54 protein-coding genes and 3 pseudogenes (1 of these 57 running past the window's edge) are annotated in these 55,513 nt (G+C 56.4%); 23 read left to right on the top strand and 34 right to left on the bottom strand.

The genetic code is table 11. The features are described from left to right. On the top strand, positions 1-153 hold the 3' portion of the coding sequence (gene yidD / locus QBK88_RS15680) for a membrane protein insertion efficiency factor YidD (RefSeq protein ID WP_268142244.1). Its footprint begins 54 nt before the window's first position; the window shows 153 of its 207 coding nt (coding positions 55-207); the start codon falls outside the window, past its left edge; the stop codon is at positions 151-153. Positions 154-993: 840 nt separating this feature from the next. On the opposite strand, the gene QBK88_RS15675 is transcribed toward yidD, so the two are convergent. Continuing rightward, complete coding sequence (locus QBK88_RS15675; protein ID WP_277962740.1) at positions 994-1,386, bottom strand: T6SS phospholipase effector Tle1-like catalytic domain-containing protein; 393 nt, start codon at positions 1,384-1,386, stop codon at positions 994-996. A 118-nt stretch (positions 1,387-1,504) separates the two neighbouring features. Here QBK88_RS15675 and QBK88_RS15670 point away from each other — a divergent pair, with 118 nt between their 5' ends. Continuing rightward, positions 1,505-1,819, top strand: coding sequence for a DUF7693 family protein (locus QBK88_RS15670; protein ID WP_277962739.1), 315 nt, complete (start codon positions 1,505-1,507; stop codon positions 1,817-1,819). A gap of 453 nt (positions 1,820-2,272) precedes the next feature. Here QBK88_RS15670 and QBK88_RS15660 read toward each other — a convergent pair whose 3' ends face one another. The 5 genes from QBK88_RS15660 to QBK88_RS15640 are packed head-to-tail and all read right to left on the bottom strand — an operon-like array spanning position 2,273 to position 7,393. Then, a complete protein-coding gene (locus QBK88_RS15660; RefSeq protein WP_277962738.1) occupies positions 2,273-3,046 on the bottom strand; it encodes an L-iditol 2-dehydrogenase in 774 nt (257 codons plus the stop codon). Between the two features lie 52 nt (positions 3,047-3,098). After that, the gene (locus QBK88_RS15655) at positions 3,099-4,196 is read right to left on the bottom strand and encodes a sn-glycerol-3-phosphate ABC transporter ATP-binding protein UgpC (RefSeq protein ID WP_277962737.1); all 1,098 of its coding nucleotides are present in this window, start codon (positions 4,194-4,196) and stop codon (positions 3,099-3,101) included. Between the two features lie 56 nt (positions 4,197-4,252). Beyond that, a complete protein-coding gene (locus QBK88_RS15650; protein ID WP_277962736.1) occupies positions 4,253-5,086 on the bottom strand; it encodes a carbohydrate ABC transporter permease in 834 nt (277 codons plus the stop codon). Positions 5,087-5,096: 10 nt separating this feature from the next. Then, on the bottom strand, positions 5,097-6,023 hold the full coding sequence (locus QBK88_RS15645; protein WP_277962735.1) for a carbohydrate ABC transporter permease: 927 nt from the start codon (positions 6,021-6,023) through the stop codon (positions 5,097-5,099). Between the two features lie 59 nt (positions 6,024-6,082). Next, a complete protein-coding gene (locus QBK88_RS15640) occupies positions 6,083-7,393 on the bottom strand; it encodes an ABC transporter substrate-binding protein (RefSeq protein WP_277962734.1) in 1,311 nt (436 codons plus the stop codon). Positions 7,394-7,682: 289 nt separating this feature from the next. On the opposite strand from QBK88_RS15640, the gene QBK88_RS15635 reads away from it, so the two are divergent. Continuing rightward, the gene (locus QBK88_RS15635) at positions 7,683-8,597 is read left to right on the top strand and encodes an AraC family transcriptional regulator (protein WP_277962733.1); all 915 of its coding nucleotides are present in this window, start codon (positions 7,683-7,685) and stop codon (positions 8,595-8,597) included. A gap of 11 nt (positions 8,598-8,608) precedes the next feature. Continuing rightward, positions 8,609-9,511 (top strand): carbohydrate kinase family protein, encoded by a 903-nt coding sequence (locus tag QBK88_RS15630; protein ID WP_277962732.1) that lies wholly within the window; start codon positions 8,609-8,611, stop codon positions 9,509-9,511. Positions 9,512-9,681: 170 nt separating this feature from the next. Here the strand turns inward: QBK88_RS15630 and QBK88_RS15625 are convergent, their stop codons facing one another. Then, positions 9,682-10,896 carry an MFS transporter gene (locus QBK88_RS15625; protein ID WP_277962731.1) on the bottom strand — a complete coding sequence of 405 codons (1,215 nt, stop codon included), beginning with the start codon at positions 10,894-10,896 and terminating at the stop codon, positions 9,682-9,684. A 529-nt stretch (positions 10,897-11,425) separates the two neighbouring features. Then, positions 11,426-11,695: pseudogene (locus QBK88_RS15620) on the bottom strand (MFS transporter); the annotation flags it as partial. Between the two features lie 94 nt (positions 11,696-11,789). Between QBK88_RS15620 and QBK88_RS15615 the strand changes: the two are divergent. Further along, complete coding sequence (locus tag QBK88_RS15615) at positions 11,790-12,701, top strand: LysR family transcriptional regulator (protein ID WP_277962730.1); 912 nt, start codon at positions 11,790-11,792, stop codon at positions 12,699-12,701. A 103-nt stretch (positions 12,702-12,804) separates the two neighbouring features. Here QBK88_RS15615 and QBK88_RS15610 read toward each other — a convergent pair. From QBK88_RS15610 to QBK88_RS15600, 3 genes and pseudogenes are all read right to left on the bottom strand, one after another. Next, a pseudogene (locus QBK88_RS15610) lies at positions 12,805-13,151 on the bottom strand (integrase core domain-containing protein); the annotation flags it as partial. Positions 13,152-13,467: 316 nt separating this feature from the next. Then, a complete protein-coding gene (locus QBK88_RS15605) occupies positions 13,468-13,923 on the bottom strand; it encodes a type II 3-dehydroquinate dehydratase (RefSeq protein ID WP_277962729.1) in 456 nt (151 codons plus the stop codon). Further along, positions 13,920-15,293, bottom strand: coding sequence for an MFS transporter (locus tag QBK88_RS15600; protein WP_277962728.1), 1,374 nt, complete (start codon positions 15,291-15,293; stop codon positions 13,920-13,922). The genes QBK88_RS15605 and QBK88_RS15600 overlap by 4 nt, the downstream gene beginning before the upstream one ends. A 154-nt stretch (positions 15,294-15,447) precedes the next feature. On the opposite strand from QBK88_RS15600, the gene QBK88_RS15595 reads away from it, so the two are divergent. Further along, complete coding sequence (locus tag QBK88_RS15595) at positions 15,448-16,332, top strand: LysR family transcriptional regulator (protein ID WP_277962727.1); 885 nt, start codon at positions 15,448-15,450, stop codon at positions 16,330-16,332. 120 nt (positions 16,333-16,452) lie between these two features. Here QBK88_RS15595 and QBK88_RS15590 read toward each other — a convergent pair whose 3' ends face one another. After that, positions 16,453-17,487, bottom strand: coding sequence for a substrate-binding domain-containing protein (locus QBK88_RS15590; protein WP_277962726.1), 1,035 nt, complete (start codon positions 17,485-17,487; stop codon positions 16,453-16,455). Positions 17,488-17,704: 217 nt separating this feature from the next. Here QBK88_RS15590 and QBK88_RS15585 point away from each other — a divergent pair, with 217 nt between their 5' ends. After that, a complete protein-coding gene (locus QBK88_RS15585) occupies positions 17,705-19,039 on the top strand; it encodes an MFS transporter (RefSeq protein ID WP_277962725.1) in 1,335 nt (444 codons plus the stop codon). A gap of 7 nt (positions 19,040-19,046) precedes the next feature. Then, on the top strand, positions 19,047-20,399 hold the full coding sequence (locus QBK88_RS15580; protein WP_277962724.1) for an amidase: 1,353 nt from the start codon (positions 19,047-19,049) through the stop codon (positions 20,397-20,399). 580 nt (positions 20,400-20,979) lie between these two features. Here QBK88_RS15580 and QBK88_RS30910 read toward each other — a convergent pair. Both QBK88_RS30910 and QBK88_RS15575 read right to left on the bottom strand, forming a co-directional pair. Then, positions 20,980-21,198 carry a DUF3223 domain-containing protein gene (locus QBK88_RS30910; protein WP_445764946.1) on the bottom strand — a complete coding sequence of 73 codons (219 nt, stop codon included), beginning with the start codon at positions 21,196-21,198 and terminating at the stop codon, positions 20,980-20,982. A 157-nt stretch (positions 21,199-21,355) separates the two neighbouring features. Then, a complete protein-coding gene (locus QBK88_RS15575; protein ID WP_445764944.1) occupies positions 21,356-22,300 on the bottom strand; it encodes a LysR family transcriptional regulator in 945 nt (314 codons plus the stop codon). Between the two features lie 453 nt (positions 22,301-22,753). Between QBK88_RS15575 and QBK88_RS15570 the strand changes: the two are divergent. After that, positions 22,754-23,073, top strand: a pseudogene (locus QBK88_RS15570) (acyloxyacyl hydrolase); the annotation flags it as partial. 134 nt (positions 23,074-23,207) lie between these two features. Here QBK88_RS15570 and QBK88_RS15565 read toward each other — a convergent pair. Beyond that, positions 23,208-23,468 (bottom strand): hypothetical protein, encoded by a 261-nt coding sequence (locus tag QBK88_RS15565; RefSeq protein ID WP_277962722.1) that lies wholly within the window; start codon positions 23,466-23,468, stop codon positions 23,208-23,210. Positions 23,469-23,841: 373 nt separating this feature from the next. Between QBK88_RS15565 and QBK88_RS15560 the strand changes: the two genes are divergently transcribed. Both QBK88_RS15560 and QBK88_RS15555 read left to right on the top strand, forming a co-directional pair. Beyond that, positions 23,842-24,543: a hypothetical protein gene (locus QBK88_RS15560; protein WP_277962721.1), complete on the top strand. Its 702-nt coding sequence runs from the start codon at positions 23,842-23,844 to the stop codon at positions 24,541-24,543. 522 nt (positions 24,544-25,065) lie between these two features. After that, a complete protein-coding gene (locus tag QBK88_RS15555) occupies positions 25,066-26,904 on the top strand; it encodes a monovalent cation:proton antiporter-2 (CPA2) family protein (RefSeq protein WP_277962720.1) in 1,839 nt (612 codons plus the stop codon). 54 nt (positions 26,905-26,958) lie between these two features. Here the strand turns inward: QBK88_RS15555 and QBK88_RS15550 are convergent, their stop codons facing one another. Beyond that, positions 26,959-27,327: a histone-like nucleoid-structuring protein, MvaT/MvaU family gene (locus tag QBK88_RS15550; protein ID WP_277962719.1), complete on the bottom strand. Its 369-nt coding sequence runs from the start codon at positions 27,325-27,327 to the stop codon at positions 26,959-26,961. A 368-nt stretch (positions 27,328-27,695) separates the two neighbouring features. On the opposite strand from QBK88_RS15550, the gene QBK88_RS15545 reads away from it, so the two are divergent. From QBK88_RS15545 to QBK88_RS15510, 8 genes are all read left to right on the top strand, one after another. Further along, a complete protein-coding gene (locus QBK88_RS15545; RefSeq protein WP_277962718.1) occupies positions 27,696-28,385 on the top strand; it encodes a YoaK family protein in 690 nt (229 codons plus the stop codon). Positions 28,386-28,719: 334 nt separating this feature from the next. Then, positions 28,720-30,066, top strand: a complete 1,347-nt coding sequence (locus tag QBK88_RS15540; RefSeq protein WP_277962717.1) for an outer membrane beta-barrel protein — start codon at positions 28,720-28,722, stop codon at positions 30,064-30,066. 103 nt (positions 30,067-30,169) lie between these two features. Continuing rightward, positions 30,170-31,480 (top strand): ABC transporter substrate-binding protein, encoded by a 1,311-nt coding sequence (locus QBK88_RS15535; RefSeq protein WP_277962716.1) that lies wholly within the window; start codon positions 30,170-30,172, stop codon positions 31,478-31,480. A 41-nt stretch (positions 31,481-31,521) separates the two neighbouring features. Then, entirely contained in the window at positions 31,522-32,253 is a 732-nt protein-coding gene (locus QBK88_RS15530; protein ID WP_277962715.1) for an ABC transporter ATP-binding protein, read from the top strand. Beyond that, on the top strand, positions 32,247-32,939 hold the full coding sequence (locus tag QBK88_RS15525) for a branched-chain amino acid ABC transporter ATP-binding protein (protein ID WP_277962714.1): 693 nt from the start codon (positions 32,247-32,249) through the stop codon (positions 32,937-32,939). Before QBK88_RS15530 ends, QBK88_RS15525 begins: the two co-directional genes overlap by 7 nt. A gap of 2 nt (positions 32,940-32,941) precedes the next feature. Further along, positions 32,942-33,805: a branched-chain amino acid ABC transporter permease gene (locus QBK88_RS15520; RefSeq protein ID WP_277962713.1), complete on the top strand. Its 864-nt coding sequence runs from the start codon at positions 32,942-32,944 to the stop codon at positions 33,803-33,805. Between the two features lie 8 nt (positions 33,806-33,813). Continuing rightward, complete coding sequence (locus QBK88_RS15515) at positions 33,814-34,854, top strand: branched-chain amino acid ABC transporter permease (protein ID WP_445764945.1); 1,041 nt, start codon at positions 33,814-33,816, stop codon at positions 34,852-34,854. Positions 34,855-35,349: 495 nt separating this feature from the next. Next, positions 35,350-35,502, top strand: coding sequence for a hypothetical protein (locus QBK88_RS15510; RefSeq protein ID WP_277962711.1), 153 nt, complete (start codon positions 35,350-35,352; stop codon positions 35,500-35,502). On the opposite strand, the gene QBK88_RS30905 is transcribed toward QBK88_RS15510, so the two are convergent. The 13 genes from QBK88_RS30905 to QBK88_RS15450 form a co-directional block, all read right to left on the bottom strand. Beyond that, positions 35,496-35,648 carry a transposase gene (locus tag QBK88_RS30905; RefSeq protein WP_445764943.1) on the bottom strand — a complete coding sequence of 51 codons (153 nt, stop codon included), beginning with the start codon at positions 35,646-35,648 and terminating at the stop codon, positions 35,496-35,498. The two genes, QBK88_RS15510 and QBK88_RS30905, sit on opposite strands and share 7 nt — an antisense overlap. A gap of 412 nt (positions 35,649-36,060) precedes the next feature. Continuing rightward, the gene (locus QBK88_RS15505; RefSeq protein ID WP_277962710.1) at positions 36,061-36,336 is read right to left on the bottom strand and encodes a BPSL0761 family protein; all 276 of its coding nucleotides are present in this window, start codon (positions 36,334-36,336) and stop codon (positions 36,061-36,063) included. Positions 36,337-36,458: 122 nt separating this feature from the next. Further along, positions 36,459-36,803, bottom strand: a complete 345-nt coding sequence (locus QBK88_RS15500; protein ID WP_277962709.1) for a Rieske 2Fe-2S domain-containing protein — start codon at positions 36,801-36,803, stop codon at positions 36,459-36,461. Continuing rightward, positions 36,800-37,111: a YciI family protein gene (locus QBK88_RS15495; RefSeq protein ID WP_277962708.1), complete on the bottom strand. Its 312-nt coding sequence runs from the start codon at positions 37,109-37,111 to the stop codon at positions 36,800-36,802. Before QBK88_RS15495 ends, QBK88_RS15500 begins: the two co-directional genes overlap by 4 nt. Beyond that, on the bottom strand, positions 37,108-37,980 hold the full coding sequence (locus QBK88_RS15490; protein WP_277962707.1) for an intradiol ring-cleavage dioxygenase: 873 nt from the start codon (positions 37,978-37,980) through the stop codon (positions 37,108-37,110). The genes QBK88_RS15495 and QBK88_RS15490 overlap by 4 nt, the downstream gene beginning before the upstream one ends. A 67-nt stretch (positions 37,981-38,047) precedes the next feature. Further along, positions 38,048-39,115, bottom strand: coding sequence for a maleylacetate reductase (locus QBK88_RS15485; protein WP_277962706.1), 1,068 nt, complete (start codon positions 39,113-39,115; stop codon positions 38,048-38,050). 8 nt (positions 39,116-39,123) lie between these two features. After that, complete coding sequence (locus tag QBK88_RS15480) at positions 39,124-40,587, bottom strand: aldehyde dehydrogenase family protein (RefSeq protein WP_277962705.1); 1,464 nt, start codon at positions 40,585-40,587, stop codon at positions 39,124-39,126. An 81-nt stretch (positions 40,588-40,668) separates the two neighbouring features. After that, a complete protein-coding gene (locus QBK88_RS15475; RefSeq protein ID WP_277962704.1) occupies positions 40,669-41,688 on the bottom strand; it encodes a hydroxyquinol 1,2-dioxygenase in 1,020 nt (339 codons plus the stop codon). A gap of 37 nt (positions 41,689-41,725) precedes the next feature. Next, the gene (locus tag QBK88_RS15470; protein ID WP_277962703.1) at positions 41,726-42,217 is read right to left on the bottom strand and encodes a hydroxyquinol 1,2-dioxygenase; all 492 of its coding nucleotides are present in this window, start codon (positions 42,215-42,217) and stop codon (positions 41,726-41,728) included. 157 nt (positions 42,218-42,374) lie between these two features. After that, on the bottom strand, positions 42,375-43,304 hold the full coding sequence (locus QBK88_RS15465) for a LysR family transcriptional regulator (RefSeq protein WP_277962702.1): 930 nt from the start codon (positions 43,302-43,304) through the stop codon (positions 42,375-42,377). 115 nt (positions 43,305-43,419) lie between these two features. Then, entirely contained in the window at positions 43,420-44,007 is a 588-nt protein-coding gene (locus QBK88_RS15460) for a YceI family protein (protein ID WP_277962701.1), read from the bottom strand. A 47-nt stretch (positions 44,008-44,054) separates the two neighbouring features. Next, positions 44,055-44,612, bottom strand: coding sequence for a YceI family protein (locus QBK88_RS15455; protein WP_277962700.1), 558 nt, complete (start codon positions 44,610-44,612; stop codon positions 44,055-44,057). A gap of 14 nt (positions 44,613-44,626) precedes the next feature. Then, entirely contained in the window at positions 44,627-45,175 is a 549-nt protein-coding gene (locus tag QBK88_RS15450; RefSeq protein WP_277962699.1) for a cytochrome b, read from the bottom strand. 111 nt (positions 45,176-45,286) lie between these two features. Here QBK88_RS15450 and QBK88_RS15445 point away from each other — a divergent pair, with 111 nt between their 5' ends. Continuing rightward, positions 45,287-46,189: a LysR family transcriptional regulator gene (locus tag QBK88_RS15445; RefSeq protein WP_277962698.1), complete on the top strand. Its 903-nt coding sequence runs from the start codon at positions 45,287-45,289 to the stop codon at positions 46,187-46,189. Between the two features lie 61 nt (positions 46,190-46,250). On the opposite strand, the gene QBK88_RS15440 is transcribed toward QBK88_RS15445, so the two are convergent. Then, positions 46,251-46,631, bottom strand: coding sequence for a nuclear transport factor 2 family protein (locus QBK88_RS15440; protein WP_277962697.1), 381 nt, complete (start codon positions 46,629-46,631; stop codon positions 46,251-46,253). A gap of 471 nt (positions 46,632-47,102) precedes the next feature. Between QBK88_RS15440 and QBK88_RS15435 the strand changes: the two genes are divergently transcribed. The 3 genes from QBK88_RS15435 to QBK88_RS15425 all read left to right on the top strand — a co-directional run bounded on the left by QBK88_RS15435 (position 47,103) and on the right by QBK88_RS15425 (position 51,834). Then, positions 47,103-47,543 (top strand): DUF1289 domain-containing protein, encoded by a 441-nt coding sequence (locus QBK88_RS15435; protein WP_277962696.1) that lies wholly within the window; start codon positions 47,103-47,105, stop codon positions 47,541-47,543. A gap of 22 nt (positions 47,544-47,565) precedes the next feature. Further along, positions 47,566-48,780: a multidrug effflux MFS transporter gene (locus QBK88_RS15430; protein WP_277962695.1), complete on the top strand. Its 1,215-nt coding sequence runs from the start codon at positions 47,566-47,568 to the stop codon at positions 48,778-48,780. A gap of 465 nt (positions 48,781-49,245) precedes the next feature. Further along, positions 49,246-51,834 (top strand): hypothetical protein, encoded by a 2,589-nt coding sequence (locus QBK88_RS15425; protein ID WP_277962694.1) that lies wholly within the window; start codon positions 49,246-49,248, stop codon positions 51,832-51,834. Between the two features lie 353 nt (positions 51,835-52,187). Here the strand turns inward: QBK88_RS15425 and wrbA are convergent, their stop codons facing one another. The 4 genes from wrbA to QBK88_RS15405 form a co-directional block, all read right to left on the bottom strand. Then, positions 52,188-52,790 (bottom strand): NAD(P)H:quinone oxidoreductase, encoded by a 603-nt coding sequence (wrbA, locus tag QBK88_RS15420; RefSeq protein ID WP_277962775.1) that lies wholly within the window; start codon positions 52,788-52,790, stop codon positions 52,188-52,190. A 143-nt stretch (positions 52,791-52,933) separates the two neighbouring features. Then, positions 52,934-53,632 carry a pirin family protein gene (locus QBK88_RS15415; RefSeq protein WP_277962693.1) on the bottom strand — a complete coding sequence of 233 codons (699 nt, stop codon included), beginning with the start codon at positions 53,630-53,632 and terminating at the stop codon, positions 52,934-52,936. Positions 53,633-53,930: 298 nt separating this feature from the next. Further along, the gene (locus QBK88_RS15410; RefSeq protein WP_277962692.1) at positions 53,931-54,680 is read right to left on the bottom strand and encodes a helix-turn-helix domain-containing protein; all 750 of its coding nucleotides are present in this window, start codon (positions 54,678-54,680) and stop codon (positions 53,931-53,933) included. 129 nt (positions 54,681-54,809) lie between these two features. Next, positions 54,810-55,430 carry a YbhB/YbcL family Raf kinase inhibitor-like protein gene (locus QBK88_RS15405; protein WP_277962691.1) on the bottom strand — a complete coding sequence of 207 codons (621 nt, stop codon included), beginning with the start codon at positions 55,428-55,430 and terminating at the stop codon, positions 54,810-54,812. Positions 55,431-55,513: the final 83 nt, after the last annotated feature.

The following is a 55,513-nucleotide window of genomic DNA, read 5'->3' as shown; positions in this document are numbered from 1 at the left end:
GGACGGTTGAGAAATGCCTGCAGGTTTGAACCGAGTTGTTCGCGGTATGCGGTGTTGGCGATTGAGAAGCATGGCGCGGTGCGTGGATGGAAGATGGCGCTGAAGCGAATTCATCGGTGCCGGGTTCCGCATGGAGGGACTGACTATCCTTGACGAGGTATTCAAGGTGGGCGCTGGCCTGGGTTTGGTGAGGGCTGGCTCTCGGAAAGCGCCACACTCGGCCTGTGGGGTTTCATACGACACTACGCATAATGTATATTATGTTAAATCGCGTATTGGGTTGTGGGTGGTGATCGGGATTATGGGTCTGCTCTGCCACCTGGATACTCCAAGCACCAGGACGCACCGAGCTTTCGAGCTGATCGAGTTTTCTGTGGGACCGGGCGAAGCTCGGGAAACAGACGCCTCATTCCATCTGGCACCCCGCAGCCTCTGGTTCGAGAGTTCCGCCCGGTCCTTCAGGCATAGCGTCTGCTGCCAGGAGTTTCTGACGCACCCTGGAATGAACGCATGCTGTCCGGCCCGTTGTACCGCGAGGTAATCGCGTCGACCCTCAGCGCACTATTTCCCTCAACTCATTCACCGCCACGCTGCGCATTCTTCAATTTCATTCGCTTGGGCCATATGACGAGATCGCGACTTAGTCGGTCATGGCATCTGTGCACCGCTGTCGTCCGAGTGATCAGCCTTGTCCGGAACGAACTATCTTCGAGAGCTCGGTCTTGGCTACCAAACCTTCCAGCTGTCACCCCATGGTCGACGACGGTACGCATTTAGCGTGGGCCTGGGTTGCCATGGACGGGATTGCGGCGGTAATGGCGCTAATCAGTTTCCAGGGCTAGAGCCGTATTTCGCCATGAATTTTCTGATGATTGCTGAGGTTATCGGTGAGGTAGACGCACATTGCCGGGCTTGCTTGGCATTGATCTTGCCGCTTTGTAATCTGCGGAATTTAGGCTGGGCGTTTCAGCTGCAATGTGCACTAGGCATAGATCAACGGGGTTCAACCGCCCTCCTCTTTGCCTGCCTGATTCGTCGGGGATGTTGGCGGCAAAGCTCAAGCTCTTCGGTGGAGGCTTCCTGCGCATAGTGAGCGAGATCACGCGCAGGATAAGTGTCTCCCTGCTTGGGAGTGTTTTTTACCCAGAGAGTTGGGGCGAAGGCTTGGCGATGCTCGTCGATCGCCAGGGCATGGTAGGCGTGGGTGTAGTTGATCCGCAGATCGGTTTCCAGAAAAGCGAAATCGTCCTTGCTGACACGTGGGATCAAAGGCCCGGGTACCCCCAGAGCGCCGACGGTGTCCCATAAGCCTTGGAACCAGATCGGGATCGCGCGGGAATATCGCTTCAGCCACACGTCCTCCTGGGACAGTGTGTTCTCGTCCATACTTGCCAGCGCACGAATCGTGTGAAAGTTCTGGACGTCCAGACATGGACGGTTCAGCTGTTGGATGACGTATCCTCTACCATAGGTAAATCCACAGTCCCACACAGGCACCTTTCGTTTGTCAGCAAAATCTTTAACAGCCCGTGAGACATATCAAATCCTGCGCGACATTGCCTTGGGTATTCGTCTCATGCGTCGTTTGGGCGAGCAGTCCTGGTCGCAGATTTACTGCGGTCGCATGAGCGTCGAAGCGGATGGCTGGGTCATCACGTTTCAAAACGAGTGCGACACCCTCGATTACTGCGACAGCTGCCACAGTCCAGATGGCCGTGCGTACGCCTTTGGTTCACTGCAGCGCTTCGGTACGGATCCCGTGGAGCTTTTGAGTACCTGGGAGCGTGCGCAGCTGGAGAAGCTGTTGAGCACCGTATAATCGAGCGCCGATCATGCCCGCAATTCCCAGGAGCGGTAGCCCGAGATGGATTTTCAGAAGCAGAGCACTTTTATCTCGAAGGTTGGCCAGGTCGCGGGCTGCAATGTGAAAGGTATATTCGTCACCGCCAGTGCATTTCAATCGAGCGCCCTTAACCTCGCGCGAAACAAAGGGATCGGCCTTCTGCGTTCCTTTGATCAGTCCCAGTTTCAGTGGGCGCTACCTGCTGCACGAGAGCGCTACCAAAGGATAACCCCCTCGCGAAATCCTGCGAAATCAACACCCTCACACTCAGTCCTCAACTATTCGAACCTGCGAATCGCTGGGATTCATGTCGGCGTTGATCCTGATCTCGCCGCTCCCTGACGGACTCTCGGTAATACTCCAGCGCGCCGCAGGCATGGGCATGCTTCTCCTCGAGGGACTGGATCTGTGTGTCCCTATCACCCACCACTAGTTCATCCAATTACCGCCATCAACGTTGTAGGTCTGCGCGACGATGTAATCGCTCTCTGCGCCCGCCAGAAAGATGGCCATGCCCACCAGATCCTCAGCGGTGCCCATCCGCCCATAAGGGACTTCCAGTCCAACCAGCCTTTTCTTCTCACCCAGTGGACGGTTTTCGTGCTTTGCGAACAACGCGTCGACGCCATCCCAATGTTCCCCGTCCACGACGCCGGGAGCGATCGCATTCACATTGATCTTGTTCTTGATGAGGTTCAGGCCGGCGGATTGAGTCAAGCTGATAACCGCGGCCTTGGTCGCGCAGTAGACGCCCACCAGGGCTTCACCGCGGCGACCGGCCTGGCTGGCCATATTGATGATCTTCCCCCCATGACCTTGTGCGATCATCTGCTTGGCTGCTGCCTGAAGCGTAAACAGCGTACCGCTAACGTTGATCGCAAATAGCTTGTCATAGCTCTCCCGTGTGATCTCCGTGATCGGGGCAAGATCGAACAACGCCGCATTGTTCACCAAAATGTCGAGCTTCCCAGCATGGGCTACGACAGCGCCAATCGCAGCCTCAATGGATGCCTGGTCAGTGACGTCCATCTCCACAGCATAAGCTTGCTCACCCAGCTCGGCCGCCGTGGCCTGGGCGCGTTCCAGGTTGATGTCGGCGATTGCAACGGTTGCGCCCTCCCGAATGTAGGCTTGAGCGAACGAGCGACCGATACCCCGCGCGGAGCCCGTGATCAACGCGCTTTTTCCTTCGAGACGTTTCATATCATTTACCTCTGAATGGGTGGCGCGCTTGTCGGCAGGCGCGCTGTTGGAATCAAGCTGCGCGTGATGCGGCAGAGCTGACAGCAAGGCCGTTGTCATCAAACAGGTGGCAATGAGCGACATCCAGGGTCAGGTAGCGCTTGGCGCCATAAGGCACTTCACAATCGCCGTGAACACGGACAGTCAGGCTTTCTCCGGAATCCACATTCACGTGGCAGAACGTGTCGCTTCCCAGCCGTTCAGTAACGTCGGTGGTCACCGGCACCTGGCCCTCGGTTCCAAGGCTCAGATGTTCCGGTCTGACACCCACCGTGACGGATTGGCCGATCGACAACGCGCAGTTGGCGCGCGGGATAAGCAGAGTGGTTCCAGAAGTGAACCTGACCGCTACGCCTGATGCATTGACGGCCTGCACGTGCGCCTGAAGGAAGCCCATCCTGGGTGTCCCGAGAAAGCCCGCAACGAACACGTTGGCGGGATGATGGTAGAGCTCAAGGGGCGAGCCGATTTGCTCAATCCGCCCGCCGTTCAATACCACTACCCTGGTAGCCAATGTCATGGCCTCGACCTGGTCGTGGGTCACGTAGATCATGGTTGCCTGGAGCTCCTTGTGCAGCCGCGAAAGCTCCAGCCGTGTCTGCACGCGCAGGGCTGCATCGAGGTTGGACAGAGGCTCATCGAACAGAAAGATTTTTGGGTTACGAACGATGGCCCGACCAATAGCTACCCGCTGGCGCTGGCCACCCGAGAGCTGTTTAGGCTTGCGATCCAGCAGCGCGCCGAGTTCAAGAATTCTGGCAGCCTCGGTGACCTTCCTATCTACATCTGGCTTCCTTTCACCGGCCAGATCCAGCGCAAAGGAGAGGTTCTTGCGTACCGTCATGTGCGGATACAGGGCGTAGGTCTGAAACACCATCGCCAAGTCTCGCTTGGCGGGAGTCACCTCGGTGATGTCCCGACCGTCGAGCTCGATGGTGCCACTGGTCACCTCTTCCAACCCAGCGATCAACCGCAACAGCGTGGATTTACCGCACCCGGACGGCCCCACAAAAACTACAAATTCCTTGTCCCTGACCTCGAGATCGATGCCCTTGATGATGGACAGTCCTTCAAAACCTTTCTTGAGATTTTTTATTTTCAAAGTGGCCATGCGTAAAGTCCTGTGTGAGGTTTGAGCCTTCGTCGTTTAACGACCTGCTGCTCTCATCATTTGACGGCCCCGAAGGACAGCCCACGGACGAGTTGCTTCTGGCTGATCCAGCCGAAGATCAAGATCGGGGCGCAGGCCAAGGTGGAGACGGCTGAAAGCTTGGCCCAGAACAAGCCTTCTGGGCTTGAGTAGGAAGCGATAAGCGCTGTGAGAGGTGCAGCGCTGGAACTGGTCAAGTTGAGCGACCAGAAGGCCTCGTTCCAGCACAAGATCAGTGACAGCAACATGGTTGATGCCAGCCCGCCTCTGCTGATCGGCATCAGCACCCGCAGCATTTCCTGTCCCAAGGTTGCTCCGTCCAACCTGGCCGCTTCGAGGATCTCCCGCGGAATGTCCTTGAAGTACGTGTAAACCATCCACACCACGATCGGCAGGTTGATCAGCGTGTAGATCACAATCAGTGCCAGTCGCGAATCCAGCAACCCTGTGCCCTTGGCCAACAAGTAGATAGGCATCAGTACGCCAACGGGCGGGAGCATCTTGGTCGACAGCATCCACAGCAGCGTCTGCTTGGTGCGCTTGGTTTCGTAGAAGGCCATGGAGTAGGCAGCAGGTACCGCGATCAGCATGCACAGGACGGTGGCAGTGAACGAAATCAGCACCGAGTTCCAGGCGAAGTGGAAGTAGTCACTACGCTCCTGGATGTGCAGGTAATTTTCCAAGGTCGGCATGAAGATGAATTGCGGCGGCGTCGCGAAGGCGTCGATCTCGGTCTTGAAGCTGGTCAATACCATCCAGAAGATGGGGAAGAACAATAGCAGGGCAATGATCCACGCCAGGCTTCCAAGCAGCACGCTTTGAAGGCGCCGGGTTTGTTTAAGCGTCATCATGGCGTCGTCCTCAGGCTTTATCGGTCAGGTTTTTACCAATCATGCGCACCAGCACGATTGCCGCGATGTTGGCGATCACGACCGCTATGAGCCCACCGGCAGATGCCATGCCCACATCAAACTGCACCAACGCCTGGTTGTAGATCAGGTACGCGAGATTGGTTGAAGCGAACCCCGGGCCGCCGTTAGTCGTGGTGAAGATTTCGGCAAAAACCGAGAGCAGGAAGATCGTCTCGATCATGACCACCACCGCTATAGGCCTGGCGAGATGGGGCAGTGTCAGGTGCCAGAAGATGGCCACAGCCCCTGCCCCATCCAACCGGGCCGCCTCTTTTTGCTCCTGATCCAGCGACTGCATGGCCGTCATCAACAGCAGAATCGCGAAAGGCAGCCATTGCCAGGAAACGATGACGATGATCGAAAACAGCGGATAGTGGGCCAGCCAGTCGATGGGCTGAGCGCCGAAGAGCTTCCACACCGCGGCAAGGATTCCGGAGACCGGATGGAAGATCAGATTCTTGAAAATCAGTGACCCTACAGTCGGCATGATGAAAAAAGGCGAAATGAGCAGCACCCTAACTATGCCGCGTCCGAGGAACTCGCTCGCCTCCAGTAAGGCGGCGATCAAGACACCAAAAACGACGCTGATAAGCAACACGCTGATCACCAGCACCAACGTATTGACGGCTCCGGGCAGAAAACCGGAATCCGTAACGAAATAGGTAAAATTTTCCAGCCCAACGAACTCGTTCTCGCCAGGATTAAGCAAGTTGTACCGGATCACCGAAAAATAGAGGGTCATGGCCAATGGCACGATCATCCAGAGCAACAAGAGTGCAACGGAGGGCGAGACCAGAAACCATCCCGGGTTAAAAACTCGGCGCGTGCGTGATGAGGTCGAGCCCGTAAGCGGAGCCCGAACGATCGAAGTGTTCATGGTTGTCTACCTGTGCGGCGTTGACCGCCGGCGTTAGGCCGGCGGGTGTAGTGGGCTTGCTACTTTTTGGGGTAGCCCGCCCGCTTCATCTCGCGTTCGGTGGTGGACTGCGCAGACGCCAGGGCCTGATCCACGGACATTTGGCCCGTCAGCGCCGCGGAGAACAGCTTGCCTACAGACGTGCCGATCGACTGAAACTCCGGGATCACGACGTATTGAATACCCACGTACGGAACCGGCTTGGCTGACGGCTGGGAGGGATCGGCATGCTGCATCATCTGCAATGTAACTTTAGCGAACGGGGCCGCCTTCAGGTAGGCATCGCTGTAGGTCGAGATGCGCGTACCTGGTGGGACGTTGGTGATGCCGTCCTTGTCGGTGACCAGCTGGATGTATGCCTTGGAGGTCGCCCAGGTGACGAAGGATTTGGCAGCTTCCTTGTGCTTGGATGTTGCTGGGATGGCCAATGACCAGGCGTATAACCAGGACGAACCCTTGTCAGTGACTTCAGTCGGCGCCGGCGCAAAGCCTACGCTGTCGACCACCCTGCTCTGCTCCTTATCCGTGGTGAATGACCCAGCCACGCTGGCATCGACCCAGATGGCGCATTTCCCGCTATTGAACAGCGCAAGCGTTTCATTGAAACCATTGCTTGAAACACCGGGTGGGCCGTATTTTTTCAGGGTATCTACATAGAACGTAGCGGCCGCCTTCCACTCGGGGCTGTTGAGTTCGGGTTGCCATTTTTCATCGAACCAGCGCGCACCGAAAGCGTTGGCCATGGTGCTCAGCAAAGCCATGTTTTCACCCCATCCGGCCTTGCCGCGCAGGCACATGCCGTACTGATCCTTAGACGGATCGTTGAGCTTGGCAGCAAATTCACCCAACTGCGACCAGGTGGGCTGTTCAGGCATCGTCAGGCCGGCGGCCTTGAACAGATCTTTGCGGTAGTAGGTGACGGTGCTTTCGCCGTAGAAAGGCAACGCGTACAGGGTGTTATTTACTGAGAGGCCTTGGCGAACCGCAGGGAAGATGTCATCGACGTCGTAGCCCGCTGGAAGATCCTTCATAGGCTCCAACCAGTTTTTGGCGCCCCACAGCGGTGTCTCGTAGGTACCGATGGTCAATACGTCGAACTGGCCGCCTTGGGTCGCGATGTCGGTTGTCAGGCGTTGGCGCAGTACGTTCTCTTCGAGTACGACCCAGTTGAGTTTGATGTCGGGATGCTGCTGCTCGAAGACTTTGGACAGCCGCTGCATGCGGATCATGTCGCCGTTGTTGACCGTCGCGATCGTCAGGGTCTCGGCGGCATGGCTGGCAAGGGCGAATGACAGACCAGCAGAAAGAATTAGCGCATTCGTAATCTTCATGAGGCTCTCCGCTCCAAGCCGGTCGACTGGAGCTGTTATTTTTGTTGGTGACCACTGCTGCTCAGATCGTGCCTTGGCACCAGCGGTGTACGAGCCGATTAGATCACCTCCAAAATGGAGTCTCAAACGAATGGCGGACGCTGCATTGATACTTTTTTGACCTTGCAGCCGCCGCGGGCCGGCGATCAAAAAAGTATCGGTATGCGGCAATAGCTAGGCTACCGGCTTGAAGAGAAATCGGCGTATGGTTAGGCATTCGACCCGTAGAACAAATACAAAGGGGCATTCGATGCCTGATAACCGCGCTGCTTTGTTTGAGCAACGACCCGCCAATCTTGAGGTCATCCTCCCAGGCCCTGATCAGAGCTTTCGGTGGTACGAGCACGACTATCCCTATGATCTTGCCCGCTGGAATCACCATCCTGAGTATGAAATTCACCTGATCCGGCAAGGTAGCGGCAAGCTTCTAGCTGGCGACTACATCGGCCCCTTCACGGCTGGACATGTCGCATTGATCGGGCCTGGCCTGCCGCACGACTGGATGGGAGACGTGGCTCCAGGCGAGCTCATTGCAAGTCGCGATGTGGTTTTGCAGTTTGATGGCGCTGCCCTGCTCAACCTCCGTGGTTCTTTGCCTGAGCTATCAGAGCTGAAAACATTGTTTGAACTGGCCCAACGTGGGATTGAGTTCACCGGCTCAACAGCCAAAGACGCCGCTTTGCTGCTTGAAAGCATTGGCCAAGCTCAGGGACTACAGCGCCTGATTCGGTTTCTGGATCTTCTCGGTACGCTCGCCAGAGCTCCTAAACGTGACATCCGCGTATTGGCGAGCGCCTACTACTCGCCGTCACTGGACGCGCGCAGTTCCGAGCGCATCAATCAGGCTTTCGACTATCTGATCAACGAGCTCACATCAGAGCTTCGGCTATCGGTTATCGCCGAGCGTGTCGGGATGAGTGAGGCTGGCTTCTCGCGCTTCTTCAAACGAATCACGGGCCACGGATTCATCGATCTGATGCGCAAGCTGCGCATCCAGCGCGCTTGTCGGCTTCTTGTCCAAACTCAGCTCTCGGTGGCGGAGATCTGCTTTGAAGTCGGGTATGAAAACGTCTCCAACTTCAACCGGCACTTTCGGCATGAGATGGATCAAACGCCCAGCGACTACCGGCGCACGACGGCCACGCGTCAGCACGAATCCAATTAGAGAGATTGAATATGCAATTGCCAACCGTTGTGGTGTTTGGTGAAGCCCTGACCGATGTGGTTCAACACTCGCCTGGGCATTGGCAAGGATATCCAGGCGGCGCGCCTTGGAACGTGGCAAGAGCCATGAGCCGTCTCGGCGTCCCAACCGCGTTTGCGGGTTCTATCGGTATTGGTTCACTGGGCGACGAGCTTGCCGAGCAATCAAAGGCGGCGGGCTTGGACATGAGATTTCTTCAGCGAGTCGACGCCGATCCTTTGGTGGCGATAGTGCCCTCCAGCCACCCTCCCCGCTATTTCTTCGCCGGCGAAGCCGACCTGCATTTTGATGTGGAGCAACTCCCCGAGGGGTGGCTTGGCAGCGTTGAGCTTTGCCATTTCAGCTGCATCAGCCTTGCCCGTCAGCCATTAGGGGATCGGCTGGTAGAGGTGGCCAGGATGGTCAAGAAGAATGGAAAGAGCGTCAGCTATGACCCCAACTGGCGAAACCTTATGGACAACCGCTACCGCGAGGTGACGTTCATCGCCATGGTCAGTCTTGCGGACATCATCAAACTGTCGGATGAGGATCTGCGCCAAATCTATCCTGGGTTGAGTGAGGAAGAAGCGCTTGAGGAGCTACGCGGCATGAACGCCGCTGCGCAGATCCTGTTCACCCGCGGAGCTCAAGGCATGGTGTTGTATGAGAGCAATGCCAAGGTTGAACAGGCTGCGATTGCAGTCCAAGTTGCTGACACGGTGGGTGCCGGCGACGCGAGCATGGCCGGGTGGTTGGCCTCGCAGTTCCTAGGGATTCAGCAACCCAAGGCACGTCTGCAATTTTCGGCAGCCTGCGCGTCGGTGTCTTGCAGGCACTCTGGGGCTTACGCGCCTAGCCGTGAAGAGGTGGCAGATTTGCTGTCCCGCGGAGTGTGAAGAGCTAGCGGGTATGCGGTACGTTGTGACTGTCCCGCCCTACCCTCCACCGTAGATGAGCGAAGCGGAATGAAACCGCCAGCTCTCCCTTCTCATGAGTAGTTATCGGGACGAACATACTAAGGACACAGTCAGCTACCCACGCAGCCTACGTGGGTAGCTAATCAGACTCAGGAGGCAAGATGTGGACTGCGGGCATCCCTCGAAGCGTAGGTGTACGCATAAAGCGTTGCGAGCATCGCCAACAGGGTTGCCCCTGTACCAATCAGGAATACCACCGACATGCCCTCCTGCCGGGCTAAAAGTCCTGCAAGCGGTGCGGCTAGGCCGATGGAGATATCAAAGCAGGCATCGTAAAAACCGATAGCCAGGCCCAAGCTATGGTGCGGAATGTTGCGAATCGCCACCAGTGCAAACAGCGGATAGATCATTGACACGCCGAAGCCACTCAGTAGTGCACCGAGAATGGCGTAGCCAGGTGTCGGTGCCATCCACAACACAGCCTGGCCTGCCGCCTCAATGACCAACATCAGTAATGCCATGTTAGGCCCCACCGCAGTGTCCGAGCGCGAGCCCAGCAATAGGCGCGCCCCCACATAGCCAGCGCCGAAGGCCGCTAGGGCATAACCGGCACCGTTCCACTGGTACTGAGCGTAGGTCAAAGTGATGAACGAAGATACCGTCACATAACCCACCGTGGCCAAGGCGAAAACCAGGCCCGGACGCCAGATCCTCCTCAGCAGATCTCCTAGCCTCAGGGATTTCTCCGCGGAATGGACCAGTCTGGCACCAGGGGTGCGCAGGGCGATGATCAAACCCACCAGGGGGATGAACATGGTCACCAGTGAAACCCATGCAAAGCTCACCACCTCACCCAGCAATGCGGCCACTGCGGCGCCTGCAGAAATGCCACCGAACATGGCGATACCGATCCATGACAGTGCCTTGCCCGCCTTGGCGGCACCGAACATGCCGATCGGCCAAGTACTGCCACCCGTGAACAAAAGGCCTTGAGCGAAGCCCATAGCAATACGCCCGGCGATAATAGCTACAAGGCTGATCAGAGGCGTTTCAATCAGCTGCGCCGCGACCAGGTAGCAACCACCGGAGACGGCACTCCCACTCAGGCCGAGCATAACTGTCCACTTAGGACCGCGACGGTCGGCGGCAGTGCCAGCAAAGTGCCGGGTCAGCAAGGTAGCCACCGACTCGATGCCCATCACACAGCCGACTACCAACATACCGTAGCCCAGTTGCCCATGGACCCAAAGTGGGACAGAGGCCAGCGGCATGCCCATGGCCATCAGACCGAGAAAGACTACCACTGCGACCGGTAGCAATCGTCGGGTATCGCTTTGGATGGGTACTTGTGTTTCAACTGCCATGATCCAGATCCTTCTAGTACGTAAACAAGTTAGTGCCGGGTGGGACGCCTCACACCAGCGCCGCCAGGAGTATTCCACCATGCGGCTTAGGCGTGAAATAAGTGCTCTTGCGTGGCATTCGGCGACCCTGGCGGTACAACCTCACCATGTGCTCCAGCGGAACCGGAGCCATCAGAAACAACGCATCTGCGCTCTCCGGCACAGTTCCGTCGAACTGTGCCGTTGGGAGAGGCTGTAGCGATCCACCGCCAGGTTGCAGGTGCAGGGATGTATTGAGCATGGCCAATTCCAAGGTTTCATGGTCCAGCCGAAGATTGCCCTCTGCATCTAGCAGTTGCGGAAAATGTACGGCGAAGGCCCGCTCGCGGGTCAGTACCACCATCGTCCCTGGTGTATCTGGGGGGGCGGCGGGCACTGGATCGGTTACCTGAAAACCGGCCTGGCGCCAAGTATCGAGCAAGGCCTTCGTGTCCAACCCAGTGCCAGTCAGGCAGCGATGGAACGCGCCCAAACGCAGGTCCGGCCCGGCAGTGACCAGGGCAAGCAGGCCGCCCAGTCCGAGCGCAGCCAATACGATTACCCGGTGCTGAGCCATGCCAACGGTCAACCGACCTACAAGGGGGGCGCAGATGGCCACGGCCAGCGTGGTGACGGTGATGCTCCAGCTGGCTTGCCGCAGTGAAATATGGAAGGTCACCGCCAGCTCGCCCAGCAACCCCTGAGTCGCGTACAGGTTGAGAAACGCCACGCAGCCGCACAGGAACAAGGCTATGCGAGGGAAAGGCATGAAAAGCTTCATAACAAAATTCGTTATATTTTTGAACTGTTTTATAAGATAGGGCGACACCAGGATCCAATACCTATTTCAGACCGATTGATACCCAAGGATGAGCATGATCGACCTGCGCCGGCTTCGTTACTTTCTGATGGTGAGCGATGAATTACATTTTGGCCGCGCCGCGTCGCGCCTACACATCGCGCAACCGCCGCTGACGCGGCAGATCTCAGCACTGGAGGCTGAACTGGGCTTTCGCTTGTTCGACCGCAGTTCCCGCAGCGTCATCCTCACGGCCGAGGGCCGGCACTTCCTGCCCTACGCGCGTTCGGTGCTAGAGCAGGTGGACCTAACGCAGGCCATTACCAGCAAACTGGCAGCAGGTTCGTTGGGACACCTGGCTGTGGGCTATGCAAGCTCGATAGCACTGTCGGACGCTTTCAGCCAAACCATCCAGGCTTTCTGCGGCGCATTCCCGGACGTTCAGTTGAGCGTGGAGGAAGGAGCCTCCAACACCCAATGGGCCCATATCATCGAAGGCCACCTGGATATAGTCATGAGCCTCATGCAGCCACCAAGCGACAACGCTGACGTCCAGGCCATGTGTCTTGGTAAGGAGCCACTCATAGCCGCCGTCGCCAGTGATAGCCCCCTCGCCTCACAGCCGAAGGTGACATTGGCAGAGTTGAGTGCTTACCCGCTGATCGCCTTCCCGACTGACTACGGCTCGGGCCTGAACGAGATCGTCGAGACTCTCTACCGCCGCCACGCCCTCACGCGTCGGCCGGCGCCCACCGGCAAGCAGATCACCTCGATCATCGCGCTTGTGGCTGCAGGCCGAGGTGTGGCGGTCGTGCCCGAGTGCACACAGACCCTGGCCAAGCGGGGTGTAACCTACCGGCCGCTGGCCGACCCGGAAGCCACCGCGCCGCTTTTGGTGCTAACCCGCAAGCATGAGCGCAGCCCGTTGGTGAGGGCATTTGTCGATGTGATCCAACAAACAATGGCGGCGAAAGTGGCGACGCATTAGTCTGCAGCTAAGCGCACTGCCAGGACGTGCCTCATTAGCCAGTAATCACCTTGCCGCACCATGGCAGCGCTGCCACCAGTTGCTGCAAGACTACGTGGGACGGTGACACTGCGTTAAGTTTTTCCTCGGCAACGGCAGTCGCCTAAGCGTTCGTTGAACTGATGCGGCCTTTGCCAGTTGTACCGCTCATCATGAACCGACCGGTATCCCGCTGGGCCAGTGGCGCGCTCAGGTAACCCACTGCCGGTATCCACTCCGTTTTCAGGCTCAGAGACAAACGCTCCATCGGGGCGTTGTCATTGTAGTTTCCGCGCCGGCCCATGCTCTGTTTAAAGCGGTAGCGCCACAACCGTTGGCGGATAATCCGGCTGCCATATTGGCTGCCCTGATCGCTTGTGGGCGACCCCGCTGCTCGTATGCCATGTCCAGGGCCTTGATCACCAAGTCGGCATGGGAGACCTCAACACTTGTGAAACCCAGTTTCGAAGGTTTCCCCCCTGCTCTTCGACGCCTTCATTCGGGAGAACCCCAAGTTTTTCCCAGCCACGCGAAGCCGCATGATCAGCTACTGGGATTGCTACTATCGGTCGCCGTGCTCGAAAGAGTCTGACTCGGTTTTAGACTTTTTGACCGATTTCAAGAGTTAGCATCGCGTTCATTATCACGGGGGTACGCAGGTCTTTGAACACGATGCTGGAGCCTGCCCCCTTTTCTATTACCAAGCGACCCTCCAGGCCGCCAGGGCTACGAAAAGTGCTTCATGGTGCTATGAGGCGTACTCGTCGCGCGTCAGCAGTTGTGCAACCGCCCTCAGCGCAAGTGGGTAACCAGTCGCACCCAGCCCGCAAATTACTGCATTTACAACGCCTGACATGATCGAGTGACGATGGAGTTCATCACGGGCATGAATATTCGACAAATGCAGCTCGATCAAGGGCGCCTGGATCAGCTTCAGCGCATCAAGTACCGCAATGGAGTGAAATGAAAAGCCCGCCGGGTTGATGATGACCGCTGCTTGCTGTTCAAACGCATCCTGCAGCCAATCCACCATCACGCCTTCGTGGTTGGTTTGGCGGAACTCGCATCGCAGATCCAGCTCGGCTGCAGTCGCCAAGCTGGCTGCTCGGATTTCGTCGAGTGTTGTGTAGCCGTAGATATCTGGCTCCCGACGCCCCAGGAGGTTCAGGTTCGGGCCGTTCAGGATAAAGACTGTGCGATTCATGGTTGTCCGCCAAGTTGCTTGGAAAGAAGTACGTTAGGTGCGGCGTCCTGGCTTGCCCCATCGGCCACGTGATTCAGGTCGATCCCGCGCGTTTCCGGCCCGATCACGATCATGGCCAGCGACACCAGATTGATCACGGCACATAGCGATACCAGTGGCCAAGGCGAATTGCCCGATTGGCTCATCAGCCAGACAGCGATCATGGGCATTGGCCCGCCGACGAGCAGATTGGCGCCGGTGTAGGCCAACGCCGAGCCGGAGTAGCGGACTTGAGTAGGAAAGGCTTCAGCGAACGCAACGGGCTGGATACCGCTCTGAAACTGAGTGAAGCCCAGGAACAGCCCCATGATTGCCATGATCGACGCGATGTTCTGGGTGTTCAAAATGGGGAAGTAAACCGTCAGGATCAGCAGCGTCATGCATGATCCAAATGCGAGCGCTTTCTTGCGTCCCCAACGATCCGACAGATAACCGCCCGCGAGAGCCCCCACGATGGCACAGATGTTGGCCACCATCAGCGACATGAACCCCATGGACTGGGTGAGTCCCAGGTGTTTGGTCAGGTAGCTGAGGGAGAAAATCACGATCAGGTAGAACAGCGCGGCCGGCGAGCAGAAGAACAGCATCAGCCTGACGATGGTTTTCCAGTGACTGCCCAACGCGGCTTTCAGAGGGCTGCGCACCTTCTCTTTCGCTGTGTTTTTCAGTGCGACGAAAGCGGGGGTTTCATCGACCTTCAGGCGTATGAAGATGGCGACTACCACCAGGACAAAGCTCAGTAGAAAAGGGATACGCCAGCCAAAGCTTTCGAACTGCTCCGCGCTGAGGATTGCTGCCAGCGCCATCAAGACTGCGTTCGCGAGGATCTGACTCAAGGGTGAGCACAAGCCCAGCAATCCCGAATAACGACCACGGCGGTCGGAGGAAGCATGTTCCAGCGCCATCAGCTGCGCGCCTGTCGACTCCCCTCCCAGAGCGAAGCCCTGGATGATGCGCAGCAGCACCAACAGCACTGGCGCCCAGACGCCGACCTGGCTGTACGTTGGGAGCAAGCCCATCAGCACGGAGGCCAGCCCCATCATCGTCACGGTCGCCAGCATCAAGTTGCGACGGCCCAACTTGTCTCCCAGGTAACCGCAGGTTATCGCGCCTAACGGCCGTGCTGCCAAGCCGACGCCGAAGGTGGCGAGCGAGGCAAGCAGGCCAGCGGTGGGTTCCATGGCAGGGAAAAACAGCTTGGGGAGGACGGTCGCTGAAACCGCGCCGTACAGCGTGAAATCGAACCACTCGAGCGCTGTGCCGATGGTTGCTGCCGTGACGGCTCTACGCGACATGCTTGGATCAGAAGGTGTACTAATTTGTGTGCTCATAGTCGTGCTCATCGTTGTTGTTATAGGAGCCAGCCCGGGATGAATGGGGTGCTTGCTGCCAAGTACACGCAGTGAGTAGACATTAGCGCAGAGCGCTTGCAGAATAATTATCGAAAACCGAACATTTCAATAAGCCTGCCTTATGGGTTGATCTATGGAGCTTCGTCATCTAAAAGCCTTTGTCGTCGCGGCGCAGCTCCAGCATTTCAGTCAGGCCGCTGAACAATTGGGCATTGCCCAGCCAGCCCTGAGCCAGCTCATCAGGTCACTGGAAAAAGAGCTCGGGCTGTCGCTATTTCGACGGGAGAATCGGGGCGTGGTATTGACTGCCGCAGGCATGGCATTCGTGCCTCATGCACAGCAATCCATCGCGTCCAGCGAGCTGGCGGTTGCCGCCGCCCGCCGTGCCCGGCGCGGAGAGGTTGGCGAAATCAGCATTGGCTATCACTCAGCGCTTTTTGAACACAACCTCCCGCAACTGCTTCGGCACTACTTCACCACGTTCCCCGGCATCAAGGTTTCACTCGTCGACGCCGGCATTCGCGCACAATTTGAGATGTTGCTGGAGCACAAAATTGATCTGGCATTCGCGCGTGTTTTCAAAGACCACCTGCCTGATCGACTGCGTACCCACCACTTCAGTCAATCGCGCCTGGTGTTATTGATCCCGGACAACAACCCACTGGCCACACGCTTCAAGGGTGACTTGACGGCCCTGCGAGGGGAGAAATTCGTCTTCCTGCAAGATCCCACGGGTATCGGCTTGACCTCACACACGCTTCAAGCATGTCGACTGAACCAGTTGCATCCCGACAACATTTTCTACGTGCCCTCGTTGATGAGCATTCCTGGCCTGGTGGCTGCGGGGATTGGCATCAGTATCGTCCCTGAGCCCTTGGCGCGGTTGACTATGCCCGGTGTGCATCTTTTCGCTCTGGATATGCCGGAAATGGTGAGCGAACTGTCTCTGATTTCCAGGATTGATGAGCGCTCGAGTGCTGTGCTGCATTTTATTGAGCAAGCGCAGGCGTGGGGATAGTGGCGTCGGTCGTCCTCGAAGCCGGCTCCATACGACCTGGATGGGGTGTATTGTCTGGCGACAGCTTGACGTGGTCGCTTTGTTCAGGGGCACTCGCCGCGCGCCCCATCGATTCTCGGTTCACCTGCGGTTGAACATCGCGGAGCTTTCACGAACGCTGAGCGCTGGCGTTACCAGAATCGACTCCACCTCACTCCCCTCTATCCTGGCCAGCAGGGCTTGGAAGGCCATGTTCCCCATTTCATGCAGCGGAAGTCGTACGCTACTCAATGGGATAGGCAATTGCGCGGCCAACGGGGTGTCATTGAACCCAACGACTGCGACATCCGTGCCTAGCCTCAGGTCGGCTTCACGAATGGCGCCCATCAATCCAATGGCAAGGAAGTCATTGACCGCAAATACACCGTCGATTGATCGGTCCAAGCTCAGCAGGTGCTGCCCTTGTCGGCGGCCCTCTTGGGTGTCGAAGCGACCATGCAGAATGCGATCTGCGGAAACCTCGATGCCCTTCTCACTGAAGAACGAGATGAAACCACTGGTTCGGTCGGCCCCGGTCGATGCAAAGCGCTCCCCTGCCAGCACTGCCACGTTTCGGCAACCTATCGCGTGCAAGTGCTCGGCAGCCAGTCGGCCTCCGAGAAAATCATCGCACGCAACCGTTGGATGGCCTGGCTGTCGACGACTGATCAGTACATAAGGGACGTTGCGATCGCGCAGGTTTGCCAGCAAAGCCTCCCCTGAGCCCAGGTGTGAATCCCCGATGATCAGACCCGCAACTTGCCGGCGAAGATTGCGATCGATCAGTGCTCGCTGCCTGGCCGGTTCGTCGAGTGTATTCGAGACGAAGGTCATATAGCCCGCACCATCCGCTGCGGCATCGATGCCTTCATAGAGGGTCGCCATCACCAGGTCGGTCATACGCGGCATCAATATCCCTATTTCCTGGCTGCGTTGAAGACGCAAGGCCGTCGCCTGGATGTTGGGTTTGTAGTTGCGCTCTGCGGCAAGCTGACGAATCCGCTCAATCACGTCTGGTGATGCCGCCTTCGTCACGGCTGAAGCGTCCCCGTTGAGCACCCTCGATAGCGTGGAAACATGAATGCCGAGCTCGGCAGCCATTGACTTCAACGTAGGGCGTTTGGGGGTGTCAAGCATGAGCGGATGCCAGCGGTAGTTTGGTATTTTTGTACACATACAACGGAAAATATGCAAGAAAGTCCTCTACCCAAACGTTTGACTCACAAAAAATACGCTGTTAGATTCCAGGCAACCCAAACGTTTGGGTCACGATAGATAACTAGAAAAATTGCTAGCCTCCCGGTTTGGCCAACCGGCTTTTGACACCCTGCCGTTACCTCTTCCAGGAACGCCAATGAAAGGTCAATCCCCTCGCTATCGCTATCACATTTTCGTTCTGATCATGCTGATGGCGCTGCTCAACTATATCGACCGCGGCGCCATTTCCTACGCTGCCGCCAGCATCCTCCCCGAGTACGGATTTAATAAAGAAGACTGGGGCGCCCTCCTCGGTTACTTCGGCTATGGCTACATTCTGGGCGCGTTGTGTGGAGGCATTCTGGCGGATCGCTTTGGCCCCCGGAAGGTTTGGATGGTAGCGGGAGGCGCGTGGTCTGTTTTCGAAATCAGCACCGCGTTTGCGGGTGATCTGGGGACGGCGCTGGCAGGTGGCTCTGCGCTAGTTGGCTTTGCCACCATCCGAATTCTGTTTGGATTCTCGGAAGGCCCTGCGTACTCGGTGATCAACAAAAGCGTAGGCAATTGGGCGACCACCAAAGAGCGCGGGTTTGTGGTGTCAGTTGGCTTGCTCAGCACCCCGCTTGGGGCATTGTTGACCGCTCCTATTGCCGTCGGCCTGCAAACGCTGACAGGCAACTGGCGCAGCATGTTCGTCATTCTGGGTGTCGTAAGCCTCTTGCTGCTTGTGTTCTTCATGCGTCGCTTCACTGACCATCCGGACGATAACCCGCGGGTCACCCAGGCCGAGCGCGAGTTTCTGCGTCAAGGTCGTGTAGAACAGCTGCCGACACATGGCTCAGCAGAGACGACGCTGCCCTGGTGGAGTTTCTTTCAGAACAAGAACCTCATACTCAACGCGGTCGGTTATTTTTCATTCGTCTACGTGACCTTCCTGCTGCTGAGTTGGACACCCAAATACCTGCAGGACGAGTTTCACTACAACATGTCCTCGCTCTGGTACATGGGCATGATTCCTTGGGTTGGGGCCTGCTTTACAGTACTGCTGGGAGGGAAGATTTCCGACTGGTTGCTGCGCCGCACCGGGAGCCTGGTGGTCTCGCGCAGCTGCCTAGCCGCAGCGTGCTTGCTACTGACCACTGCCTGTTTCGTCATGGTGTCACAGGCACACAGTGTGTTTGGCGTCATCGCACTGATGACGTTGGCAAATGCTTTCAACGCGCTACCCAATTCCGTGTACTGGGCCATCGTCATTGATAGCTCGCCGACCAACCGGGTAGGTACCTACAGCGGCCTAACCCATTTCATTGCGAACACAGCGTCATTCATAGCCCCCATGCTGACTGGCTACCTGACAGCCTCCTACGGCTACTCGGCCATGTTCACCGCAGCCGCGGTTGCCACGGCAATCGGCATGGCGGCAATGCTGATGGTCCGTCCCGGACTTCGCCAGCCAACCTCAGCACCCACTACACGTAGCGTGATGGAGTAACCAATCAATGGAATCAGTACTGCCCCATAACCCTGGCTTTTTCCATGGTGCATCGGTTGTAGAGCTAGGCCGACGGCTTCGTGCAGGTGACGTGACGTGCATCGAGCTGACACAAGCGTCTCTTGATAGCATCACGAAGCTGAATCCTTGCCTTAATGCTTTTGTGCATGTAGACGCCCAAGGGGCGCTTGATCAAGCGGCATGGGCGGACTCGGAGCTTCGTGCTGGCCGAGATCATGGGCCGCTTCATGGCATTCCCATTGCGATCAAGGACAACATCGACACATTTGATATGCCGACGACTTATGGTTCGGCACACTTTGCCAACCATCGACCAACGAAGGATGCGGCATGTGTGGCTCGTCTGCGGGAAGCAGGCGCTATCGTTGTGGGTAAAACCCTGACCCATGAGTTCGCGTTCGGCCCCACGGGTGATCGTTCCGCCCAGGGTGCAACGCACAACCCCTGGGACTTATCCAGGATGACCGGGGGCTCAAGCGCCGGCAGCGCCGCGGCCGTGGCCGCAGGCTTGGTGCCGCTGGCCATAGGCACGGACACCGGTGGCTCGATCAGGATTCCCTCAGGGCTCAGCGGGGCCGTGGGCTTCAAGCCTGGCGTTGGCACTGTTCCAATGGAGGGCGTATTCCCGCTGTCGAAGACCCTGGATCATGTCGGCCCTATCGGCAACAACCTGGAGGATGTTGCGATTGCGTTCAGTACCATCAGCGGCCAATCTGACGCCGAGCATGCTCCTATCGCCGGGCTTCGCGCAGGCTGGATTGATGTCCACAGCTTCGGGCCGGCCGATCGGCTGGTCACGAGTTCAATTAAACTGCATGCTCAGAAGCTGTTCGGCAACCTCGAGGTTATCCAGGGAATCGAGGATATGATCACGCCCCTGAGAGTCGCGATGGCAGATATTCAGCGACGGGAAGCTTATGAGGTTCACGCGCAACGGGTTGCGGAACGCCCGGAGCTTTTTGAGGCGGAGGTGCTTGAGCGCTTGCGGATGTCAGCTTCGGTCAAAGAGGAGGCGTACGTTACCGCCATGAGTGCGCGACAAGAGCTAACCGCAGCTATCACGCGCTATTTTGATGACTTCGACGTCCTGGTCATGCCCACCCTCCCCATCACTGCGCCGATGTTAGACCAGCGCGAGGTGGCCATTGATGGGAGCATGGTAAACGTGCGTGACGCCGTGCTGAGTTTGACCAGTACCTGGAACATCACTGGACTACCGGCTGTGAGCATCCCTGCGGGATTTGTAAATGGACTACCTGTTGGCCTGCAGGTGATCGCAGCGCCCGATCGAGATCTGTGGCTGATCGACCAATTGCGCCACTGCCAGCGAGTGGCCTAATAGGAAACGACATCGAGTCGGGGGGGGGGCGGTTTCTGAAATGGCCAACGCTCAACGCTTGCTACAACTGATAAGTGAGATTGCGGGCGCCATCGACACTTGGCGCTCGCGCAAAAATTCATAGCTTCACTGGCTCATTGACCTTCGTCACAAGGTAGCTGTCGCCAGTGGTGATTGTGCGGTTATTGATCTAGCAGCTTGTATAGCTGGGCGACCAAGAATTTTATCGAAAGCGACGCACTTCGAGCCTAGTCCAGCTACTTCACCGGCTTAGGGCTGATGTCGATGGATTTCGCCAGCTCCCACTATAAGTCCGCCTCGCTTGATTGAAGTGAGAGTTGGCTCCGTTTCCTGCTACTCTGAAGCAATCGCTTCGCGCGTGAAGCTATGAACGAGTATCAGGATCTTTCCGAGTGACCGCTGTGAGGACGCATGTAGCTACCATAAAATGGAAACAATCGGCCATTTATCCCTGCGCAAGTCTGCACGGTCACTGTACCCTGGAATAGCCAATGCTCTTTTCTGCCGAAGCCTTCGCTGGTTTCAAGCCTTCGCCCTGCAAGGGGTTAAGTGACTCATCTCAAGCGTTCGAGCGCGCGCCCCTATACAGAGACCTACAGGCGTCCCCTAGACATTTACGGTAGGAGAAACTGTCCACGGAACCGTCCACGCGCATGAAGCGTATGCCCTTCCCTGCCCCTTGCTGATTGCGCTGGATGAAAAAGTGGTCAATCCCAACGCCGATTTTGCAGACCGCATTGGGATGCTGTGACAACAGCAACCGTAACTTTTTGACCATGCCTCGATTAGTGATCCGTCCCGGAGGTGTGTACTTCAAGAACGCTTTCATCCCATCAAGGAGCGCCTGCTTTGATTTGTACTCAAAGGACCCCAGCCTAAACATATAACCTCCAAAATTATGCGAATCAATGGCTACACCTGCCCGACCGCCATGGTCAGCTCAGAGCTTGCCGCTCTGCACGATCGACCCAAAGCCTGGGTGTATTCACAACGGCCGCGTGGGCAGCCAAGACCTTTGGCAGCCCTTCTCTCAACACATCCACCCAGGATTTGATTTTGGCATCGACAAACCGGCGCGAGGGATACAGTGCGTAAACGCTTCGCTCATGAAGGGTGTGGCTGGGCAGCACTCGAACGAGACTGCCTTGAGAAAAAGCTTTTGACGCAACAAAGTTTGGCAGCACGCAAACACCGGTACCTGCCGCTGCCATATACGCGACCGCTTCTGGCTGGTTCACTCGGAATGTCTGCCCAGGCTTAATGACCACTGGCGATTCGTCACCGTTGAACTCCCACCGATCGGCGTACAGCGAGTCCGCCAGTCTCAAACATTGGTGGTGGTTCAGGTCTGCTGGTGATCGAGGAGTACCGTGGGTTTGCAAATAACTGGGCGATGCGCAAACGACACTGAAGAAACTTCCCACGTGATAGGCGACTTGATCAGAGTCTGGCAACTGGCGGGACAATGTGATCAGGACGTCCTGGTTGTCATCGATCAGGCTCGGCTTATCGCCCGCGAGCGTCAGGTCGACCGTGACCTCGGGAAATTGGTCGGTGTAGCGATGTACCAGCGGCATCAAGCATTCGATCCCGAGCTCGGTGTTCGAACGCACCCGGAGTGTGCCTTTTGGTTGAATGTAGGAAAGGCTTGCTTGCGCCGCGGCATCTTCAACACGGGCGATGATGTCTTTGCACGACTCCAAATACAGGGCGCCCGCTTCCGTCAGGGCCTGATTTCGCGTATTGCGCTGCAAGAGCCTCGTATTGATCGTGTTTTCAAGATCAGTGACTGCCCTGGAAATTTGAGGCGTCGACAGTTCCATGGCATGACCGGCCGCCGTAAAGCTGCCAGTCTCCACCACATTGATGAACGCACGCATGGAAGTGAATAGATCCATCTGACACCCTGTTCTCTGTCTGTAGTGGGAGCACTGGGGCAGCCAGCGCCGAGACTCATGGGTGACCCAGAGCGGACGTTTCGAAGAAAAAAGGCCATTACTCGCCGAGGAGTCGGGGTAATGACCCTAAAGGGAATCGAACATCGAGCATCGGGTCTCGACGAAAAGACTATAACAAGAAAATGCTTAGTAAATCGAGCCGAGCGCCAGCAATGAGTTGTTCGGCATTTAGCAACAATCGCTTCAGCATGTTGAGTTGCCGTCTGATTTTCAATCGTGTAGGGGATGGCTGATCTTCAAACTGTTCCAGTGAGTACAACAAAGTGTTGCGGATACAAGCACGCTTTCCGTCAGCCCATTCTATATTCTCCCCAGGCCCGAATCGCAATTACACGGTTTGGGATATTCCGTTCGATCGGCTTATGGGAGTACTTAATGAAAGCACGACTTTCCATGCTGTTGGCCACTTGCGTGTTCTTGAGCGCACCGTTTGCATCGGCGACCGATATCACGGGCGCCGTAGGCGTCACCAGTCAAGGTGACATGACCTATCGAGTGGGGTTGACAAAAACTGGTGGCAAACCTCTGTGGGGCATCTGACAGGGGCCTGGGATGCTGGATATACCTACTGGGAAGCAGGCGACCAAGCAGGTGGTCGTCACTCCCTGTCGCTATCCCCAGCCTTTATCTATGAATTTTCTGGAGACTACGTCAAGCCGTACATTGAGGCTGGCATTGGGATCGCATTCTTCTCAACCTTAACCTTGGCTATCGCCTCGAATAACTCGGTTTGACCAGCCTGGTCGTCCCCCCACAAACGTGGCACCGAAGCGAAGGCTTTCGCGACGGTTGATCCTACCCAATATGGGGTACTTTTCATCGCTGCCATTTAATTGAACCGCGAGATCCCTGGCAGCAGATTTTTGCCAATCTCTGACCACGCAGGCTGGCAATCAACGAAAGTGCTTTGCATGCGTAGAGCGCCGCCTATTGCTGTTTTGTCGAGCCAAGTCTTGATCGTGAACGATTTACCAATGTTCAACCAATGAGTGGAGGCAGTTTCTGTCAACAGCAAGCCGCGGGCCTTGCTTATCCTTGATTGATCGCTGGTAGCACGATCAAGTTTTTGAGTTCCGGGCAAGCCTGGCATTGAGGGCTCCGCCTTTACATGGATGGGACTATTGGATCGGCTTTGGTGCTGTAAAGCAACCGCACGGGGGGTGGCCACCCATGGCTGGAATACAGGGGTTGTAGTGTCTAAGGGTTGCGTGGTGCAAATGGCAAACCACGGCGTTGCCGCGTGCTGACGAATTGTATAATGAAGGCTTGGTCTAAAAATTTTACATACCTGAAAGTAACCAAAAAAAAGCTTGCCAACTCTGTTTTCGTTATTATTATAAAAGCCTCGTAGCGGTCCTGCAATCTCTCCCGTCACTTGCATGGTGAATGAATGTTGATTTTTTCGCCTGCTTTATGGCAGGGCTTTAAGGATGTTGCGAATTTAATTTAGAAAAGGAAATTTTATGAATTTGTTGCAACCGCTTGAAGGTAGTATGCCCCTGACTAAATCCGGGGATCCGATGGAGCATGATTTTGTGCAGCGTTACTGGGGGTGGGTGAATTCGGCTCTTCACAATCCTCTGCAGCGAGGCTACTTTGCCGAGTATATGGTTTACACAGCTCTGCTCAAGATGCCCAACCCGAAATTCCAGATACCGACGTCCCATTTTTCGACAAAAATGGAAGGCGACGTACATGACTTGGTATTCTGGATGGCCGAGAGAAAATTTACTGTCCAAGTGAAGTCCAAGGACTCTTACTCCAAATTGAAGTACTTCGGTAGCTCCTACACCAAGGGCTATGACTGCGTCACCAATACGCATCTCAAGAAAGGGCACTGGTCGGACATCTACGTGTTCGCGTACCTGAACCTTAATAACGACCAGTGTTCTGCGCTGGAAAAGCAGCACAACGCCTGGAACCCCGATCCAAGTCGAGCAACAGATGCGGAAAAACACTGGTATGCACGAGCCCAGATGGACATCATCAGGTCGGTGGCAGAGGTTGATAACTGGGATTTTTTTCTGATTAAGCGATCAGCACTTAGCGGTCTTAAGCAGGTAAGTCTTAAAAAAATACTAGACCGCGTCCAGTCCGGCCACGCTATACAGACGTCCTACGAGGCTCTGCCTATCCGCCTCGCGCGCATGGCGATGACCTACTGACCTATCGTGAGAACGAGGCGAATTTCGCTCGTTTAAGGAACACTGAAAGCACGATTGTTGCTACAGCGAACACAATGCATTCCAGGTTCGGGGCTCGTGCATTATTTTCTCGTTTGTTACATTGCTTCGCGTCGAGACCCCCAACTGCTCGACGCTCCTTGGGCCATTACCGTGCTCCCCCGTGGTAATGGCTCTTTTTATTTATGAGGCGTTCGCACGGCGAGCGCGAATACTTCCCCTGTACGGCCTGGCCCTTGTTCATTTCCAAATGGCAACAGGCGTCGTACGGCGTTAGCCATCATTTCAAAGGACTGTCCCGCGCAATGAAGTAACTCATGTACCGGTGGCTCAGTCGCCAAAGTAAGACACCCGGCTACTCGTCGTCTTGCTGCAGCACAAATGCGAGCTCTGCTGAAGATGCAATCCCCTCCCCCTGATTAGCCCACAAATCAGACTCAGTGTGCTTGGTTGGCATTGGGCTATCGTTGAACCTGATCCCCACCCTGCTTTTTGGAGACACCCATGGCCCCTGAAGATAGCCTTTTGCAAGCGGCCGTCGTGTTTCTGTTCGCCGCAGTACTCATCGTGCCGCTGACAAAGCGATTACGTCTCGGCGCAGTGCTTGGCTATCTGTTGGCTGGGGTAGTCATTGGGCCGCAAGCGCTGGGATTGATCGGTAATCCTGAAAGCGTCGCACATATCTCAGAGCTGGGGGTGGTGCTGCTACTATTTGTCATCGGTCTAGAGCTTTCACCGCGGCGTCTTTGGGTCATGCGCAAGGCAGTGTTTGGTGTCGGACTGGCGCAAGTGGTGGTCACGGCATTGGTTATCGCCAGCGTCGCCTTTATATCCTTCAACCAATCGCTCGCAAGTTCGGTGGTCTTGGGACTGGGCTTGGCGCTCTCCTCAACAGCGTTTGGACTTCAGAGTTTGGCCGAGAGTAAACAGCTGACCAGTCCACATGGGCGGCTTGCCTTCGCTATTTTGCTGTTTCAGGACATCGCAGCAATCCCACTGATCGCACTTGTTCCGCTGCTGGCCGCAGGCGCACACGATACTGCACCGGGGGAAAGCTTAAATCACGGGTTACGCGTCCTGGGCAGCATTGCGGTTGTCGTTGTCGGAGGCCGTTATCTGCTACGCCCCGTGTTTCGCGCGGTCGCTCGCACTGACATTCCGGAGGTGTGCACCGCCACGGCTCTTCTCATTGTGATTGGCACGGCCTGGCTGATGGATCTGGCGGGCGTCTCAATGGCCTTGGGAGCTTTCCTGGCAGGGCTGCTCCTGGCGGACTCTGAATATCGGCACGAGCTGGAGTCGCAGATTCAGCCCTTTAAAGGGCTCCTGCTGGGCCTGTTCTTTATCAGTGTGGGGATGGGCGCTAACCTGAAGCTGCTCCTGGAAGATCCCGTCGTCGTGTTGGGGCTGGTGGTGCTGCTTGTTGCGATCAAACTGCCGTTGCTGGTGGTCGTGGGACGCTTGGCGGGTGGGCTGAGCCTAGTGAGCGCTGTGCGCTTGGGGGTTGTGCTCGCCGCTGGCGGTGAATTCGCTTTCGTCGTATTCCAAATTGGCAGGAATCAGGGACTATTCGAGGGTCACATCTACGACATTCTTCTGTTGACCATCACGCTGTCGATGGCTGTCACCCCTCTCTTGCTGATGGCGTGCGCTCGGTGGATCAAGTCGCCCCCCAAGCCTGCGGTCGAGGTACCGGAGCACTACAAGAACATCGAGAGCGATGCCCCCCGTGTCGTCATTGCCGGCATGGGGCGGGTTGGCCAGATTGTGTCTCGCATTCTGCGAGCACAGCATGTCTCGTTCATAGCGCTGGACACATCGGTCGACACAATCGAGCTCACCAGAAGCTTTGGCAATGTCCCGATCTTCTACGGAGATCCCCTAAGACCGGAAATCCTAAGTGCGGCAAAGGTCGGCGAAGCCGAGTTTTTTGTAATCGCCACCGACGATCCCGAGACCAACACCCGGACCGCGGAGTTGGTGCATAAGCTCTACCCCCACCTCAAGATTATTGCGCGTGCACGCAATCGCCGACACGTGCACCAGCTCATTGACGCCGGCGCAGAGCCTGTCCGCGAGACCTACTTCTCCAGCCTTGAGATGAGTCGCCGTACCCTAGTAGGGCTAGGCCTGTCAGAGGCGCAAGCAGAGTGGCGGATCCAGCGCTTCAGGGAGCACGACGACCAAGTACTGGCTGCCCAGTACTTGGTGCGCGACGATGAAGCCAAGGTGATGCAGACTGCCCAGGAAGCGCGGGCTGAGTTGTCGACCATTTTTGAGTCTGACGCTCAAGACGATGCTTCCGACAAGGAGCGACCTGTAGGGACGCCGGCGAGGCAATAGCTATGGGGGCTTGATTTGGTGCAGTAGCCGCCTACGCGGCGGCTACTATCAAGCTTACTGAGTGCGCCAGGATTCGACTACATCACTACCGAACTCAGCCTTCCACTGCTTCAAGCGTGTGTGGTTGCCACCTTTCGTCTCGATAATCTCGTCGTTGTTAGGGTTCCGGTACACCTTTACACCGCGGGCTTTACGAGGCGCCTTCTCGGCGACCGGAGCCGGAGTGCGACGAACGCTCGCTTGCGGGTCGAGAATGTCGATGATGTTGCGAAGACTAAAGCCGTACTCTCCCAGCAAGGCACGCAGCTTGTTTTCAAATTCCATTTCTTGCTGGAGGCCAGAGTCATTTTTCAAGGCCTCCAACTCTGCAAGCTGCGCGGCCAACTCTTGTTCCAGCTTGCGAAACTCAACCAGACGTGACATAGGCTTATTCCTTCAGACGAATCATTAAAAAGCACATTCATACTAAGGAATTGTCGCGCGCACGTCATCCCGTTCGGATGAAGTTTTCATCCACAGTGTAGGCTTATCCAATCCTCGCAGCAGGTTAATGGTCTTGTCCTTCCCGATGACTTGCCCACTTCTTAGTTTGTTGCGCATTTGGTAAACATACCTGCCTGGATTGTGGGGTTTTTCTTTATGCATCCCCCGAATACGCTAGACCAGGGCTGACAACGCGGACGGCTCGGCCAACCGCAAGCCTAGGGAGGCGTCGATTTGAGCCTGCTGCCGTACGTACCTACTCTACAATCAGTCGATGGCACTTAACGGGCCACTAAAAGGAGAACTTGATGCAGCCGATCCACAAGTCCATTGCACCCGCCTTAAGTTTTAATGGTGGCTATGTCGACACCGTTGGTTTCCTTGCGCTGCAAGGTTTGTTTACAGCACATGTCACGGGCAACTTTGTAACCTTGGGCGTGAGCATTGTACATGGCACGTCTGGGGCATTGGCTAAACTACTGGCCTTGCCTGTCTTTGTAATCGTGGTCGGCGTGACCCACTTGAGCGCAGCGAGGCTGAACCGAAGAGGGCTCGCGTCGCTTCACCCACTGATGATCATCCATACCTTGCTATTGGCAGCGTTCTTTGGCCTGGCAGTGTGGTTGGGCCCCTTCAAGGACGGCGATAGCGTAGCTGCTCTAATCACAGGCATGACGGGGGTGGCGGCGATGGCCATCCAGAATACGGTATCGCGGCAGCATTTGAAGGCTGCCCCACCCACTACCCTGATGACGGGCAACGTCACTCAGGCCTCGATCGACGTGTTCTCATTATTGGGATTGAAAGATGGCAAGGAGCGTGAGGTGATCATGCAGCGCCTGGGCCCTATCAGTCGTAGTCTGCTTGGGTTCACCCTTGGATGCATCGGAGCGGCGCTGGCGTACCTTGCGGTTGGGCTGTGGTGTCTCGTGGTGCCGGTCGTGGTCGCCGCGTGGACGTGTGTAGAAGCTTACAAGCGCAAAGCAGACATCAACTGACCTTGTTCGCTACCCCGGATCTGCCCGGACAATCATTCAGCTTGCCTGGGCTGCAGTGATGAAAAGAAACGTGCACCGCGCGACCGCCTAGCTGAGCATGAGATTGCCTCCAAGGCGGTCGTGCGAATTGCACTCGACGGCTGTGCTTCGCGCGTTATCCAGCCCTTGCAACGCCCTTCCATTCTGATTGGCTGAAAACCGCGAACACTGAGGTCGCTCAAAGCGGAATTGTTCGCCAAATGCAGCCCGAGTAGCCTCATCTCCAAGCCATCCGCCATGTCCCGGCGGTTGCCTACCTCAGAAACCTAGCTCAAATAATAATAAGGAAGCGGGTATGTCCTCACGAGCATTGATCAATGCGGTAACGCTGTTCGCCCCTATTTTGGCGGCGGGCGCCTCTCTCTCATTACCCGTATCTGCGGCCGATGATCCACTGGGTTCACTTTCCCGTAGCGTCCTGGGCGACCAGTTGGAGCATGACTACGGGATCAAGCTCTACGGATGGGCCCAGGCGGGCCTGATTTACAACAACAATTCGACCCACGACGTAAGCAAACAAGCATTTCTGAACACCAAGGAAGGCTTCAACCTCAACCAGTTTTCGTTAGGCATTCAAAAAACACCTAAATCAAACATCGTTGGGCGTGTCGGCCCCTTCCCCGGTGAAATGCCCCAGAGCGCCGATTGGGGATTCAACCTCATGGCGCAGTACGGTAAGGACGCCCGTTACTTCAAGACGTATGGATGGGATGAAGACCTGGGGGCCAACCGGCACAACAAATCTGAAGACGAGGCTGTGTCCATTGCGCAGGCCTATTTGGATTTTTACTTACCCGTGCTGGGCGGCTCCAATTTGATGCTTGGGATATTTCATACCCCGCTGGAGAATGAAATTGGCTTTCCGCTCCCAGCGCCAGCACCGGCCGATTTCTACTCGCACACGTACTCATTCATGCACGGCCCGGCCAAGCACGCAGGTGCCCTTTACTCGTTCAAGCTTCCCTCTGCGCCGGGCGAGAGCATGCTCGGATTTGAGTTGGGCCTCGTCCAAGGCTGGAACAACCTCCAGAACCCCAATCACACCCCACATGTTATCGCCAACGTGCGTTGGCGTTCCGCGGACTTCAACACGTGGGTCGACTGGGAAAACATCTATGGCAACGGTGCAGGCGACAGCATTGCCAGTTGTTCGTGTGGCTCTCCCTTCCCCTCCGGCACCAAGGACGAGACTGACCAACGCTATGAGAGCTACCTGACCATCTCTCGTGTGCTTGATCCTGCTAATCGTGTTGCGCTTGAGATGAACTATGGGCGCCAGAAGAACGGAGCCTTCGCGGCTTTCGCCAACAAGACGGACGCCACCTGGTACGGAGCGGACTTCAACTTTTACCACCGGCTGACCGACACCGTGATGTGGAATAGCCGCGCGGAATGGTTCTACACCGACGCCCCGGCGCACGTGGTCATGGCCAATATCGATCCTCAGACAGGAATTCCTGATCCGACCTGGGGAAGCTTCTATGCGGTAACCACCAATCTGTCCTGGATGGCCACCCCCAACCTCAGGGTAAGGCCAGAACTGCGTTACGACATTCACAGCGGCCCTGGACGCGATGCCTACGCAGACGGTGATCGCGACGCCCAGTTGGTGATGTCTCTGGACGCGACCGTCTATTTCTAACCCCCTCAGCGCACAGCACATTGCTGCGCATTGAAACGGCCTGGGTATCCGGAGCAAGCCGCCCCGAATCCCCGCGCTACAGAACCAACTGGAGTTCAGATCCATGACAGATAACAACAATAAAATTCCGCTCAGTTGCCCTCTCTCAAGGCGCGATATCCTGCGTGCCGGTGGCGTAATGGCAGGCTCGCTGGCCTTGGCGAGCCTCCCGTTGGGCCCGCTTCTGGCAGCGGAGCGTGTGATCAAGATCGGCTACGTCAGTCCACAAACCGGGCCATTGGCCCCGTTTGCCGCAGCAGACAAGTACATTCTCGACACCCTGGCCCAAGTGCTCAAAGGCTCGATCAACGTTGCCGGTCAGCAGTATCGGTTGGAAGTCATCGTCAAGGACAGCCAGTCCAACCCCAATCGCGCCGCGGAAGTCGCAAGTCAGCTGATCCTTTCTGACAAGGTCGACCTGATGCTGGTGTCTTCCACACCAGAGACCACGAACCCGGTTTCTGATCAGTGCGAAATCAACGAAGTCCCGTGCATTTCCACGGTTGCGCCCTGGCAGCCTTGGTTCTTTACCCGGGGGGGCGATCCAACCCAAGGTTTTGAATGGACGTATCACTTCTTCTGGGGGCTGGAGGATGTCATCGGTGCGTATACCGCCATGTGGGCTGCATTGGAGACCAACAAAAGCGTGGGCGGACTGTTCCCCAACGATGGCGACGGCAATGCCTGGGGTGACAGCAAGCTCGGCTTTCCACCTGTACTCGCTCAAAAGGGTTTCAAGTTGGTCGATCCAGGGCGATTCCAGAGCATGACCGATGATTTTTCTGCGCAAATTTCCGCATTCAAAAAGGCCGATACACAGATCGTCACTGGTGTTGTTATCCCGCCTGACCTGACGACCTTCTGGACTCAAGCCCGCCAGCAAGGTTTCCAACCCAAAGTGGTTTCGGTCGGCAAGGCATTGTTGTTCCCCACGGCAGTGGAAACCCTTGGCAAGGCAGGTCATAACCTGTCGACTGAGGTCTGGTGGAGTCCTGCTCACCCGTTCTCATCCTCGCTGACAGGACGTTCCGCCGGGCAGCTTGCTCAAAGTTTCACCGAAACTACCGGTAAACAATGGACACAGCCGCTGGGCTTTGTGCACGCGCTTTTCGAGTTGGCCGTGGACATTCTCAAGCGTACCGAGGAGGTAGGCAATGCGCACGCTGTGCGAGACGCCCTGCTCAAGACGCGCCTGAACACTGTGGTTGGGCCGATCAATTGGAGCGACAGCCCCATCAAGAACGTGGCGAAAACACCCTTGGTGGGCGGTCAGTGGCGGCTGCAACCGACAGGCAAGTACGACCTGGTCATCACCAATAATGCGACCGCTCCGTCTATTCCCGCGGCCAGCGAAATGCAGGCGATCACTTACTGAAACTCGGTCTTGGCCCATCGAGGCCTCAGCGCAGGTGTGATATGCAGCCCCTTTTGGTTCTCAACGATCTGCACAAAAGTTACGGTTCGGTCAAAGTCACTGACGCCGTGACTCTCAAACTCGAAGCGGGAGAAGCGCTAGGCATCATCGGCCCAAATGGTGCCGGCAAGAGCACCTTGTTCAACCTCATCGCCGGAGGTGTCGGCCCTGACAGCGGGCAAATTCACTTCCAAGGTCGGGAAGTGACCCATGAGCCGGTATTCAAACGATGTCAGAGCGGGATCGGCAGGTCTCATCAGATTCCCCACCCGTTCGTAAAAATGACGGTGTTTGAAAACCTGCTGGTGGGGGCGGCGTTTGGGGCAAAGCTCTCTGACAAGGACGCGCGTGACTGGTGCGCCCACATTCTGACACTCACTGGCCTGATGAAAAAAGCGAATGTCAAAGCCAGCACACTGACATTGCTCGATCGCAAGCGGCTGGAAATGGCACGCGCCCTCTCTATCCAACCCAAGCTCTTGTTGCTCGACGAGATTGCTGGCGGCCTGACAGAGCCGGAATGTTTGGCATTAGTGGAAACCATTCAAGGCATTCACAAAGGCGGGGTCGCCATTATCTGGATTGAGCACATCGTCCATGCACTGCTGGCGGTAGTCGGGCGGCTGATGGTGCTCAACTTTGGGCGCAAACTTGCGGAGGGTAATCCTAATGCAGTCATGACTGATCCTAAGGTGCAGGAAATTTACATGGGCATCGGGAGTACAACATGCTGACTACCCACAAGCTGACCGCGAGTTATGGCGACTTCCAAGCGCTGTTTGATATCTCGATTGAGCTGAAGGAAGGCGAAACCGTAGCGATCATCGGCTCCAACGGCGCCGGCAAATCGACTTTCCTGAGATCGCTGGCAGGCCTTATCAAGAATAGTCATGAGGCCATCACGTTCAACGGCACCGCGATTGGCGCCCTAGCCGCCAACCATGTGCTGGAACAAGGGATTGCCTTGGTGCCAGAGGGTCGACGGTTGTTCCCATCACTGAGCGTGGAGGAAAACCTGAAGATTGGGGCCTATCTCCACAGGAAGGGGCATTGGACGCTGGAGCGGATCTATTCGCTGTTCCCCATCCTCGAAAAGATGCGATCGCGTCCTGGGACTGCGCTCTCTGGAGGGCAGCAACAGATGGTGGCGATAGGTCGGGCCTTGATGTCCAACCCGCGGTTGTTGCTGTGCGACGAGATCAGCCTGGGGCTTGCGCCTACAACCATCAAGGATATCTACGCAGCCCTTCCGTCCATCAAGGCGGATGGCACCACCGTGATCCTCGTCGAGCAGGACATCAATCAGGCCCTCAGTGTGAGCGATCGCTTCTACTGCTTCCAGGAAGGACGTGTATCACTGACAGGTCGGCCAGGCGAAGTCGACATGGCTCATATCAAAGCAGCGTATTTCGGGGTGTAGTTATGGAATGGGTCAATACTTTGCTCCAAGGTATCCTCCTGGGTGGTCTCTATGCGATGTTCGCCGTGGGGCTCTCCCTCATGTTCGGGGTCATGCGCCTGGTCAACATCGCCCACGGAGACTTCATCGTACTTGCGGCGTACCTTGCGCTGCTCGTGGTGAACCATCTGGGCTTCTCGGCCCTGGCTAGCCTGGCAATCGTCGTACCGGTGATGTTTGCATTTGGCTACGTTCTGCAGCGGTTGCTGCTCAATCGCACCCTAGGCCAGGACATCCTCCCGCCGTTGCTGGTGACATTCGGCTTATCGATCATTGTCCAGAATACGTTGCTCCAGTTCTTCAGCGCCGACAGCCAGAAACTGTCCCAAGGGGATCTGGAGGTAGCCAGCATCAATGTTGCCGGTTTCAGTCTGGGCGTGATGCCATTGATGGTGTTTTGCAGCGCCTTGATGGTCATAGGGGGGTTGCAGCTTCTGTTCTACAGGACATCACTGGGTAGAGCTTTTCGTGCTACCTCTGACGACCAACAAACAGCACGCCTAATGGGGATCAACAATGCCCATGTCTTTGGCCTCGCGATGGCGCTAGCCATGGCGGTTGTCTCCATTGCGGCGGTATTCCTTTCAATACGCACCAGCTTTGACCCAACCGTTGGCCCTGCCCGGCTCCTCTATGGGTTCGAGGCCGTAATCATCGGGGGCCTCGGTAGCCTGTGGGGCACGCTGGCGGGCGGTGTGATTCTGGGCGTGGCACAGGCCATCGGCGCCCAGATCGACCCAGGTTGGCAAATCCTGGCAGGACACTTGGTGTTTCTGCTGATTCTCGTTGTGCGGCCCCGCGGGCTGTTCCCTCGGAGTGTGGACTGATGAATATCATGAGCAAATCTTTCACCCACGACGGCGTCGAATCGAACGGCTCGGCGTATGTGGTTCAGCGCGCCAGCGTGAGCAGCAAAGTCGGACTGCTCATATTCGCGTTGTGCCTGGCCGTGCTCCTGAGCGCACCTCTCTGGGCCGAGCGATCGGGTTTGAGACTGGTCGTTGAATTCGCCTGCTACCTGGCACTGGCACAGATGTGGAACCTCTTGGCGGGCTATGCCGGATTGGTCTCAGTGGGGCAGCAGGCGTTTGTGGGCCTGGGGGGCTACCTGCTGTTCATCCTGGCGTCCAAGCTCGGGATCAGCCCTCTTATTGCTCTTATCTCGGCGGGCGTCCTGGCTGGCCTCCTGGCGATCCCGACAGCTTTCGTAGTGTTCCGTCTAAAGGGGGCATACTTCGCTATTGGTACCTGGGTGGTCGCGGAGGTGTTTCGCCTAGGTTTAGCTCAAGCCACCTTTCTGGGTGGCGGTTCGGGACAGAGCCTACCCGTGGGCGTTGTCAAGCAACTGGGACCCAATCGAGAACTGTTAATCTACTACGTCGCTGTTGGCTTGGCGGTTGCAGCCATTATGGCCATTTTTATGACCCTGAGGTCTCGCCAAGGCCTGGCGCTCACGGCGGTACGTGATTCTGAAGCCGCAGCCGGTAGCCTTGGCGTGGACACGTCCCGCATTAAATTGGCTATCTACGTAGGCGTCGCAGCTTTTACGGGCGTCATCGGGGCTTTGCTTTTCCTCCAAAAGCTCAGGATTTCCCCAGATGCTGCATTTAACCTCCAGGATTGGACGGCGGTGGTCATCTTCATCGTAATCATTGGCGGCATCGGTACTTTGGAAGGCCCCTTGATCGGTACGCTTGTGTACTTCCTGCTCCGTGGGGCGCTGTCGGGGTACGGGCCTATTTACATGATCCTGCTGGGGGTTGTAGCCGTAGGCATGATGCTGTGGATGCCTCAGGGCATCTGGGGGACAATTCAGAATCGGTTTGGATGGCAGCTGTTCGCATTGCAGCGCAAGCTCCGCCCCGCAGCGATCTAACTAGGCGAGCGGGTTGCCCCGCCATGCTTGCTTCACTACGTAAGAAGTTGCCTTGTAAATGGTCTAGCCGGACGCCCGAGGGCACTGTTGCAAGTGCCCTCACTCGGCAAGTAGCTTTGGGGGAATATCGGCGTCCGATGAGACGAGTGCAGCCCCCACGACTGAATACCACATTGCGGCTTGTTCTCGACCCAATCCATGCAGTGATGAAGCAAGTGAACCCCCGAAATTAACATAAAGTCCGAGCTCTCGATGGTGGGAATACGCCCGACCACGTTGAGAACTCCCTTATTGGGTAGCGTAAATAGATCCATTTCAAGATCCTTTGCCGTGTGCGGTTAGCCCCGCGGTTGGCAAAGGGGTAAGCGCAGTGCGGCTTCGCCGCATCGAACACTGCGACCACTCGTGCCAGTGCCGTCGCGGTGCCGGCGCGCATGTCCATGGGCTGGTGGCGAGCCAGATAGCATCGACGCGAATCATTGGGCCAGGCCACGAATGAAACACGCGCAGCCGTTCGGATCCGAGGCTGGCCACTTTACGGTGATGGATTTATCGCCTAGAAGCAGCGAGATGATCACCATCTCTTCTGCTGCTCGCCTTGGTGCCGTTTTTATTGGAACGAAAGCCGGCAAGGTTGCAGGCTATTGATCACGGTAAGTCGATAGCCACTTGCGGATCACGTTGGAGTTGATGCCGTGATGGATGGCTACGCCGGAAATCGTCGCTCCGGATTGCAGGCATTCCTGGACGACTTGGGCTTTGAATGGTTTGAGGTAAGAGCTTCGTTGGCGCATGGATATCCTGGCGATAAGGGTGATCGCGTCCGCTTAAAAATACGCGGACACCATCGCCCTTAATGCTGGAGTTCGGTAGGTTACTTGGCCGGACGCTTACCAAGCGCGTGCATCCTGGTCCACACGGAAAGGATTCCTGTTCTTTGAAGGCACCAAAAACAACGGGCAGGCTCTGTTTATTAGAGGGCTGTGAGAGGGAGATGTGATCCCAAGATATTGGCTTGCTTGGGACGAGCGGGATATGCACGGAATAGCGTCACACATGTGATGCCTCGCTCTATCTCTCGCACGACGTGCACGAGGGGCATTTAGGGAAGTGCCGGAACCTGCTCGACATGCAACGTGCTAAATCGACCATCGAGATCAAACAACGCGGCCGGAGAGTATCAACGCCAATAACCTGTACTTCCAGTCAATTCGAACCGATTTGCTCATCCTGTTCGACCAGTCGATTGAGCGCCTGTTCATCGGCGCTGTCCCCCACTGAAAACAAGATATCACTAATACCTACAGCGCTCTGCAGGTAAGCCTCACGCTTGGCGATCGTCAGCACATTACGCGCCGTAGGGTAGTGTTTAAGCAGCGCGCAAGCTTGATCACGTACGTCAAGCGGCACTCGTTCATCACACATCAGGTTGTGGAGAAAACGTCGAGTAGCGACGACTGTTTTAGTGCGCTGGACGGGCATTGCAGGCTCCTCTGGCTAAGACACAACAGGACGGCGCATGGCACGGCTGCCGTCCAATAAACGCGCGTTATTATGCCAGAATTTTCTTTATTCAATCTCAACAGGAGGTCAGAACCGCTGGGTCAACCGTCCCCCAAAACGATGCCGCTACCCTCCTGGCGGCACGAAATCCTTTCCAGACGAGCGCCGGCGCATGGCCCGTCAACGCACACACCGTCCTCAAATCGAAACATGGCGCTGTGATGAGCACACATAAGAATCTGCTGGCGATACGTGCAGAACTCGCCAGGGTGAAAATCCAGCGGGACTGAAAAGTGGGGACAACAGTTGCGATAGACCCAGGCCTGCTCTCCTCGCCTGACCGCGACCAGTGCCTGGCGCACGCCTGCGATTTCAACGTCCAGGGCTTTGGCGCCACCGTCGGGAATGTCCTCTAGTGAGCAAAGTATCTTTACGTCCCTAATCATCGGCGCAGCTCCGGGTTACCCAGCCCCCAGCTCCAAGGTCTGATTTCGATTCGTTCAAAGATGCCTGCTTTGACGTAGGGATCGTCCGCCAGGAATGCTTCGACTTCTACCCTCGACGCCGCCTCCACGACCAGCAACGTACCGTTCATGCGTCCGTCCGTATCATCCAGAGTTGGCCCTCCCAGTCTCACCACCACACGGTGTGGTTCGGGGTTACGCAGGTGCTCGCGATGCGCGGGCCTGATCTGTTCGCGCATCACCAGTTGTTCCGCTTTATCAGTAGCAAACACCGCAAAATATTGATTCATGATGGTGCCTGCTCCAGCACAAAGTCATAACGGGCGTGCTGGAACCCTGTCGCCATATCCAGTTCCGCGGTCAGCGGATGATCGGCCTCGTAAGGCTTGTATGCAACGCGTAGCGAGTCTTTCACGCCGAACACCGCGTCCGAATCCAAATACGGATCACCGTCATTGAACAGGTGAGTCACCAAGGTACGGTAGCCCTCGGCCTTTATCATGAAATGCAAATGCGCCGGCCGCCAAGGGTGTCGGCCAGTGGCATCCAACAGTTGCCCAACCGGCCCATCCGTGGGAATCGAATAGCTGACTGGCAAGATGGTACGGATGGCGTAACGCCCTTGTGCATCTGTGCGATAGCGTCCGCGGAGGTTGCCGATAGGCTGGTCGACATCCTGTCCCGAATACATGCCATTGGCTGCGGTTTGCCAAATATCGAGCACAGCATGGGAGATGGGTTGACCTTGGCAGTCGAGCACTCGCCCCGTTATCAAGGCGGGTTGTCCGGACGTGTACGCCATGTTTTCTCCATAGCCACGTTCAGGCATACCTTCAATGTAGAAAGGCCCAAACACGGTACTTTCTGTGGCTCCTCCACCAGCGCGGTGGTTGATGGCATCAACCAGCATCGACAAGCCTGTTACATCAGAAAGCAGGATGAATTCCTGGCGAACCAGCCCATCGCATTTCTGGCCGGTGGCCGTAAGGAAGCGAATACCTTCAAACCATTCCTGCTCAGTGAGCTCGACTTCCTGAGCAAACGCGTGGAGGTGGCGAACAAGTGCCTGAACGATATGGCGGAGGCGTTCGTCAGGGGTTGCCTCAAAACTGGCGATGGCTTTAGCCGTGATGAGGGATTCAGCTTGGCGTGTTGTCATTATTGTTCTCGCTCTGCGTGCAGCTAAGACCTGGTCGTGTTTCCGACCAGGACTAGCTCTCGCACATTCAGGCTGGGAGCAGGCCTTGGCGGGCTCGCTCAAGGAGGGTCTCAATCGGCTCTTGCTCAAATGGCCGTGGGTTGTAGTACGGGCTTGCGCAGGCAATGCGAGCTGCTTGCGCGGGGCCATCGGCTGGGAAACCAATCGCTTCTAGCGCCAACGGAATTCCCAGTCGCTTGTTCAAAGCAAATAACAGGCTGCCAATGTCCTCAGCACTCTCACCACCCAATGCTTTCGCGGCGCGTGTGAGCGGCTCCCCTGCAGCGACGCGGTTGTAATGCGCCGCATGGGGAAGAACGATCGCGTGCGCCTGGGCATGGGGCAGGTTAAACGTGCCGCCAAGGGTATGGCACAGCTTGTGATGGATCGCCATACCCACGGAACCCAGGCAAATACCGGCAAGCCATGCGCCGTACTGCGCTTCTTCCCGTGCTTTTTCGTCTGAAGGATTGACCACAATTGCCGGGAGCGACTGCGCCAATGCGCGGATGGATTCCTCTGCCATCAAACTGACGATGGGGTTAGCGTCCTGCGCGTACAGTGCCTCCACGGCATGGGCCATAGCGTTCATTCCGGAGCAAGCCGAGATCTCTGCCGGAAGGCTATAGGTCAGCCGCGGATCGTAGATCACGGTTTTTGGCAGGACGCAGATATCGCGCCCGGTTTTTTTCAGACGGTTTTCAGTCAGCCCCCAGATGGGGGTCATTTCCGAGCCCGCGTAGGTGGTTGGGATCGCCAGGATAGGTAGGCCGGAGTCCAGCGCGATTGCTTTGCCAAGGCCTATGGTCGAACCCCCACCGATGGCAACGCAGCAGTCTGCACCCAGACGGGACGCCTCTTCACGAGCAGCCTGTGCTACCTCCAGAGGCACGTGCATCACGGCATTTGGATAGGCGCCTGCGCTGCGAGCACCGAGTAAGTGGGCAACCCGCTCTCCCAATGCCTGCTGCTCTGGGGTGGTCAGAATCAGCGCACGGCGTGCACCGAGCAGGTCGATTTCCTCCTCAAGCTTTGCCAGTGTATCGGTACCGAACACGACCCTGCTGGGGGTACCCTGATAGACAAACGATTTCATGGCGTACCTCAGCGTTTGAAGTGCGGGGGAATCTGGGCGTCGACGTTCACCCATACCGAGTGCGCCTCGGTGTAGTCATGGATCGCCTCGAAGCCCATCTCACGGCCGTAGCCGGATTGACCTACCCCACCGAAAGGGCTACCCGGGCTTACCCGTTTGTAGCAGTTGATCCAGCACATGCCAGCCCGGATTTTGGAGGCCATGCCATGCGCGCGTTGCAGGTCGCGCGTCCACAGCCCACTGCCCAGCCCATACTCGGTACCATTCGCAATCTCGAGTGCCTGTTCATCAGTAGAGAAGCGCAACACGGTCACGAATGGCCCAAACACTTCCTCCTGGGCAACCCGGTGATGAGGCTGTGCTTCGACGATAGTTGGCTCGACGTAATAACCATCGGCAAGCCCTGGGGCTGTAGGCGCCTTGCCACCGGTGATGATGCGACCGCCCTGCTCTTTCGCGATCGCCACGTACGACAATACACGATCGCGGTGCAGCGCTGAGGTCAGTGGGCCCATCTCGGTGTCGGGATCGAGCGGGTTACCCAGACGAATGGACTCAGCCAGCTTCGTGAACTTCTCCAGGAACTGATCCGCAATGCTTTCGTGCAGCACCAAGCGCGACCCTGCGATGCAGGCTTGGCCCTGGTTATGGAAAATCGCCCAGGCAGCGCCGTTCACGGCGGCATCAATGTTGGCGTCTTCGAAGACGATGTTAGCGCCCTTACCTCCCAGCTCCAGCTGTACGCGCTTAAGATTTCCTTTCGAGGCTTCGACAATGCGCCGGCCAGTCGCGGTAGAGCCGGTAAAACAAATCTTGCCCACATCCGGGTGGTCAGCCAGGCGCTGGCCAGCCGTGTTGCCATAGCCGGGCACCACGTTCACCACGCCATCGGGGAAGCCGACTTCCTTCATCAGCTCAGCAATTCGCAGTGTCGACAAAGGTGTGATTTCGGACGGCTTGATGACCACGGTATTCCCGGCGGCCAATGCAGGCCCCATTTTCCAGCTGGTGAACATCAGCGGGAAATTCCAAGGCACAATTTGCCCTACCACGCCAATCGGCTTGCGCTGCACATAGTTCAGGAAGCCCGCTTCCACTGGAATAACCGAACCTTCGATTTTGTCGGCGATACCACCGAAGTAGCGAAAGCACGCGGCAGTGCGCGGCACGTCGAGGTTCCGAGAATCACGAATCGGGTGACCGGTATCCAGAGACTCGAGCTGCGCCAGCTCTTCGGCATTGGCCTCAATGGCATCGGCAAGCTTGAGCAGAAGTCGGCCGCGGTCTGCGCCTGACAGGGCAGACCAGGCAGGGAAGGCCTTTTTGGCGGCAGCAACGGCCACATCCACGTCCTCGGCTTCTGCAGCCGAGATGCAGGTAATCAGCGAGCCATCGTTGGGGGACAACACTTCGATCTGACCGCCCTTGAGTGCCGGGACGAACTGACCGTTGATGAAGAGTTGATTTTGCATGACGAACGTCTCCCTACACCGCCTCGGAAAGGCGGCGTGAGTTTAAATACAGAAGTTAGTGCTGGCGCCGCGGCGCGAGGCTTAGAAATCCACTGGATACGGCTTGAGTTCGCCGCTTTCGTAGCGCTGTGGCAGGTTCGGAGTGGCGTTTTCCCACACCAAGAGCATGGAGCGCTTCGTGGAGTAGCCTTGGTGGCGAATGTCCGCCGGCATCGCCGCGATATCACCTGCACGCATGGTCAGCCGAGCGCGAGGCGTACCATCGTCCTTATCGCCGACGTCCCAAATGATTTCATCCGACATCTGCAAGAACCATTCGACACGGTCATTGCCATGGAAGACTGGAAGGATGAATTCTTCGGTGGTAGGGCAGAACAAGCTTGCCTTGCACACCGAGCTGACCGATGGGTTCCAGGTAACGTCCGATCGCGACAGGTATTTGAACAGGTTGATGGCATGCAGTTCGCCCTCGAAACCATCAGCCACATGCACTTCCGGCTCATCCTGGGGAACGTCTGCAAATTGCCGGTTTACTGGAAGGTCATTGCGTAGTGGCGAGTCGTCTGGAAGACCAGGCATTCTTTTGGTCGCGATGCGGAATCGTTCGATCGCTTCCAGGTTGTCACCATGTTTGCGGCCAAACGCAGAGCCCGTCTCCTCGGGAGCGGCGAACGGGTCGAAACCTTCGTTTGTCCAGTCGCGCAGGATAGCCTTGAACGTTGCCATGATTTTTGGCGTTTCAAACTGTTCGATGTAATCCACCCCTGCTTCACGCAGTACACCGTTGAAGGTGCCCGCGTACATGTCCACCTTGCCGTAGTGGTTGTGGGTGCCGATCACGGAGTCGAAGTTGACCCAGCCGTAGAAGAAGCCCCATGCAACGTCGCGCATCAGCGCACGCAAGAAGGCATCGGCAGGAATCAGGTGCGAGCGTGTCTGCCCTTTGGCAGGCCACTCAATGCGCGCGAAGTACTCGTCGCGGGAAATCTGGAACGCACCCAGGGTGAAGGCGCGATACCCAGTCACCTCATGAGGTGCGCTGGCTTCGACATCATCAAAGGGAACGATAGGGGGCAATTCAGCAGTTTCGAGCATGGCCATTAAAAAGGTCTCCTTATTCTTGTTCAGGTCGGGATGCTTACTTGATGCAAATCTCAGCCCATTTCTCGACGGACAACGGGCCTTGGATGGTCTGCTGCAGCAGCACGCCAGGACGGGGACTTTCAAAACGGTACGAACAGCCGGCAGGCAGCAGCGCCTGATGGCCGCGGCGCAAGATCACATAACCCATCGGGCGACCCTTGGGTTGTTCGCCGGCGAGTTGGGTGCCCTCGCCTTCTTTGAGGGGCTGGTCAAGCTTCAGGAAGTCGATGCGAACTTCACCATCCATGCAGATGGCGAATTCGTCGTGAGCACAGTGGTACCAGGGCGACCGCCCTTCTGCACGCAACACTTCGATGACATATCCGAGGTTCAAGCCAACCACGACTTTCTCGTACGGCTGAGATTTGTCGGCGACTTCGAATATGTTCGAAAACGCATAGTGGCTGGCCTGGCCTTTCACCAGCTCGATGGTGCCCTTACGATAATTCGCCAGGGAACCGAAGACAGTACGGAATGCGGCACTCATGTCGGTATACCTTTGTTGTTGTAGTCGTTGGTTACAAGGTAAGTGCGTAAGGCCCTCGCAACAATCCCACAAGCACCGACCTCAGTGTTTGCAGAACACGAACAAACCAGATAGCACGATATAGAGGGGGCTGATCACCTCAATCGCTACTGATGGCTTAGCGAATCCAGCCTTTTTCGAGCAGCGGGCGATCCCAGTCTGGCACGTCTGTAAGACGATTCACGAGAAAGTCGATCAGGCTCCGCACCTTAAGCGCCCCGCGCTGCGTGGCAGGAAACACGGCAGAAAAACTAAAGGCTGAAAGCGGGTACTCGGTGAGTAAGGGCACCAGTTTTCCACTTTGCAGGTCGTCACTGGCTACCAGTGTCGGTAGGCAAACCAGGGCATTCCCTGTCAGGGCGAAGTCACGCAGCAAGTGGACGGAATTTGAACGGATATGGCCTGGCAGGCTCAGTTCGATGATTTCGGTACCGTGGTGGAAATGCCAGCGATTGCGCGTGGGATACCCCTCGTAGAGCGCGATACGGTGGTTAAGGAGGTCTTCGGGCGTACGGGGTGTCGGGTGCCTGGCCAAATAATCCGGCGTCGCCATGAACAGCCTCCGGACACTGAACAATTTACGCTCGATCAACGCTTCTGCTTGAGGGGCAAACATCTGGAAGGCTATGTCGAAACCCTCTTCGATGGGGTCGACCACGCGATCATTGACGATCACGTCCACTTCAATATCGGGGTAGAGCTCAGTGAACTCGGCTAACAGACGACCGAAATGGTGAATGGCAAACCCAGGGAGCATCTGGACACGCAGCTTACCCACGGGTTTGGCGCGCAGATCGCGCATTTGCTCGGTCAGCGAATTGAAACCGGCGACCATATCGGCGCATTCGCGATAGTAGGTTTCCCCTATTTCCGAAAGGCGTACATGCCGGGTACTACGGTGAAACAAGGGGGCATTGATGAACGTTTCCAGTTGCTGAATACGATGGCTGATCACTGAGCGAGTGACACCCAATTGCTCTGCAGCGCGAGCGAAATTGCCGGTCTCAGCAACCCGGACGAACGCCTCGATGCTCAGTAGGCGATCCATAAGGCACCTCCGATTTCGTTATTGTTATAGATACGGCAACGCCAGCTAGAGCGAGTCTAGCTGGCGCGAAGCGTACCCCTGGCTGGAGGAGTACGCGAAAGCATCGAAAAATGCCTTACTTGGCAACCGCTTCCAGGGAAACGGTGATGGTGACGTCATCGCCAACGTATGGGACGTATTTGCTGGCGCCGAAGTCGCTACGCTTGATGACCACTTCAGCGTCAGCACCGATAGCGTCTTTCTTCAGCATTGGGTGCTGCATAGCGACGTAGTGGGTGATCTTCAGGGTCACTGGCTTGGTCACGCCTTTGATGGTCAGCTGACCATCGATCGAAATCGGGGTGTCACCTTTGAAGTGAACCTTGTCACCCTTGAAGGTGGCAGTTGGGAATTTAGCGGTATCGAGGAAGTCAGGGCCCTGGATGTGGCCGTTGAATACTTCAAAACCAGTGTCGACCGAAGTGGTGTCGATGGTGATGTCGACCTTAGCGGTCTTGGCAGCGTTATCAACGATGACAGTACCGGTGGTTTTGTTGAACTTGCTCAGCTGAGTCGACATGCCGAAGTGGCTGTACGAGAAGCGCTCGAAGGTGTGCGAGTTGTCGATGACGAAGGTTTCCGGAGCGGCCATGGCGGAGGTCGCGGAAACGGTAGCGGCACCGGCGATCAGCAGAGCGGCGGTCAGTTTGGTCAGGGCTTTCATGTAGGTAACTCCTCGGATGCTATAAGAAAATCAGGGTTGGCTGATGTTTACTTGGTGGTTGCAGTAATGCGTACTTTGATGTTGATCTCGTTAGCAACGACGTCGAAAGACGACCATTCACCTTCGCCGATCGAGTAATCGCCGCGCTTGAGCACGAAGGTGCCCTCAAAGACACCGGTGTTGCCTTGCTCGGTGAACGTGGCAGGAGCCACTACGTCTTTGCTGATGCCTTTGATGCTCAGCTTGCCGGCGACGTCGTATTTGTTACCGCCCTTGGGCGTCAAGCTGGTCAGCTCGAAATGGCCTTTCGGGAACGACGCAGTGTTGAACCAGGACTTGCCAACAACTTCGTCATCATTCTCCGGCGAGCCGGTATCCACGCTGGCCAGGTCAATGTCCAGCGATGCCTTGGCGCTTTCCGGGTGAGCCGGGTCGAAGCTCACTTGACCGGACATTTTCTTGAAATGGCCGTCCATGGAGACGCCCATTTGCTGATAGGTAAACGCTACGTTGCTTTTGTCAGCTTGGAGTTCAGTGTATTCGGCAGCGAAAGCCGAACTGGTGCCCGCTGTCAGCAGGGCGATTGCAAGGGCAAGCGATTTCATGGTGTTGTTCTCTCTCAATGACGGGTAGTCAGGCGTGGAAGCATCCGAGTCAGGATGTCGTCGCGATCAATAAAGTGGTGTTTCAGTGCTGCAGCAACGTGGCCCAGCAAAACAACAATCAGGGTGATATTCAGAGCGAGGTGGACGTTCAACAGCAGGTCACCCAGCGCTTTGTCGCGTCCCACCAGATTCGGCAGTGGTAAAACGCCAAACCAAACGGTTTGGAACCCTTTTGCCGAACTCATCACCCAACCAGACAGCGGGATTGCGAACATCAGTACGTAGAGCACGAAGTGTCCTACGTGGGCGGCCAGTCGATGCGCCGATGGCATGCTTTCAGGCAATGCCGGTGCTGCATGTCCGGAGCGCCACAACAGGCGAATAACTGCCAACAGGAACGTTGTCACACCTGCCCATTTGTGCCAGGAGTAGTACTTCAACTTGGCTGGCGAAATAGGGAGGCTATGCATGTAGAAGCCCAGGCCAAGCAGCCCAAAAATCAGGATTGCGATTGTCCAGTGCAGCGTTTTTGCGGTTTTAGTGTATTGGCGGCTCACGGTCATCGTTCCCTGTGGTACGAGTCATTACATCTGTCGATGGGGTGCACTTTAACGATTTACATTGATGCGAAAAAGTAGACAATATAGAAATGTCTGTTCACCAAAAGGTCAACAATGAATCGCATCGATGCAATGAACATGTTTGTGAGGGTGGCCGAACTGGGCAGTTTCTCGGCGGCAGCGAATCAGCTGGGCGTTGCTCGCTCGATGGTGACCCGTCAGATCGCCTCGCTTGAAACCTACCTGGGGGTCAAGCTGATGGTGCGCACAACTCGGCACGTGTCCCTGACGTCTGCAGGACATGTGTACCTTGAGAAATGTCGAGAGATCCTGGGATTGCTTGAAGAAGCAGAATCCGGTCTGATGGCCGAGCGCAGCACCCCGCGGGGGCGCTTGAGAATCAGCCTGCCGCTGAGTTTTGGATTGCGGCGATTGGTTCCGGTCTTGAATGACTTCTGTCACCTCTATCCCGAAATCAAATTGGCTCTGGATTTCAGCGATCGCACGTTGAACCTTGCCGAGGAAGGCATTGACCTTTCGATACGGATCACGAACCTGCTAGATCCCGGTGCGATCGTACGCAAGCTGGGCGAATGCCGATTAATCACCGCGGCATCGCCCGCCTACCTTGAGGAGCATGGAACCCCTGAGCACCCGGGCGAGCTCATTCGTCATGCTTGTCTTGGATATTCGCCACAGGTGAACAACCGGCCATGGACGTACTCAGTCAACGGCGAGGGGGAATCGTTCTACCCGCCTTTCCGATTGCAAGCGAACAATGGCGATGCGCTTGCTCATGCCGCAATCAATGGACTTGGAATCACAGTGCAGCCTGACTTTATCCTGGAGGACTACATCGAATCGGGCCAGCTGCAGGTCATTCTTGAGGGGTTCGAGCCGACTCCACTAGGTATCTATTCCGTGCTGCCGAGTACTCGCTACATGCCACAACGGGTGCGCGTGTTGATTGAGTACTTGTCCAAGCGCCTGGGCGAGGCAAGCTCCGCGCCGAAGTAAAGTAAGGGGATGCTTCCCAGTTTTAGGAAGGCCGGCGCCTGCATCGCCGGAAAAATTGGCATTATTTGAAGGGGGTGGGCTGGTATGCGCTGAGCTTCCAGTGCCCAAACTCCCTGACCCATACGGCCAGGCACTTGTTCTTCAGCGCTTTGCCGACACCACCTGAGGTGATGCTGCCATTCATCTCACCGAACACAAGGGCAACGTCACCCACGATCCGGATTTCATCAATCGGATGCTCCAGCTCGTGGTAGACGTAGTAACCGTCACGGCACTTGGTCAGATAACTGTCTAACGTGTCTACGACTCCATTGGAGTGGGTGTAGACCAAGTCCGGGTGAGCCATGGCGGCGAATTTGTCGAAATCCCCCTCGAGAATGGCGTCGTAACGCTCGTTTTCCAAGTTGCGAATCAATTGCTCAATGATTTGGTCGTGGCTCATGGTTATGTCATCTTTAGTGAGTCGAACGAAGCACATCGTACCGGCATGGCGAACGCAAGCCGTCCCTTCGACGCGCATCCTTGCGTAAGTTGAATAAAGCGAGGCACTACAGCGCGTGACGTTGCACGCCAGGTAGATCAAAGATCCCGCCTCGAAGAATTGTCGTGGATGACAATTGATCGCAATTATCCGACTCGGCTTTCACTGTGGAGTAGTCAAAAAATGCGGTCGGTAGCATCTGATAATTCGATAGATCCTGCAGGAGCGTAGGCGGTTAACCTGCCAGCGCACGGGTACTCCACTGCTTGACTTCAAAAAATCGATTTAACAGATATTTTTTACCAATTTTTCTGATTTAATATTGATTGATCCGATTGTTTATCATGATAGGCGTTTCCCACGGTGTCGCAGCCCGTGGAGCGAGGAAACCGCCAGACGGCAGCACGCTGCGCCCTCTACTGAGATTCACCCATGCGAAACCTAGTAATCAACACGCCTTGCATTGGGCGCTGTTCGACCGTCTATGGCGACCGAGTGTGTCGAGGCTGCAACCGCTATCACGACGAAATCGTTGAGTGGAACAGTTACAACAAGTCTCAACAAGAAGCCATCTGGGCGCGCCTTGAACGCGTCGTCAACGAGGTCATGGCGGCGAAGGTTGTCATCGTTGATGCTGATTTGCTCAAGCAACAACTTGAAGCCCGCAAGATCAGGTTCATGCCTTGTCATTCGCACTATTGCTGGGCCTACAGACTGATCGGCGTTGGCGCCAAGTCGATCAAACATATCGAGGCCTATGGTATTTCGCTGCTACCTCCATACGAGGGCCTGCCCTTGCTGGACGTTCGGGACGCAATCGACGAAGAAATCTACGAGCGATCAGAAATGCTGCTCGCCCAATGCTTGCACTAATTCCCGCCTACAGGCCCTCATCATGACAGCCAATCACGCTCCATGGCGTTACATACTCCTTTTGGGGGCCTGCACAGCCCTGCCCCCTTTATCCATCGATATGGCCCTTCCTGCCATAAGTCAGGTCGGTCAGGCGCTGGAGAGCACTTCCTCGGCGGCCGCTCAATCCATTAGCTTGTTCATCCTGGGATTTGTATTGGGCCCACTTCTTTTTGGCCCTATGTCCGACCGGATCGGGCGGCGCCCAATTCTGTTTAGTGGCCTTGCCCTCTTCACCCTGGCGGGCCTGGTCTGTGCATTCTCCCCATCGATGCCCGTACTACTCGTCAGCCGACTGGTGCAGGGAGCCGCTGCAGGTGCGGCTGCTGCCATGCCAATTGCGATTGTGCGCGATGCATTTTCTGGCAAAGAGGGACGTTCGCTACAAAGCACGCTTGTAGCCATCAACAACGTCGCCCCACTGCTCGCTCCCCTGATCGGCGCAGGAATCCTGGCCCTCAGTGATTGGCGGGCGATTTACGGTGCGCTAGGGCTGGCAGGTATCATCCTGTTGGGCAGTGCAAAACTGTCGCTGAAGGAGTCTCACCCGATTGAGGCGCGTCGCCATCAACCGTTGGTATCGACCTACCGCCAAGTCTTGCGCAACAAGCGTTTCGTAATATCCGCGCTCATCTTGGCTCTGAATTTTGCCGGGATGTTTGCGTACATCACCGCCTCCCCCCTGGTCTTCATGGAAGGTCTCGGCATGAGCAGCAAAGGGTTTGCTGTGCTATTTGCGGTAACGGCCTTGGGCACACTGCTGGGCTCTTGGCTTAACAATCGTCTGGTTCACGCTGGCTGGAGTGAAGTCCGGGTCATCGGATTAAGCCTTCTGGTGAGTCTGGGCTGCAGCGTAGGTTTGGTACTTTTCTCGTCGCTGGTACAGGCGCCGCTTGTAGGCTTGGCCAGCCTGGTCGTCTTGAGCAACATTTGCACCGGACTGGTGATGCCCAACACCACTCACACCTCCCTGGAAGACCTGGGGCATATTGCCGGCTCGGGGGCGGCATTGCTTCGTGCCATCCAAATGGCCGGTGGAGCTCTCTCAAGCTTCCTGGTTGGACACTTTTATGACGGCCACTCGGCTCACGCGATGACGGGAATGATGCTTGGATGTTCTGGGTTGGCGCTGTTGGTTTTTGCCGTCGGGTTCCGCTCTCTTACCCATCACGGTCTTCAACCTCACCAGTCGCATTGACCTTGAGCTGCTCCTGAGGGAATCAGCAACTGCAAATCCTAAGGGGCCTTTTGGCCCCTTTTTCATTCTTGATCCCGGCGCAGCGCCGCAGTGATCTCATCAAGCTCCTGCCATGGTTGGCAACGAAGCTCCGCTCTTGGGCACCCCGATGCATGCACAAAGTCACTACCCCGATCTGTCTCCACCTGCTCTGCCCTGCAGATCCGGCACATCACCGTCCCCTGAAAAACTCTCCAACCACGGTTCCACGTTAGCAATCGGTCAGTAGACGTCATGACAAACCCTCGGTCTAGCATCCAATTGATTGCTCTCTAAATAGCCTTTCGGCTCGCTGCACGGAGCGATGCTTGGCGGCCTAAACCCGATCACTCAACTAAGCTCCTTCGCTACTGATGCTAGGAGCAGGCTTTACCGCGCTTCTGCCTCCTTTCCCAGAACATATGATGTGACAACGGAGAGAGTCGCATGCCTCAAATCATTGAAGAGCTGACGGGGCTTGCAAGAACACGACCTATTCGGATCGCCTACTTGGTGGAGCCAGGCGAACACGCCGACCTCATGCTCGATGGGATATTCGCCGACTGCTACGCACGCTGGGGCGGGCGCTTCAGCCTAATCATTCCCTGCGCCGACGGTGCGGTTATGGCTGATTATTGGCCTTGGCTAGAGTCATATGACCCTGATGTTGTCTACTCGTACGTTGAGCTAAGCGACACGTCAGTCCTCGATCTTCATGAGCGCGTGGCGCCAGCTAATTACCTGCTTCATCGGCTTCGAGACGCTCAAAATATCGGTTTGAGATCATTTAGACCGACCTATCCATTTTCTGCATTGTCTGCGATGTCGACGATTTTTCGACTAGGACGTCATAGTCCCTCGACAGGGGGCGCCAGGCTAAAAGTTATCGATACCTGGCGCATTGGCGATCCTTGTCGCTTCGTTGGGGATAATTTTGGCACCTACCACGCGAGCGCTGTTACAGCGATGTACCCCAACGATGCAAGATCCATCGCCAGCTTGCTAACAATTGTTTCCGATGAGGACTTTGAAAGGAAAGACTACGCGGTGCCGCGGGACATCGAACGCATCCCTTCCGGCATGGCGGCTTTGAGGGAGTGTTCCAATCGTCGAGCGACAACCATGAGCATCCTGTCGGCCATCTACGCGCCTCGCTTTGAAGTCCGCGACCAGAGGTGGAGCACAGGTTTCAACCTGGTGCTGGGTGACTCCTTTGAAGACCGGCTGATGTTCTGGAATGCCCGCCTTTTGACACCTAGTTGGCTCGATGCTGACCTTTGCTGCTTCAGGATAACCCTGGATATGTTGTCAGACGCGGATGCCTTGAGCCATCTCGTGCACCTGTTGAATACCCACAACCATGTTACTGATGGAAATGGTGGGCAGGCCAACCTCTATGTACGGTCAGCGTCTCACTCTCAGGACGAACTCAATCAGGTTGTTGCATTGCTTCGCGGCGCCAAGGTGTGGAGTGCAACAGGTCGTACCGAGGTCGTCCCAGGCGGGCATGTCATCCCGCATTACCAGTCACTGAAGCAAGCTCAAGACCTGACCCAGGCCGCAGAGGGCCTATTCAAAGCGAAACAGGGCAAAGAGTTCAGATGGGTGCCGCCAACAGCGCGGCCGCCGGCACTCCAGCCTGAGCACCTGGACGATGCACCGAGTGCGCAGCTATTCACGCTAGGACTCTGGGCATTGGATTTAAGCTTGGAATACAGCCGGGACTCACTTCGATTCGGTGATACCGGCAGGTGGATGCTACCCAAGCGTTGGCGCGTTTCGCAGGCGTTTGGGCCGACCTATTCAAAACGCTACTTGGGTCAGGTTGGCTTATCCCCGCGCACATCCCGTCATGGCGATCTGAGCGCATTTGCCGGCCGAGACCAAGTGCTTGAGTCGGTGTCGGTACCGACAATCGATCACGCCATCAGTCAAACGTTCTGCATGGGCTTCGGCTATCGCTCTCGTAAACCCAATGATCCACCCTCTCCCAGCCCGAAATTTGCCTGGATGAGACCCTCCAACGAATCGCCTCATTTGACTGGCGTGCTCGGAATGACTGGAGGTCTTGAGGGCGCGGAGAGCCTGCTTCTGCATTCCTTCCTGCAAAACATTTTTGCAAGCCTAGGCGGTGCCCCGAATCTCGCCGATGCGGATATTCAAGGGACAGCCAACTGGTTGGTTAAGCACGCGAGAGGGCACCCGATATTTGATCTACAAGCCGAAAACGAAAGTGGGGCCCTCGCGGAGTTGATCGTCAAAGCAGCCAAATCCATCAAGACACCCAAGATGCACCTGTCACTTGAACAGCTACAGAAGAACTGGAAATCCTATCGGGATGAGTACTGGTCGAGGAACGCTGAGCAGCTTCGGCATTTAACCGAGCAGGAGCGCGGTGAAGAGGATAAACGCGAGCAGCATGCGATTAATGAGACTCTAGCCATGATGCGGCAGCACCGGATGTTGTTCCAAGGCACTGCTTGGACGTGCCGAAGCTGTCAGCACCGTAACTGGACGGACTTTCAGGCGTTAACAGGCATCCTCAGCTGTGAGGTCTGCCAAGCGAATACAGAGCTGCCGGTGGACATCCCCTGGCACTTTCGCCCCAACGAGTTTCTCATTGAAAGTCTCAGGTCGCGGAGCGTGCTGTCAGTGATCTGGGTGCTTTCTGCGCTGCGGAGAAGGGCTCGGTCATCCTTCATGTACGTTGGCCCCAGCTGTTTTGGAGCGCGATTGGATGAAGTCAATCCTGCTCATGAAGCAGACTTGCTCGCCATCGTTGATGGCAGCGCCATCCTCTGTGAGGTGAAATCGTCGTGGCGCAGCTTGAGGGAAGTGGATATTCAGAAACTGGTGGCACTAGCGCTGATTGTACGGCCTGACCAAGCGATACTTGCCGTCATGCAGGACGGCGGTGCGTTCAGGGAGCAACTCCAGGAAGCTAAACGATCCCTACACGCTGCGGGGATTGCCTTTGAGCTCCTGACGCCGCAGGTGCACCCGTTGCGTGATGAGCCATTTGCTCTGGGAAGTTGAGCAATCACACTGGCGAAAGGAAACGCCCACGTGAGTGGGCGTCTCTCTGGAGCATCGTTGGCCAAGCTCCAGCGCATACTCGAGGTACTTGCAGTGGTATAGCTACTGTCCACAGCTTCGACTTTCGTGAATCAAAGCATTCCAGTGCACGGCGGGCCGGTAAGCCCGCGGCACTGTTGAGTATCGGCTCTTGTGAAGCCTATGCGTCGCTTGGAGTGGGCCGACGTTACAGGATTGCCCTATGAGCACCGACGCTATTGAACGAACCCAGTAGCGCTCGTACTTCCGGCCGTGTCGGAGACATTCATCAAGTAGACACGACAAGTAGACACGACCTATTACTGCATCAAGCCTTAGGCATTCGCGAGTTTGGCTGCGAACTTGGCAACATATTCGCCTTGATGACGAGCGATCTCCAGTTCCCGTGAGTCAGGCTGGCGCGAGCCGTCGCCACCAGCGATGGTCGAAGCACCATAAGGAGTACCGCCACCGACTTGAGACACATCGAACAGCGCTGGAGTGCTGTAGCCCAGCGGCACGATGATCATGCCGTGGTGAGCCAGGGTCGTCCAAGTGGACGCAATAGTCATTTCCTGGCCACCACCGGTACCGGTGGAGGTGAACACGCTGGCGACTTTGCCTACCAGGGCGCCTTTTGCCCACAGACCACCCGTCTGATCCAGGAAGTTGCGCATCTGGCCCGACATGTTGCCGAAGCGAGTTGGGGTGCCGAAGATGATGGCGTCGTAGTTACCCAGCTCGTCCGGGCTCGCAACCGCGGCTTGCTGGTCGACTTTGCCGTGAGCGGCTTTGAAGGCTTCCGGATCCATAGTTTCCGGTACACGCTTGATGGTGACCTCTACGCCCGGCACTTTACGTGCTCCTTCGGCGACTTGATGGGCCATGGTCTCGATATGACCGTACATGGAATGATAAAGCACCAGTACCTTTGCCATCTTTACTTCCTCTTTGTGTGGAGCGTGGGAATCACTGCCAACAACCTTGGCTAATAAATCGCTGAGCCAACCCATGTTGGAACCTCTGTCATTGAAACGGACTTGTGTTACCTGATGTTGAACCTACGCGTGAAATTCCTGCCTCAGGCGACGTCCACCATCACGATTTCGCTCTGCTCGAAGGCCTTGAAATCCAGCAAGGTCTCGTCTTTAACGGCCGCGCCATCTCCTGCGTTCAGGGTCTTCCCGTTCACCTGAATACTACCCCGCGCAACCACCAGGTAGGCTTTACGGCGGTTTTCGATCACGTAGCTGGTACCCTGCCCCTCTTCCAACGTTGCCGCCACAAGGCGAGCCTTGCAGCGAATTGGCAACGCCTCTTCGTCCCCTTCCAGCCCGCTGGCCAGAGTCACGAAACGCCCGGCGGAAGCGCCGCTGGGAAACGGACGGGTGCCCCAGGAGGGCGGCAAGCCAGTGTGATCAGGTTGAATCCAAATCTGGAAGATTTTGGTAACGCCAGGTTCGTGGTTGTATTCGCTGTGCGCGATACCGGTACCAGCGCTCATGACCTGAACGTCGCCGGCGACGGTGCGCCCCTTGTTACCCAGATTGTCCTGATGGGTGATCGCTCCCTGGCGGACGTAGGTGATAATTTCCATGTCGTTATGAGGGTGTGGAGCAAAGCCCGACTGCGGTGCGATCGTGTCGTCGTTCCAGACGCGCAGACGACCCCAGTTCATTCGATCTGGATCGTAATAACCTGCGAAAGAAAAGTGGTGTTTCGCGTTCAGCCAACCGTGGTGAGCGCCGCCAAGTTCTTTAAATGGGCGCAGCTCGATCATGTCTGTTCTCCAGGTTGAGTTAGGAATCTCCAGACATCATCCATTCAACAAAGCACCGTAAAAAGCGCAAATTACTACGCATAGCCACCGACTTTTTAGATAGTTGACTCTGCGATCAGCAGTTCATTGCGCATTCCATCAACAATCAAGTTGGCTCGAACGCGGGGTGTGCTACAAGCAGCGGCGCAGAGCCTTTCAGCGTTGGGAAGATTGGACAGAACAGCGCTCACCCGCAGGTTGCGGGCACCAGTCGCTGCGTGTAGCGGAGGGGGTTAAACAGGAGCGCGGACGACCGTGCTTAACGAACACTACCTGGCGAGCATCCAAAGCGGTCTTTGAATCGTGCCGAGAACCGCGAGACAGCATTGTAGCCACAGGCATCGGAGATCTGTGTGACACTGAATGTGGTGGTCTGGAGCAGCAGCATGGCATGGTGCATGCGAATTTCTCTGAGCATGCCAGAGAAGTTAAGCCCCTCCTCCGCCAGTCGCCGGCGAAACGAAGCCTCACTTAACGCCAAGGCGCGACTGGCTTCGACGGCTGTCCATCGTTTGTCTGGCGCACTGGAAATAAGCTCCTTGAGGCGATCCCCAATGGCCGTAACCGAAGGCCGCGCGAACACCACGCCCCTTGCTTCCATGGCTAGAAGCACACCCAACAGTCGATTGTGCAGCTGCCGATCGCCCACCTGGTCAGTTTCAATGGCTCGAATGCAGTAATCCAGGGTTTGGGAGAAGTCGGGGTCGATGGTGATTTCAGAGCAGCCCTCATCTAGTTCGCCTTTGGAAGGAACCTGATAGTGCTGATAGAAATCAGAGATCAATTCGGGGGCGAACGTGAGGAAAATCGAGCGAAACTGGTTCAAGGCACCACCCGGCGTCTTCACCAGATTGGCAGTTGCGCTCTTGGGGACGGCTAGTGCCGCGATCGAATCCGCAAGGGAAAAACTGTCGACGTCCCCTTCAAACTCAAGCTCCCCTGACACCACTAACAACAGGGTGGCATCCAGGAAACGGAAGTTTTTGGAGGACTGCTCGCGGGTGAGCACGGGCCGCGCGAGCCCGCACAGCTTGGGGCGAGCAATAGGTGCTTGCTTAGCATGTGACGTACTGTTCACATCTCTCCCCAAGAGGTGCAGGTCGTTGGAAAGGCGTCCGAGGACGCCTTGGCGGCCGAACTATACAGCCGGGTTCAGTGTGTAGCTACCGGTGTAGGAAGTTTTAGCCAACACATGACCTTCCAGAGCCTTGAGGACATTCGGGCCTGTGAGATCGCCTTCGACCTTCAGCGCTGCAACGTCCAGTGCGTACAGGGTGAAGATGTAGCGGTGGGCGATTTCGTCGTTCCATGGTGGGCAAGGGCCGTCGTAACCGAAGTAGGTACCGCTCATGTCTGGATCGCTGGCAAACCAGTCAGTGTAGTTGTTGATGCCTTGGCGCAGGCCCTGCACAGGCTCCCCCGATTTCCCACGGGCGGTGATGCCCGCGCTGAAGGCCCCAGCTTGAATTTCGTGCTGAGTGGCGGGCAAATCCAGCAAAATCCAGTGGAAGAAATCTACGCGTGGCAAATCCTTGGAAACGGTTTTACCTTCCTGGTTAACATCGTCACCACGGCTTGGGACGTCTGGATCGTGGCAGATCAACGCGAAGGACTGAGTACCCGCTGGAGCATCCGACCATGCAAAATGGGGATTGCGGTTAGTCGACAATGCGATGTGCTGAGCCGGATCAATGACGGCAAATGCGAACTCACCAGGGATGACAGCCTGATCTGCGAAACTTTGACTCACTAATTTCATCACGTAGCCTCAAAATCTGAACAGCGGTTGAGAGCGGCCTGAACGTGTCAGAACCGATGAGCAAAATTCTAGCGGCTGAGTGT

Origin of the sequence: Pseudomonas sp. RIT-To-2 (assembly GCF_029623465.1) — a bacterium.
Classification (GTDB): Bacteria; Pseudomonadota; Gammaproteobacteria; order Pseudomonadales; family Pseudomonadaceae; genus Aquipseudomonas; species Aquipseudomonas silvicola.
This window is presented reverse-complemented; position numbering and strand designations above follow the sequence as displayed.

What these genes read in the sequence shown, in the direction of transcription:
- QBK88_RS15585 (WP_277962725.1), top strand. Translation starts at nt 17,705, where the DNA reads ATGAAAGGTCAATCCCCTCGCTATCGCTATCACATTTTCGTTCTGATC.
- QBK88_RS15465 (WP_277962702.1), bottom strand. Translation starts at nt 43,304, where the DNA reads ATGGATCGCCTACTGAGCATCGAGGCGTTCGTCCGGGTTGCTGAGACC.
- QBK88_RS15455 (WP_277962700.1), bottom strand. Translation starts at nt 44,612, where the DNA reads ATGAAATCGCTTGCCCTTGCAATCGCCCTGCTGACAGCGGGCACCAGT.
- QBK88_RS15645 (WP_277962735.1), bottom strand. Translation starts at nt 6,023, where the DNA reads ATGAACACTTCGATCGTTCGGGCTCCGCTTACGGGCTCGACCTCATCA.
- QBK88_RS30910 (WP_445764946.1), bottom strand. Translation starts at nt 21,198, where the DNA reads ATGGTCAAAAAGTTACGGTTGCTGTTGTCACAGCATCCCAATGCGGTC.
- QBK88_RS15635 (WP_277962733.1), top strand. Translation starts at nt 7,683, where the DNA reads ATGCCTGATAACCGCGCTGCTTTGTTTGAGCAACGACCCGCCAATCTT.
- QBK88_RS15425 (WP_277962694.1), top strand. Translation starts at nt 49,246, where the DNA reads ATGCCTCAAATCATTGAAGAGCTGACGGGGCTTGCAAGAACACGACCT.
- QBK88_RS15520 (WP_277962713.1), top strand. Translation starts at nt 32,942, where the DNA reads ATGGAATGGGTCAATACTTTGCTCCAAGGTATCCTCCTGGGTGGTCTC.
- QBK88_RS15435 (WP_277962696.1), top strand. Translation starts at nt 47,103, where the DNA reads ATGCGAAACCTAGTAATCAACACGCCTTGCATTGGGCGCTGTTCGACC.
- QBK88_RS15550 (WP_277962719.1), bottom strand. Translation starts at nt 27,327, where the DNA reads ATGTCACGTCTGGTTGAGTTTCGCAAGCTGGAACAAGAGTTGGCCGCG.
- QBK88_RS15590 (WP_277962726.1), bottom strand. Translation starts at nt 17,487, where the DNA reads ATGCTTGACACCCCCAAACGCCCTACGTTGAAGTCAATGGCTGCCGAG.
- QBK88_RS15405 (WP_277962691.1), bottom strand. Translation starts at nt 55,430, where the DNA reads ATGAAATTAGTGAGTCAAAGTTTCGCAGATCAGGCTGTCATCCCTGGT.
- QBK88_RS15505 (WP_277962710.1), bottom strand. Translation starts at nt 36,336, where the DNA reads ATGCCCGTCCAGCGCACTAAAACAGTCGTCGCTACTCGACGTTTTCTC.
- QBK88_RS15445 (WP_277962698.1), top strand. Translation starts at nt 45,287, where the DNA reads ATGAATCGCATCGATGCAATGAACATGTTTGTGAGGGTGGCCGAACTG.
- QBK88_RS15490 (WP_277962707.1), bottom strand. Translation starts at nt 37,980, where the DNA reads ATGACAACACGCCAAGCTGAATCCCTCATCACGGCTAAAGCCATCGCC.
- QBK88_RS15470 (WP_277962703.1), bottom strand. Translation starts at nt 42,217, where the DNA reads ATGAGTGCCGCATTCCGTACTGTCTTCGGTTCCCTGGCGAATTATCGT.
- QBK88_RS15440 (WP_277962697.1), bottom strand. Translation starts at nt 46,631, where the DNA reads ATGAGCCACGACCAAATCATTGAGCAATTGATTCGCAACTTGGAAAAC.
- QBK88_RS15625 (WP_277962731.1), bottom strand. Translation starts at nt 10,896, where the DNA reads ATGGCAGTTGAAACACAAGTACCCATCCAAAGCGATACCCGACGATTG.
- QBK88_RS15415 (WP_277962693.1), bottom strand. Translation starts at nt 53,632, where the DNA reads ATGATCGAGCTGCGCCCATTTAAAGAACTTGGCGGCGCTCACCACGGT.
- QBK88_RS15540 (WP_277962717.1), top strand. Translation starts at nt 28,720, where the DNA reads ATGTCCTCACGAGCATTGATCAATGCGGTAACGCTGTTCGCCCCTATT.
- QBK88_RS15515 (WP_445764945.1), top strand. Translation starts at nt 33,814, where the DNA reads ATGAGCAAATCTTTCACCCACGACGGCGTCGAATCGAACGGCTCGGCG.
- QBK88_RS15450 (WP_277962699.1), bottom strand. Translation starts at nt 45,175, where the DNA reads ATGACCGTGAGCCGCCAATACACTAAAACCGCAAAAACGCTGCACTGG.
- QBK88_RS15510 (WP_277962711.1), top strand. Translation starts at nt 35,350, where the DNA reads ATGAAACACGCGCAGCCGTTCGGATCCGAGGCTGGCCACTTTACGGTG.
- QBK88_RS15560 (WP_277962721.1), top strand. Translation starts at nt 23,842, where the DNA reads ATGAATTTGTTGCAACCGCTTGAAGGTAGTATGCCCCTGACTAAATCC.
- QBK88_RS15565 (WP_277962722.1), bottom strand. Translation starts at nt 23,468, where the DNA reads ATGCCAGGCTTGCCCGGAACTCAAAAACTTGATCGTGCTACCAGCGAT.
- QBK88_RS15650 (WP_277962736.1), bottom strand. Translation starts at nt 5,086, where the DNA reads ATGATGACGCTTAAACAAACCCGGCGCCTTCAAAGCGTGCTGCTTGGA.
- QBK88_RS15555 (WP_277962720.1), top strand. Translation starts at nt 25,066, where the DNA reads ATGGCCCCTGAAGATAGCCTTTTGCAAGCGGCCGTCGTGTTTCTGTTC.
- QBK88_RS15605 (WP_277962729.1), bottom strand. Translation starts at nt 13,923, where the DNA reads ATGAATCGCACAGTCTTTATCCTGAACGGCCCGAACCTGAACCTCCTG.
- QBK88_RS15655 (WP_277962737.1), bottom strand. Translation starts at nt 4,196, where the DNA reads ATGGCCACTTTGAAAATAAAAAATCTCAAGAAAGGTTTTGAAGGACTG.
- QBK88_RS15480 (WP_277962705.1), bottom strand. Translation starts at nt 40,587, where the DNA reads ATGCAAAATCAACTCTTCATCAACGGTCAGTTCGTCCCGGCACTCAAG.
- wrbA (WP_277962775.1), bottom strand. Translation starts at nt 52,790, where the DNA reads ATGGCAAAGGTACTGGTGCTTTATCATTCCATGTACGGTCATATCGAG.
- QBK88_RS15580 (WP_277962724.1), top strand. Translation starts at nt 19,047, where the DNA reads ATGGAATCAGTACTGCCCCATAACCCTGGCTTTTTCCATGGTGCATCG.
- QBK88_RS15500 (WP_277962709.1), bottom strand. Translation starts at nt 36,803, where the DNA reads ATGATTAGGGACGTAAAGATACTTTGCTCACTAGAGGACATTCCCGAC.
- QBK88_RS30905 (WP_445764943.1), bottom strand. Translation starts at nt 35,648, where the DNA reads ATGCGCCAACGAAGCTCTTACCTCAAACCATTCAAAGCCCAAGTCGTC.
- QBK88_RS15485 (WP_277962706.1), bottom strand. Translation starts at nt 39,115, where the DNA reads ATGAAATCGTTTGTCTATCAGGGTACCCCCAGCAGGGTCGTGTTCGGT.
- QBK88_RS15545 (WP_277962718.1), top strand. Translation starts at nt 27,696, where the DNA reads ATGCAGCCGATCCACAAGTCCATTGCACCCGCCTTAAGTTTTAATGGT.
- QBK88_RS15525 (WP_277962714.1), top strand. Translation starts at nt 32,247, where the DNA reads ATGCTGACTACCCACAAGCTGACCGCGAGTTATGGCGACTTCCAAGCG.
- QBK88_RS15475 (WP_277962704.1), bottom strand. Translation starts at nt 41,688, where the DNA reads ATGGCCATGCTCGAAACTGCTGAATTGCCCCCTATCGTTCCCTTTGAT.
- QBK88_RS15495 (WP_277962708.1), bottom strand. Translation starts at nt 37,111, where the DNA reads ATGAATCAATATTTTGCGGTGTTTGCTACTGATAAAGCGGAACAACTG.
- QBK88_RS15600 (WP_277962728.1), bottom strand. Translation starts at nt 15,293, where the DNA reads ATGAGCACACAAATTAGTACACCTTCTGATCCAAGCATGTCGCGTAGA.
- QBK88_RS15630 (WP_277962732.1), top strand. Translation starts at nt 8,609, where the DNA reads ATGCAATTGCCAACCGTTGTGGTGTTTGGTGAAGCCCTGACCGATGTG.
- QBK88_RS15575 (WP_445764944.1), bottom strand. Translation starts at nt 22,300, where the DNA reads ATGCGTGCGTTCATCAATGTGGTGGAGACTGGCAGCTTTACGGCGGCC.
- QBK88_RS15660 (WP_277962738.1), bottom strand. Translation starts at nt 3,046, where the DNA reads ATGAAACGTCTCGAAGGAAAAAGCGCGTTGATCACGGGCTCCGCGCGG.
- QBK88_RS15530 (WP_277962715.1), top strand. Translation starts at nt 31,522, where the DNA reads ATGCAGCCCCTTTTGGTTCTCAACGATCTGCACAAAAGTTACGGTTCG.
- QBK88_RS15675 (WP_277962740.1), bottom strand. Translation starts at nt 1,386, where the DNA reads ATGGACGAGAACACACTGTCCCAGGAGGACGTGTGGCTGAAGCGATAT.
- QBK88_RS15615 (WP_277962730.1), top strand. Translation starts at nt 11,790, where the DNA reads ATGATCGACCTGCGCCGGCTTCGTTACTTTCTGATGGTGAGCGATGAA.
- QBK88_RS15535 (WP_277962716.1), top strand. Translation starts at nt 30,170, where the DNA reads ATGACAGATAACAACAATAAAATTCCGCTCAGTTGCCCTCTCTCAAGG.
- QBK88_RS15595 (WP_277962727.1), top strand. Translation starts at nt 15,448, where the DNA reads ATGGAGCTTCGTCATCTAAAAGCCTTTGTCGTCGCGGCGCAGCTCCAG.
- QBK88_RS15430 (WP_277962695.1), top strand. Translation starts at nt 47,566, where the DNA reads ATGACAGCCAATCACGCTCCATGGCGTTACATACTCCTTTTGGGGGCC.
- QBK88_RS15640 (WP_277962734.1), bottom strand. Translation starts at nt 7,393, where the DNA reads ATGAAGATTACGAATGCGCTAATTCTTTCTGCTGGTCTGTCATTCGCC.
- QBK88_RS15460 (WP_277962701.1), bottom strand. Translation starts at nt 44,007, where the DNA reads ATGAAAGCCCTGACCAAACTGACCGCCGCTCTGCTGATCGCCGGTGCC.